Genomic DNA, 49,158 nt, shown 5'->3' with positions numbered 1-49,158 from the left:
GGCGAGCTCTGCGGCTACGAGTACGAGGACACGTACGCGACGCGCAAGCCCGACGATGTCCCCGTCGAGATCGCCCACGTCGCGACGTTCGACGAGATCGAAGCCCGCGCCAGCTAGGCGGTGCTTACCGGTCGCACTCGCTGCGCTCGCCGCTCCTGACGCCTCAGCCCCCGGTCGAGGCCGCGCGGCTCGCTTCGCTCGCGCGCTCCGGTGGGAACCCCGGCGTCAGTCCTTCTCCCAGCCGCGCGAGCGTTCGACGGCTCGGTGCCACGCCGCGACCCGGCGGTCGCGGTCCTCGGCGTCCATGCCCGGTTCGAACGACGCCTCGGCCGACCACGACGCGGCCGCGGCGGCGGGGGAGTCCCACAGTCCCTCTGCGATGCCCGCGAGGTAGGCGGCGCCGAGCGCGGTGGTCTCGGCGCACGCGGCGCGCCGCACGGGAACGCCGAGCAGATCGGCCTGGAACTGGCAGAGCAGGTTCATCGCCGACGCGCCGCCGTCGACGCGCATCTCCGCCGGACGCGTGCCGCTCGCGGCAACGATCGCGTCGACGACGTCGCGCGTCTGGAACGCCATCGACTCGACGACCGCGCGTGCGAGATGCGCACGTGCGGTGCCGCGTGTGATGCCGAGCACGGTGCCGCGCGCGTAGGGATCCCACCACGGCGAGCCGAGGCCGGTGAACGCGGGGACGACGAACACTCCGCCGGTGTCGGCGACTTGTTCGGCGAGCGGACCGGTCTCGGCCGCGTCGGCGATGATGCCCAGGCCGTCGCGCAGCCACTGCACGGCCGCGCCGGTGACGAAGATCGCACCTTCCATCGCGTACGCGGTCGTGTCGCCGATCGTCCACGCGACCGTCGTGAGCAGTCCGTCGACGGGATCGGGGAGTGTCGGGCCGAGGTTCACGAGCACGAACGAACCGGTGCCGTACGTGTTCTTCGTCATGCCCGGCTCGAAGCAGGCCTGCCCGAAGAGTGCGGCTTGCTGATCGCCGGCGATGCCGCTCACGGGCACGCGCAGTCCGGCCGCGCAGTCGGGTTCGGTGACACCGACGCGGCCGCTGCTCGGCCCGACCGCGGGCAGGCACGCGAGCGGCACGCCGAACAACGCGCACAGCTCGTCGGACCAGGCGAGCGCGCCGATGTCGAACAGCATCGTGCGGCTCGCGTTCGACGGGTCGGTCGCGTGCACGCCGCGTTCGGGTCCGCCGGTGAGCTTCCACACCAGCCACGAGTCGACGGTTCCGAAGCAGAGGCCGTCGTCGTCGGCGACGCCGCCGGTCGTGAGCAACCATTCGAGCTTCGTCGCCGAGAAGTACGGGTCGAGCACGAGCCCGGTGGTGCGCCGGATCATCGGCTCGTGACCGCCGGCGCGCAGCGCGTCGCAGCGCGCCGCGGTGCGCCGGTCCTGCCAGACGATCGCGCGATGTCGCGGTACGCCGGTCGTGCGGTCCCACACGACGACGGTCTCGCGCTGGTTCGTGATGCCGATGCCCGCGATCGTCTCGTCGTGCTCGCTCGCCCAGCGCGCGACGTCGCCGAGGGTGTCGAGCGTGACGCGCAGGATGTCGTCGGCGTCGTGCTCGACCCAACCCGGTTGCGGGAAGTGCTGCGGGAACTCGCGGTAACACGACGCGCGGGGCGCGCCGCGCTCGTCGAACGCGATCGTGCGCACCCCCGTCGTGCCCGCGTCGATCGCGAGGACGACGGGCATCAGGTCGCGGGTGCGGCCGGATCGGCGACGGGTTCGGGCGCGTCGGGCTCGGGAGGTGCGTCGGGCTCGCGAGGTGCGTCGGGCTCGCGAGGTGCGTCGGACGCGGCCGCGGGCGGTGCACCCGTTCCCGACGCCCGCGTCTGGATCTCGAGCCCGACCTTCAGGCTCCACGGGTCGGCGCCGAGCTCGATCAGGACCGGCGGGCGGCCCGGGCGCGCGCAGCGCAGGCCCCGGCCCGGGTGCACACCGATGTCGGTCACGGCCAGGTTGTCGAGGAGGTCGGCGAGCATCAGCCGCCGGGGCGCGCGGGTGAAGTGGCCGACGCCGAGCAGCAGCAGCCGCCGGTTGGTGACGACCACGACGTCCCGCCAGCGGGCGGCGAGCTGCTGGAGATGTCCCGCCCGCGACACCCACGCGCGGGACCAGGCCACGATCTCCTCACCGGGCTCCAGCTGGAGCAAGCCGCCGGCGCGCAGTCGCCGTTCGGTTGCCTCGCGTGACATCGCACCCCCGGAGCGGCTCGGACTCGCGGCAGGATAGGGCCGGAGCCCCGGAGGAGAACGTCATGCGGATCGGAGTGCTGACCGGTGGCGGCGACTGCCCGGGCCTCAATGCGGTCATCCGCGCCGTCGTCCGCAAGGGCGAAGGCGTCTACGGCCACTCGTTCGTCGGTTACCGCCACGGCTGGCGCGGCGTGCTCGACGGCGAGAGCGTGCCGCTCACGATCGCGTCGACGCGCGGCCTCCTCCCGCGCGGCGGCACCATCCTCGGCACGTCGCGTACGAACCCGTACAAGTCCGACGACGGTCCGGCGCGGGTGACGGCGACCCTGGAGCGCGACCGGGTCGACGCGCTCGTCGCGATCGGTGGCGACGACACGCTCGGCGTCGGCGCCAAGCTCGGTGACTCGGGTGTGAAGGTGGTCGGCGTACCGAAGACGATCGACAACGACCTGTCGTCGACCGACTACACGTTCGGGTTCTGGACCGCGGTGCAGGTCGCGACGGACGCGATCGACCGTCTGCAGACGACGGCGGAGAGTCACGACCGGGTCATGGTGGTGGAGGTGATGGGCCGGCACGCGGGCTGGATCGCGACGTACTGCGGCATCGCCGGTGGCGCCGACATCATCCTCATCCCGGAGGAGCCGTTCGACGTCGAGGCGGTGTGCGCGCGACTGCGGCGCCGTCACGAGGGTGGCGAGGCGTTCTCGATCGTCGTCGTCGCCGAGGGCGCGGTTCCGATCGAGGGGACGATGAAGCTGCAGTCGGGCGAGGAAGACGAGTTCGGTCACGTGCGACTCGGTGGCATCGGCACGCAGCTGCAGGACGAGATCGCGACGCGCACCGGCTACGAGGCGCGCGTCACCGTGCTCGGCCACGTGCTGCGGGGCGGCACACCCACCGCCTTCGACCGCATCCTCGGCACGCGCTTCGGGCTCGCCGCCATCGACGCGGTGCACGACGGCGACTTCGGCACGATGGTCGCGTTGCGCGGCACCGACGTCGTCCGCGTGCCGATCTCCGAGGGCGTCGCACGATCCAAGACCGTCGACGACGCCTTCTTCGACGCCGCCGAGGTGTTCTTCGCATGAAGGTGCTCTTCGCATGAACCAGTCGGCCGCGCTGAAGGACCTCGTCCAGATCCTCGAGCTCGAACCGCTCGAGCTCAATCTCTTCCGCGGCGTGAGCCCCGACGAAGAGCGCCAACGCGTGTTCGGCGGACAGGTCGCGGGGCAGGCGCTCGTCGCGGCGGGGCGCACCGTCGCGCGCGGGCGCGTGCACTCGTTGCACGCGTACTTCTTGCGGCCCGGCGACCCGAACGTCCCGATCGTCTACGAAGTCGACCGCATCCGCGACGGCAACTCCTTCACCACGCGCCGGGTGGTCGCGATCCAGCACGGGCGCGCGATCTTCAACCTCGCGGCGTCGTTCCACATCGACGAGCCCGGTCCGGATCACCAGTACACGATGCCGACCGTGCCCGCGCCGGAGGATCTGCCGACGCTGCGCGAGCGCCTCGCGCCGCACAAGGAGAAGTTCAGCGACGAGTTCTCGCTCTGGCTCGAGCGCGAACGCCCGATCGACTCGCGCGCGGTCGAGGCGCCGCGCTGGATCGACCCGACGCCGCGCGAGGCCGAGCAGCACGTGTGGATCCGCGCCAACGGCGATCTTCCCGACGATCCGTTGCTGCACGCGTGCGTCGTCGCGTACGCGTCGGACCTCACGCTGCTCGACACCGCGGTGATGGCGCACCAGATCAACTACGAGGACGATGACTTCATGATCGCGAGCCTCGACCACGCGATGTGGTTCCACCGACCGTTCCGCGCCGACGAGTGGCTCCTCTATCACCAGAAGAGCCCGTCGGCGTTCGGCGCGCGCGGGCTCGCGGAGGGCTTCATCTACACGCGCGACGGTCGCCTCGCGATCACCGTGATCCAGGAAGGGCTCATGCGTCCGGTTGCGAAGCGGAAACGATGACCGCGGCCGACATCGTCGATCTTCGGAGCGACACGGTCACGACCCCGACCGACGAGATGCGCGCCGCGATGGCGAGCGCGGAGGTCGGCGACGACGCGTACGGCGAGGACCCGACCGTCAACCGGCTCCAGACGCTCGCCGCCGCGCTGCTCGGCAAGGAAGCGGCGCTGTACGTGCCGTCGGGAACGATGGCGAACCAGCTCGCGCTGCGGGTGCAGGCGAAGCCGGGCACCGAGGTGCTCGTGCCCGAGCGCGCGCACGTCTACCGCTACGAGGGCGCGGCCGGCGCGTGGAACGCGGGCGTGCAGCCGCATCCGCTCGCCGACGGCGACGGGCTGATCACCGCCGAGCAGGTCGCGTACGCCATCGCGGGTGCGGAGCACCACCTCGTGGCCGTGTCGATGGTGTGGATCGAGAACACGCACATGCCCGCGAACGGGCGACCGTGGGATGCCGACGAGGTCGGCGCGATCGCGGCGGTCGCGCACCAGCACGGGCTGCCGCTGCACTGCGACGGCGCGCGCATCTGGAACGCCGCGGTCGCGCTCGGCGTGTCGCCGGCCGCGCTCGTCGCCGAGTGCGACACCGTGATGTTCTGCCTCTCGAAGGGTCTCGGCGCGCCGGTGGGCTCGCTGTTGTGCGGTCGCGCCGACGTGATCACGCGGGCGCGCGCCCAGCGCCAGCGGCTCGGCGGCGGCATGCGCCAAGCCGGCGTGATCGCGGCGGCCGGAGTTGTCGCGCTCGAGACGATGGTCGAGCGCCTCGCCGACGACCACACGCGCGCCCGGCGCATCGCCGACGCGCTGGCCGAGCGGTTTCCGGGCTCGATCGACCCCGACTCGGTGCGGACGAACGTGGTCTGCTGCCCGATCCCGGCGCTTCCCGAGCACGCGCTCGACCGGCTGGAGTCGGCCGGCGTGCTCGCGGGCACGCTCGACCCCTCGACGTACCGGTTCGTCACCCACAAGGATGTCGACGACGCGGGCATCGACCGTGCCTGTCGCGCGATCCGTTCGCTCTAAGGAGACCCTCATGCCCCGCGCCCTGGTCACCGGTTGTTCGACCGGCATCGGTCGTGCCACCGCGATCGAGCTCACGAAGCGCGGCTTCGAAGTCGTCGCGACGGCGCGCAAGCCCGCGACGCTCGACGACCTCGACGTCGCCGCGAAGCTCGCGCTCGACGTCGACTCCGACGACTCGGTCGCGGCCGCGGTCGCAGCTGCGGGGCGTGTCGACGTGCTCGTGAACAACGCGGGCTTCGGCGTGATCGGTCCGGTCGAGAGCGTTCCGCTCGCCGAGGTCAAGCGCATGTTCGAGACGAACGTGTTCGGTGTCATCCGCATGATCCAGGCCGTGCTGCCGCAGATGCGCGAGCGCGAGAGCGGCACCATCGTGAACGTCACCTCACTCGCGGGCCGGGTCGCGCCACCGTTCGACGGCTTCTACTCGGCGACGAAGTTCGGCGTCGAGGGGTTGAGCGAGGCGCTGCACTACGAGGTCGGCCACTTCGGCATCCGTGTCGTGATGATCGAGCCCGGCATGTTCGAGACACAGTTCGGCGCGAACGAAGTGATGTACGGGCGCGAGGGCGGGCCCTACGACGAGCTCGCGCGTCAGTGGGACGTGGCGCGCACGAAGCTGCCGCCCAACGACGCGACCGACGGCGCCGAGGTCGTGGCCGCGAGGATCGCCGACGCGATCGAGGCGAAGACGCACACGCTCCGGCACCCGGTCGGCGCCGACGCCGAGCTCGTCACGACGGTTCGTGCGCAGCTCGACGACGCGACCTTCGAGGCGACGATGCGCGAGACCCTCGGCCTGACCTGGTAGTCAGCGCGCGGGCACGCCCAGCGTGAGGTACGCAAAGCCGAGCACGTCGCGGTAGCCGCGCAGGTAGCCGGTGCGATGCGCGTCGGCGCGCTCGCGGATCTCCGCCGCGCCCGGGTCGTTCGGCCACCGCAGGAGCCACTCCTCCCAATCGGCGAGGTAGCCGAGCTCGAACTCCTCCCACTCGCGGCGCGTCGCGGTGCGCAGATCGAGCAGACGGAAGCCGAACGAGAGTGCGAGGTCGACGAGATCGGGGAGCGGGAGGAAGTCGTCGGGAACCGCGCCCAACCCGGCCGCTTCCTCGACGCTCGGCGGACGTTCCCAGAAGCCCGTGCCGAACAGCACGCGCCCGCCCGCCGCGACCGTGCGCGCGAGTGCTTCGAGCGCGTCGCGTTGATCGCCGAAGATGTGGTCGGCACCGACGCAGATCACGACGTCGGGTGCGACTCGGGGCGCGGCCGGCAGCGCGTTCTCGAAATCCACGCGGGAGGCGAGGCCGCGCGCGGTCGCGTTCGTGCGCGCCCGCGCCCGCGCGGTCTCGTTCTCGTCGATGCCGACGCCGCGCGCGTCCGGCGCGGCCGCGAGCACGCGCAACAGGAGCTCGGCCCACCCGCACCCGATGTCGACCACGGCCGCGGGACGCGTGCGCGCGAGCGACGCGGCGAGGCTGTCGGCGAGCTCGCTCGACATCGGCGAGTTGAAGTCGAGCCACTCGTAGAAACCGGGCGGAGGAGTCGGCGTCATGTCAGCCCGGCTGCGGGCCACCCTCGGGATGATGGAAGCGCCACTCCGCCATCGCGCGCAGCATGAGGACGGCGATGACACCCGCGCCGAGCGCCGCGAGCACCGCGCCGACGACCGATCCGCTCGCGCGCGCCACTCCGCAGTGATGCGTCGCGGGGTGGTAGCCGCGAACCTGCTCGAGCAACCGCTCGAGGAGCGACGCCTTCTCGACGCAGCTCGTGTCGACCAGCCCGTACCCGATCAACCCGCCGAGGATCCCGCACAGCGTCACCGCGGCGAACGCGACGAACAACGGCCCGCGTCGCGGCAGGTTCGGCGGGATCGCGATCTCCTCGTCGCCGCTCGGCTCCTGTGGCTCCTCGCCACCCGGTTCCTCGGCGCCCGGAGTTTCCACGTGCGGATCGTATGCGGCCGCCTGCGCGTGACCCGGTTCGTGCCAAACTGCGATGCGTGAGTGAGCGGCAGTGGACCGTGGCGGGCGCGCTGCTCGAGACGGACGAGGGTCTGCTCATGGTGCGCAACGTGCGCCGGGGCGGGTTCGAGGACTGGAGCACGCCCGGCGGGGTCGTCGACGACGACGACGCGTCGGTGCTGCATGGGCTCGCGCGCGAAGTGCTGGAGGAGACGGGCCTCGTCGTCACCGCGTGGGAGGGACCGGTGTACGAGGTGCACGCGTTCGCGCCCGACATGGGCTGGCGCATGCGCTGCGAGGTGTGGCGGGTCGCCGCGTACGAGGGTGAGGTCACCGTCGACGATCCCGACGGCATCGTCGTCGAGGCCGAGTTCGTGCCCGCCGCGTTGCTCGACGACCGCCTCGCGACCTGCGCGCAGTGGGTGCGCGAGCCGCTCGCGGAATGGCTCGCGCAACGGTGGGAGGTCGTCGCCCCGCACCGGCAGTTCCACTACGAGGTGCGCGGCAAGGCCCGCACCGAGCTCCACGTGACGAGGCACTGACGGGAGTGCGCGAAGACGCGTCCATCCTGCACATCGACCTCGACGCGTTCTACGCGTCGGTCGAGCAACTTCTCGATCCGACCCTGCGCGGGAAGCCGGTCGTCGTCGGCGGGCTCGGGCCGCGCGGCGTCGTGGCGGCGGCGAGCTACGAGGTGCGCGAGTACGGCGTGCACTCCGCGATGCCGATGGCCGTGGCGCGCCGAGCCTGCCCGCACGCGGTGTTCCTCGCACCGAGGTTCGCGGAGTACGAGGGCTTCAGCGTGCGGGTGATGGAGATCATGCGCTCGATCACGCCGCTGGTCGAGCCGCTCTCGCTCGACGAGGCGTTCCTCGACGTCGACGGCGCGCGCCGCCGGCTCGGCGACGGCCCGACCATCGCGCGCGACGCTCGGCGGAGAATCCGTGAGGAAACGGGGCTGATCGCGTCGGTCGGCGTGGCCACCACGAAGTTCCTCGCCAAGATCGCGAGCGACCTCTCGAAGCCCGACGGCCTGCTCGTCGTCGAACCCGGAGGCGAAGCCGCGTTCCTGCACCCGCTGCCGATCAGCCGGCTGTGGGGTGTCGGGCCCGCGACCCTGCAACGGCTCGAGGCGATCGGTGTGAAGACGGTCGGCGACATCGCCGCGCTGCCGGAGGCGGCGGTCGTGTCGGCGCTCGGTGAAGCGCACGGCACGCATCTCGCGCAGCTCGCGCGCAACATCGACGAGCGGCCGGTCACGCCCGAGCACGAGACGAAGTCGATCGGCAACGAAGAGACGTTCCCGACCGACATTCGCGAGCGCGCCGCGCTCGAGCGCGAGATCGTTCGGTTGTCGGATCGCGTCGCGGGTCGATTGCGGAAGTCGGGTCTCGAAGCGCGCACGATCACACTCAAGCTGCGCTTCGGCGACTTCACGACGATCACGCGCTCGCGCACGCAACCCGCGTCGACCGCGCTCTCGACGGAGATCGCGGCCATCGCGCGCGAGCTCCTCGCGCCGATCGACGTCGCGCCCGGCATCCGGCTCATCGGTGTGTCCTCGTCGCAGCTCGCACCGCCGTCGGAGCGTCAGGGTGTGCTCGACCTCGACGGTGACGATCCGGACACCGACCGCGAGCGGCGCGGCGCGGTCGAGGCTGCGATCGACGAGGTGCGCGCGCGGTTCGGAAACGACGCGCTCCGCTCGACCGCGCTCGTCCCCGCGAGAACGGCCGGGTCGCGGTGCGGGCCGGCCGAGCCGGCGACTGCGGCGTCGCGGAGGGCGAAGCTCGCGAGCCCGACCAGAGAGCAGGAGCGAACGTGAGGATCGGAATCGTCGGGTGTGGGCACATCGGCACCGTCCACACGTACGCGCTCAAGCAGCTGGCCGACGCCAGCCTCGTGCAAGGCGAGGTCGTCGCGGCGTACGACGCCGACGGCACGCGCGCCGCGAAGCTCACGAAGAACCTCGGTGGCGAACCGACCGCGTCGCTCGACGCGCTGCTCGACGCCGTCGACGTCGTCTGGATCTGCACGTGGACGGCCGGACATCTCGCGGCGGTCGAGGCCGCGGCCGCGCGCAACCTGCCCGTGTTCTGCGAGAAGCCGCTGGCGCCGACCCTGTCGGCGTGCGAGGCCGTGAGCGCCGCGCTCGAGCGCGTGCCGCACCAGGTCGGCCTCGTGCTGCGGTACGCGCCGGTCTTTGCCGCCGCGGCCGACATCGTCGCGAGCGGTCGCTACGGCCGGCCGCTGACGACGAACCTGCGCGACGACCAGTACTTCCCGATCCAGGGCATGTACGGCTCGACGTGGCGCAAGGATCGCAACGCCGCGGGCGGCGGCACGCTCATCGAGCACTCGATCCACGACGTCGACGTGTTGCGCTGGATCCTCGGCGATCCGATCTCGGTGTCGGCGTCGACCGCGTACGCGTTCGGTTACGACGGCATCGAAGACCTCGCGTCGGTGAGGCTGCGGTACGCGAACGACTCGACCGCGCAGCTCGTGAGCGTGTGGCACCAGGTGCTGTCGCGCGGGTCGAGTCGGAGGCTCGAGATCTTCTGCGAGGAGGCGTACCTCTGGACCGAGGACGACTTCCTCGGTCCGCTGCACGTCGAGACGACCGAGGGCAGCGAGCTCGTCGAAGGTTTGCCACCCGAGTGGACCGGCGCGTTGCACGTGCCCGAGGTCTACGAGAAGGCCGTCGCGCACTACGCGAGCCAGGCCAAGCACTTCCTCGACGCGCTCGCGGTCGGCGGCACCGGAGCCCGGGGCTTCCCCGGGGCGTCCGAGGCGCTCGCGGCCCACCGCATCGTCGACGCCGCGTATCGCTCAGCTGCGCAGGGGTCCGCGCCGATGGACCTCTGAGCCGAGCCGCGGGTGGGCGCCGCGTTGTTGGGTACGGTGCGGTGCGCGAGAATGGCGTGAGGCACGGTGGGCGTGGCGGACGAAGCCACCTTCGCCACGGGACCAGAAGGATCAGGCATGCCGCTCTCCGACGAAGAGCAGAAGATCCTCCGGGAGATCGAAGCCCAGCTCAGCGCGAGTGATCCCGCCCTCGTCGAGCACGCCAAGACCACCGTGTACCGACACGCCGGTCGCAACATCAAGTGGGCGACCCTCGGATTCGTCGCCGGGCTCGTGCTCATCGTCGGCACGTTCGCCACGAGCCTCGTTGCCGGCTTCCTCGGCTTCCTCGTGATGCTGGCGTGCCTGTTCGTCATCGAGCGCAATGCGCGCAAGCTCGGCAAGGCGGGGCTGCAGAGTCTCACCGGCTGGCGCGGTGAGGGCGGCGTGAGCAGCTTCCTCGGCGAGACCGGACGCAACCTGCGCAGCCGGTTCCGTCGCGACGACAGCTGACGGCGCGTTCTCCGCGCGGTGTCGATGGGGGAGGGTTCGTCGTGAGTGGGTTCGCGGCCGCGCCGGCGGCGCGCCTCGGGGGCTGTAGTCGTTCACAGCTCGGGCACTGGCGCCGCAACGGCGTCGTCGTCCCGTCCGAGGCCGACGGCACGTACTCGTTCCGCGATCTCGTCTCGTTGCGCGTCGTGGTGACGCTCCTCGACGCCGGGCTGCCGATGGTGCGGGTGCGCGCCGCGCTCGAGGTCCTGCGTCGCGAGGCCGCCGACCCGACCGCGGACCTGACCGGTCTCCGTCTCGTCACCGACGGCGTGAGCGTCTTCGCGTGTTACGACGACGGTCAGATCCTCGACGCGCTACGCAGCGGTCAGCTCGCGCTGTTCGTGCCCGTCGACCGGTTCACGCACGCGCTGCGTTCCGACGTCGCCGCGTTCGCCGCCGAGCGCGACGAGTTCCTCGCCCGCATCCAAGGCGCCTGAGCCTTCAGATCGTCACCACGACGAGGGCGTCGTCGACGATGTCGTCGTCGGCGAGCTCGACATCGCCCGGGAGCGAGCCCCGCAGCACGCGCGGGTCGAGGCGCCGACGCACGCGCACACGGAACGCGGTCGGCGCGCGCAGCTGGCGCTCGAGCTCGCGCACGTGCTGCCACGCCTCCTCGGCCTCCTCGTCGCTCGGCTCGACGGGTGAGTAGAGCGCGGAGGTCGTCAGGTGCGCGAGCGCGAGCAGCGGTGGCCCCGCGCTCCCCGCGCCACTCGCCGGCGCTTCGCGCATCGCGAACTCGACCGGTGTCGTCGATGGCCGGCGATGGATGCGCGCCTCGGCGAGCCGTTCGACGACTTCGTCCCACGCGCCCGCGATGCGCGCGCGTGCAGTGGGCGCGCGCCGGCGGCGCATGCGGCGCAGCGACTTCGCACCCACGATGCCACCGCCCGAAACGAGCGCGAGCCCGAGGAGCAGCGCGACGACGGCGAGGAGGAACCGCAGCGCGGCCGCGCCCGCCGAGCTCCCGGAGCCGGACGAGCCACCGCCTCCGCCGTTCAGGTTCCGCTCGATGTTGAGCGCCGGATTCCGGGTGTCGGACGGGCCGGTCGCGGTGTTCGGTGCGGTCGTCGCCGGCGCGACCGTGCTCGACGGCGCGGTCGTCGGCGAAGTGTTCAACGTGCCGTTGTAGTTGGACGGCGTCGGGTCGAAGCGCCCCTTCGTCGGCTCGAAGCGGATCCAGCCGATGCCCGCGAAGTCGACCTCGGGCCACGCGTGCGCGTCCTGTGTCGTCACGTGGAGCTTGCCCGTCGGGTCGGCCTCGCCGGGCGTGAAGCCGACCGCGACGCGCGTCGGCAGGCCGATCGAGCGCGCCATGGCCGCGAACGCGCTCGCGAACTGCTCACAGAACCCGGCGTGCGTGTTGAAGAGGAAGTCGTCGAGCTCGGAGCCGGAGTGGCTCTTCGGCACCGACAGGCTGTACGTGAAGTCGGGGCCGCGCAGGTAGTTCTGGAGCGCGAGCGCCATCTGGTACGCGTTGCCGTGCGCGTCGGCCGTGAGGTGCAGCGCGAGCTGCTGCACTTCGCTCGGAAAGTTGCGCGGCAACTGGAGGTCGGCCTGCGCCGCGGAATCGTTCGCGACGTGCGCGCTCGCAAGCTCCGTCGCGGTCGGCTCGGGCTCCTCCGACGTCACCTTGTAGGTGGCGTTGATCGCGCCGGTGGTGCGCACGATGACGGTGTCCGAACCGGGGAGCACGCGCGCGGCGTGCAGGTCGATCGAACGCGGCTGGTACGCGACCGGAACCCACGGGCCTGCGAGCGACGACGTGTCGAACGTCGCGTTGATGTCGAGCGCGTGTCCGCGCGACCTCGGCGCCGACTCGAGCGCGTCGGCCGGCGAGCTCTGCGTCTCCGCGATGTTCCAGACGTTCCCGTCGAACTCGTCGAGCCCCGCGATGCGCCAGTAGGTCGGATGGTCCGTCTCGACCGTGAAGAGCTCCTGCGCCGGGCTCTCGGTGAGACGGTCACGGATGTCGACGAGCGGTGTGACGACGACGAGGTTGCCCGAGCCGCGTGCGCTGCCGCCGAGCCGTCGGTAGTCGATCAGCGGATTGCTGCGCGCGCCCGGGAGCGTCGGCCCCGCGACGAGGCCGGCGGCGAGCGCGACCGCGGTCGCGACCGCGGCTCCCGCGATCGGCAACGCGATCCGGCTCGACGACGCGTGGAAGCGCGCGCGGCGATCGGTCAGCGCGGCCCGCTGCTGCGCGAGCAGGAAGCACGCGACGCCGACACCGAACGCGAGCGTGGTCGGCGCCTGCGAGCCGCGTCCGAGCGCCGACACCGTGACGAAGATCGTGAGCGGCGCGACGAGCGCGGCGAGCGAGCCTGCGAAGCGCGTCGCGCAGAGGTAGGCGGCCGAGCCCGTGAGCCAGGACGCGACGACGGCGAGCAAGAGCGCGGTACCGATCGGGTGCACCGGTACCGACGCGGTGTGCAGCACGTGCCCCATCTGCGCGAGGTCGTGCCGGTACGCGGCGAGCGCGGTCGGTGTCGGGAGCCCGGACGCGGTCGAGCCCGGCTCGCTCACCTCGAGCCCGAGGATCGCGGCGCCGATCGCGAGCGCTGCGATCGTCAGCGGCGTGCGCCGCAGCACGCGGTCGCACAGCGCGCCGAGCGCGACCGACGCGAGCGCGGCGACGAGGCACGGCACGAGCCAGCCCCACCCGCGGAAGACGCGGGCGAGGCAGAGCGACGCGCCGGCGCTCAGGACGCCGACGGCGACCAGAGTCGAGCGTGATGGCTGCTGCGTTGCCAACGGATCACCGCTTCGTTCCACGCGATCGGGAAGGGATGTTCGGGGCTGACGGTCACTGCGAGGGGCGCGGTGCGACGGGTCGCGAGCGCGGCGGGATCGGCGCCGTCGGGTCGGGTGACGACGACGGCGAGGAGCGAGCGCCCGCGCGTCAGCCGCTCGAGCACGAGCACGTCGCCGTCGCGCGGCCGGCCGAGCACCGCGATCACCGCCGACGGGCGCGCGTTTCCGGGTGCGATACGCGGCGGGCCCGCCGGCTCGATCACCGCGAGCTCGTCCATCAAGGACGCGAGATGGCGGCGACCGGCCTGGCCGAGACGCTCACCCGACGTCGTGCGGACTTCGACGCGCCGCTGGTCGCGCTCGAGTGTCGTCGCGAGCGACGCGACCGCCTCCACCGCGAGCTCGAACGACACGCGGTCGTGCGCGGCCGTGCGCACGTCGAGCAGGAGCAGCACCGGCGCGCGCCGCCGGCTCTCGTCCTGACGGATCATGAGCCGCTGGTGGCGCGCGGTCGACTTCCAGTGCACGCGGCGCAGGTCGTCGCCGGGCGCGTACTCGCGCAGGTTCAGCAGCTCACCGGTGACGTCGAGCCGACCGACGACGCGCCGGTCGTCGGAGTCGAGGTCCTCGCCGCCGGCTTCGGGGAGCGGCATCACGTCGTGCACCCGCGGCTGCACGATGACCTCGTCGAGACCCGCGGCGCGCCAGGTGCGGCTCGACAATCCGAACGGGTCACCGACGGTCGCGCGCAGGGGACCGATCTCGTAGCGACCGCGGTGATCGGTCGGCACGCGGTACGCGGCGCGCGCGGTCGTGTCCGACGCGATCGGCGGGAGCAGGAAACGCGCGTGACGACGGCCGCCGTCGAACGCGTCCGTCAACATGAGGAACGGCGTCGGACGGGTCCCGCGCGACACGACCGCGAGGTCGACGCGACCGTCGACCCCGACCTGCATCCGGCGCACGACGTGACGCGTCGCCTGCACGTCGACGGTGCGCGTCGACGTCCACACGACCGCGCCGAGCAGTGCGAGGAACGCGGCGGTTGCGAGGATCCAGAGCTGTTCGAGCCCGAGGAGCCGACCCCCCGCGACGAGCCCGATCGCTCCACCCAGCAGCGACCAACCCCGGTGTGTCAGCAATGCTTATTCGCTTGCTACTTCGCCGGCTTCGCTCCGCTCGCCGGCTCGGGCGCTCCCTGGCGAGCCTTGATGCTCGCTCCGCTCGCGCCTGCGGCCGCGGGGGAGTGAGTCGGTCCCGGGGTGCGCGATCTTCATCAGATGGCTCGCGTTCCCGGGATGGCGACGCTGTCGAGGACGCCGCGCACGACCTCGGCCGGTTCGACCCCGCGCATCTGTGCCTCCGGTGACAGCACGATGCGGTGTTCCAGCACGATCGGGGCGAGCGTCTTCACGTCGTCGGGCACGACGTAGCTGCGACCGATGCTCGCGGCGAGCGCGCGCGACGCGCGCTGGACCGCGAGTGCGCCGCGGGGGCTGGCGCCGAGCAGGAGATCGCGGTGGTGACGCGTGGCGTCGGCGATGTCGACGATGTAGCGCTTGACCTCCGGCGCGACGTGCAGCCGCGCGATGCGCTGCGACCACATCGTGATCGTCTCCGCATCGGCGACCTGCTCGAGCAACTCCGGTGCCACGTCGGTGTCGCCCTGCGAGTCGAGCAGCGCGAGCTCGGCTTCGCGGTCGGGGTAGCCGATGCGCAGGCGCATCAGGAACCGGTCGAGCTGCGCCTCGGGGAGGGGATAGGTGCCTTCGAGCTCGATCGGGTTCTGCGTCGCGATCACCATGAACGGCGACGCGAGCGGGTGCGTGAACGCGTCGATCGTGACCTGGCGCTCTTCCATCGACTCGAGCAGTGCCGACTGAGTCTTCGGGGACGCGCGGTTGATCTCGTCGGCGAGCACGACGTTCGCGAACACCGGTCCGGGCCGGAACTCGAAGTCGTTGTCGGTGCGGTTCCACACCGAGGCGCCGGTGACGTCGCTCGGCAGCAGGTCGGGGGTGAACTGGATGCGCTGCCACGACCCGCCGGTGACCCGTGCGATCGCCTTCGCGAGCGACGTCTTGCCCACGCCGGGGACGTCCTCGATGAGGAGATGGCCTTCCGCGAAGAGACAGACGAGCGCGAGGTGTACCGCCCGGCGCTTGCCGAGCAGCACGCGCTCGACCTGGGTCACGAGCGCATCGAAGACGTCGCGGAACGTCTCTTCGACACTGGGTGCCGCCTGAACCACGGTGCTCCTTTGCCGGTGCGCCTGTGACCGTGTTCCCCCACCCGAGGCGTCGGTGCCGGTCTCGGGCCGCCGGTGGTGACACGCTACCGTGCCCCGCGATGGTTCAACGCTCGCGCGCCGGCGGTCGGATCCGGCTGCGGGCGTTCGTTCCGGCGGCCGCGCGCGTTGCGTGCACGCCCTCGGTGTGGGGAGTCGCGGCGCGCCAGCTCGTTGCGACGAGCCCGGCGCACTGGTGGCGGCGCGCCCCGTTCACGCCGCGGCCCGATGCCGCGTACGTGCGGTTCCGGACCGAGACCGCCTACGGCCCCGACGCGCGCCCGGGCCGCGACGACCTCGTCGCCTACCTGCGCTGGTGCAAGGCGGCCGCTCGATAAGCTTCCGCCGACGTCCGGGAGGTCTCAGTTGGGAAGAGCATTGATGCTCAACGCCAGCTTCGAGCCCCTGTGTGTCGTGTCGGCCCGCCGGGCGGTCGTGCTCGTGCTGAAGGAGAAGGCCGAGATCGTGCACCGCAACGGTGCCGAGTTCCACGCCGAGCGCGTCGCGGTGCCGGTGCCTACGGTGATCCGCCTGCGCCACTACGTGCGCGTGCCGTACCGCAGCGTCGTGCCGCTCTCGCGCCGGGCCGTGTTCGCCCGTGACGGTCATCGGTGCCAGTACTGCGGCCGGCCCGCGGAGAACCTCGACCACGTGCTGCCCCGATCGCGCGGCGGCGAGCACGTCTGGGAGAACGTCGTGGCTTCCTGTCGGGGGTGCAATGCCCGTAAGGAGGACCGCCTCCTGCACGAGTCCGATCTCGTGTTGCGCCGGGTGCCGGTGATGCCCCACGCCACGGTCTGGCTGGTCGCGGCCGTCGGCCACGTCGACCCGTCGTGGGAGGCGTATCTCGGCCCGCGCGACGACGTCGAGGACGAGGCCGTCTCGGCCTGACGCGCTCGGCCCGCAATCGAGTCGGTCGATTCGGGGCTCTGCCCGCGCGCGGCCGAAGTGGGGGAACAGGTGTTCGATTCGGGGCGCGCGACGGCCGCGATCCCTGAGAAGGGCCGCGAACGGGTCCCGAAGTGGGGGAGAAGCGTTGACTGGGGGCGCATGGTGGGTTAGGGTGGCGCCTGGTGGAGGGAAGTGGGATCGGGGGATTCCACAGGACGGATCCCGAAGCCCGAGCAGCGGAGGCACGGGGTGGAGCGCGACGGATGTTCCTGGGCGAGCACCAGCACAATCTGGACGCCAAGGGACGGATCACGTTGCCCGCGCGCTTTCGCGAAGCCCTGGGGAGCGACGCCGTCCTGTCTCGCGGCAAGGACGGTTGCCTCTCCCTGCACCGGCGCGAGGAGTGGGAGGTGATCGCCGCCGGGCAACGGGAGCTCATGAAGCGCGGAGCACAGGAGCGGACGATGGCCCGCTCGTTCTTCGCCGGCGCGACTCCGGTCGCGCCCGACGCGCAGGGGCGGATCCCGATCCCGTCGTCCCTGCGTACCTACGCCCACCTCGACAAAGAGGTCGTGGTGAGCGGGGTCTACGACTACGTCGAGATCTGGGACGCACAGCGATTCCGTGAAGTGGAAGGCGAGGGCGCGGCCGCGCTCTCGTCGGGTGCGGTGGACGACTTCGGCCTCTAGGTCGCTGCGAGACGGTCGCAGCTCCACCACTTTGACATCACGACGGTCCCTCGATCCGGGTCCGTCTCCAGCCCCTCGACTGGCGCGGTTGTTGGCCCCTACTCCGCCCGCTTTCAGCCGTAGCCACGACCGGGGGAGACATCCCGGCTGGCGCCTGCCGCTCGGGGGGCTGGAGAAGGATCCGGCGCGACGGCCCGGCGGAACGTTCGGCTGAGGGGAATCGACGTGCAGGGCCAGTTCGACCATGTCCCGGTGATGGGGCGAGAGGTCGTCGAGCTGCTCCTGCCCGTGCCCGGCGGAGTGGTCGTGGACGCGACGGTCGGCGGCGGTGGTCATGCCGCACGGCTGCTCGAAGCGCGCCCCGATCTCCGCCTCCTCGGCATCGACCGCGACGCCGCCGCCATCGCCGCCAGCCGAGAACGACTCGCTCGCTTCGGCGATCGGGTGCAGATCGAGCAAGGCCGGTTCGGAGAGCTCCGGGCGATCGTCCCGGAGCGTGACGAGGGGAACGTGATCGCGGTGTTTTTCGACCTCGGAGTGAGCAGCGCGCAGCTCGACAGCGAGGAACGCGGTTTCTCGTACCGCTTCGACGCACCGCTCGACATGCGCATGGACTCCGCGCAGACGTTGACCGCGTCCGACGTCGTCAACACCTACGACCAATCGCAGCTCGCGTCGGTGATCGCGCGCTTCGGTGAAGAGCGCTTCGCGACGCGCATCGCGGCGGCGATCGTCGCGGCGCGTCCGATCACCGGGACTCGCGAGCTCGCCGAGGTCGTCAAAGACGCGATCCCCGCCGCGACCCGTCGACGCGGCCCGCACCCCGCGCGCCGAACCTTCCAGGCGATCCGCATGGAGGTCAACCAGGAGCTGCCGAACCTCGCCGCAGGCCTCGACGACGCCGTGCATCTCGTCGGTCCCGGCGGTCGGGTCGCGGTGCTCGCCTACCACTCGCTCGAGGACCGCATGGTGAAGGAGCGGTTCGCAGCCGCGTCGTCGCAGCCGGAGCTGCCCGCGCGCCTGCCGGTGCGCGACGAACGGCCGCCGGCGCCGTTCCGTCTGCTCACGCGCCGCGTGCTGCGCCCGACCGCGGACGAGATCGAGTCGAACCCGCGTGCCGAGAGCGCGCGTCTGCGTGGCATCGAGCGCCGGGCCGACGTGCCATGACCGTCGTCGAGTCTGCTGCCTACGACGACATCGACGTCGTCGAAGCCGAGGTGATCGACGTCGACGACGGCGCCGGCCTCGACGCGCGGCAAGTGGTCGAAGCGATCGTCGTCGACGCGCTCGCGCTCGATCCCGACGTCGTGGAAGCCGAGCTCGTCGACGCCGAAACCGTCGAGCGGCCGCAGCTCGAGCCGGAGGCCAAGCCGCAGCGGCATCTCCGCGTCGCGCCCGATCTCGTCGGTCGCCGCCGCCGGGTTCGCATCGCGGCCGCGGGCGCCGCAGTCGCGATCTCGACGACGTTGTTCGCGGTCGTCGGCTTCAACGTCGAGCTCGCGCAGCACCAGATCCAGTTGCAGAAGCTCCAGGACCATCTCCAGACCGAGCAGCACCGCTACTACGACCTGCGCAAGCAGGTCGCGGAGCGCTCGGCGCCGCAGAACATCGTCGGCGAGGCCGAGCGCGCCGGGCTCGTCGCGACCTCCAGCTCCGATCTGACCGTCCCGATCCCGCAGCCGCCCAGGGACAAGTCCGGGGAGACCGGTCTCTCCCAGATCCACGACAACGCGGACGGCAGCCTTGCCAACCTCCAGCCCTAACGGCAAGGGGCCGCGCGGCCCGCGTCCCCGTCGTCCCGAGCCGGGTCGGCGCCCCGATCCTGCGAGCCGGCGTCACGCCCGTCCCGCCGCCACGACCGCACGCCCGACGAGCGCGCGTCACCTCACGGCCGTGCGCGCGCTGGCACCGCTGAAGCCGATCGCGCAGCGCGCTCGGAAACGGCTGTCGAAGCGCGCGCTGGAACGGCGCACGCGGTCGCGCGTGCGCGTGCTGCTCGTCGTCGCCTTGCTCGCCTTCGGCGGGATCAGTGTTCGTCTCGTGCAGATCCAGACGCTCTCCGCGCCGCGTCTGCGCGCGATGGCGATCGCGCAGCGGCTGCGCACGATCCCGATCTCCGGCGAGCGCGGCAGCATCTTCGATCGCAACGGCAGCGACCTCGCGATCTCCGTCACGCGCGACACCGTGTACGCGGATCCGAAGTTCGTGAGCGATCCCGGTCTGTACGCGGCGAAGCTCGCGCCCGCGGTTCGCGTGTCCGAGTCGGACCTGTACCGCAAGCTGCTCGACGGCAAGCGTTCGGGCAGCCGCTACGTCGAGATCGCGCGCACGGTCAACGACCCGGTGTCGCGCCGGGCGCGCGCGATCGTGAAGAAGGACGGGCTCGCGGGCGTCGGCTTCACGCCCGAGTCGCGCCGCGTGTACCCGTCGGGATTGCTCGCGGCGCCGTTGATCGGCACGGTCGGCACCGACCAGACCGGCCTCTCGGGCCTGGAATCGGAGTACGACGACGACCTGCGCGGGCACTCGGGCGCGCTCACGGTCGAGGTCGACCAGGCCGGGCACGAGATCCCCCGCACGACGCGCAAGAGCGATCCCGCGCGCCGCGGGAGCGACCTCGTCCTCACGATCGACGACAGCCTCCAGTACCAAGTGCAGACGTCGCTGGTCGACCAGGTCGCGTCGCAGCACGCGGCGAGCGGCACCGCGGTCGTGATCGACACGCACACCGGCGACGTGCTCGCGATGGCGACCGTCGACGGTGAGCACATCGGCGCAGTGCCGTCAGGTCCGTTGGAGCACAACCGCGCGATGACCGACGTGCTCGAACCCGGTTCGACGAACAAGGCGATCACGGTCGCGACCGCGCTGGAGGACCGTCTCATCACACCGTCGACCGAGTTCTCGGTGCCGGATCAGGTCGTGATGGGCGGGCAGGTGTTCGCCGACGACGAGACGCACGCCGTCGAGGACCTCGACGCGGGGCAGATCCTCACGCAGTCGTCGAACGTCGGCGCGATCCAGATCGCCGCGCGACTCGGACCGGCGAAGCTCGATCAGGCGTTGCGCCGCTTCGGGCTCGGCAGCTTCACGGCCGCGAAGTTCCCCGGTCAGTCGGCCGGTCTCATGCTGCCGGTCTCGGAGTACCACGACACCGGCATGGGCTCCGTGCCGATCGGCTACGGCCTCGCGGTCACACCGCTGCAGATGCTCGACGTGTACGCGACCCTCGCGAACGGTGGGATGAGCGTGCCGCCGCGACTCGTCGACGCGACGATCGAGCCGAACGGCAAGCGCGTCGATCTCCCGCGCGCTTCGGGGCGGCGCGTCGTGTCGCAGGCGACCGCGTCGCGCGTCACGCAGATGCTCGAAGGCGTCGTGTACCAGGGCACCGGCGCGTGCGCGGCGGTGACCGGCTTCGACGTCGCGGGCAAGACGGGAACGTCGCGCATCCCCGTGTCGGGCGGTTACTCGTCGAGTCAGCACATGGCGTCGTTCGTCGGCTACGCGCCTGCGGAAGCGCCGCGCGTCGCGGCGATCGTCGTGCTCAACAGTCCTGACGACGTGTACGGCGGGCGCGCGTCGGCGCCGGTGTTCTCGGAGGTCATGGCGGCCGCGTTGCGCAGCCAACGCGTCGTGCCGCCCGCGCCGGCGACCAACCCGCCGCAGTGGGTCGTCGCGAACCAGAGCGCGATCTCGCAGCGCACGTCGTGTCTCGTGCCGCACGGTCACCAGCTCGCCTCGATGCTCGACGGCGAGCGCGCCGCGGACCGCGCCGCCGCGCTGCAAGCCGCGCAGGACGCGTACAACCGCGCGCATCCGAACCAGCACAAGAAGAAGGCGAAGGCGCACAGCGCGCAGACACCGACGAGCACCACGACGTCGGGCACGAGCACCACGAGTCCCACATCGACCAGCACGACGACGCCGGGCCGGCCACCGCCGACCGATACAGTGCCGACGACGGCACCGAACGGCTAGGAGGGCCCGTGCTGCTGCACGACCTCCTCGGCGGCGGCTCCCTCGGAACGACCGGACTCGACGACCCCGCGCCGGAGGGCGCCGCGGCGGGAAGCGGCGACGGGTTCGAGATCCGGGGCGACCCGGACGTCGAGGTCTGCTCCATCACGCACGACAGTCGCGAGGTCGCACGGGATGCGCTGTTCTGTTGCATCCCGGGCGGTACGACCGACGGCCACGAGTACGTCGCGGCCGCGCGCGCGGGCGGCGCGTCGGCGTTCCTCGTCGAGCGCTTCGTCGACGTCGACGGTACGCAGGTGCGCGTGCCGTCGGTGCGGCGTGCGATCGGTCCGATCGCGGCGCGCTTCTCGGGCGACCCTTCGCGTGCGCTCACGGTCCTCGGCGTGACCGGCACGAACGGCAAGACGACGACGTGCTACTTCCTCGAAGCGATCGCAGTCGCGGCGGGGAAGCGCGCGGGCGTGATCGGAACCGTCGAGACGCGCTACGGCGACGTGCACGAAGGCCTGCGGCATACGACACCCGAGGCGACCGAGCTGCAGGCGTTGTTCGCGCGCATGCGCGCGGCCGAGGTCGACACGGTCGCGATGGAGGTGTCGTCGCACGCGCTCGACCAATACCGCGTCGACGGGACGCGCTTCGCGGCGACGTGCTTCACGAACCTCTCGCAGGATCATCTCGACTACCACGGCACGCTCGACGCGTACCTCGCTGCCAAGGCGCGGCTCTTCGCGCGAGCGTTCACCGACCGCGCCGCGATCAACGTCGCCACGCCGGTCGGGCGCGAGCTCGCCGCCGGTGCGCGCGAGCGCGGGCTCGTGGTGATCACGTTCGTGCTCGCCGACGACGCCGACGACGCCGACCGCGAGGCCCCGGCGGCCGATGTCGAGGCGCGCGCGGTCGAGCTCGGCGCGCGCGGTTCACGCTTCGTGCTGCACGACCATCGGGACGCGAGCTCGGCGCCGGTCGAGATCGCACTACCGGGCCGGTTCAACGTCGAGAACGCGCTGGCGGCCGCCACGACCGCGCTGCTGCGCGGCGATTCCATGGAGACGGTGACGGCGGGCCTTTCGCGCCCGATCGTCGTTCCCGGCCGCATGGAGCGGGTCGACAACGACCGCGGAGTCGAGGTCATCGTCGACTACGCGCACACGCCCGAGGCGCTGCGCCAGGCGCTCGCCGCGTCACGCGCGATCGCGGGCGAGTCGGGACGCGTCATCGTCGTCTTCGGCTGCGGCGGCGACCGTGATCGCGAGAAGCGCCCGCAGATGGGTGCGGCGACGCGCGTGGCCGACGTCGCGGTCCTCACCTCCGACAACCCGCGCTCCGAGCGCGCGGCCGCGATCGCGGAGGACGTGATCGCGGGTGTGGGCGACGACGACGATCGCCTCGTCGTGGAGCTCGACCGCCGCACCGCGATTCGGGACGCGCTCCTCGTCGCGCAACCCGGCGACGTCGTGCTGATCGCGGGCAAGGGTCACGAGCAGGGTCAGACCGCGAACGGCAAGACGCTGCCCTTCGACGACCGCGTGGTCGCGCGCGAGGAGCTGGAGGCGCTGCGATGCGCCTGACCGCAGGCGAGGTCGCGCGCGCGGCCGGGGGCGAGGTCGTCGCGGGTTCCCCCGACGCCGTGATCAATGCGTTCACGAACGACTCGCGTTCCGTGCCGTCCGGCGGCACCTGCTTCGTCGCGTTGCGCGATCATCGCGACGGTCACGACTTCGTCGACGCTGCGTTCGCCGCCGGTGCGGTCGCCGCGATCGTGCACGAGGTCCCGAACGGATTCGTGCACGCGGGTGACCGCGTGTTGGTGCAGGTCGCCGACCCCGGACGCGCGCTGATAGCGCTCGCGAGCGCGGTTCGGACCCGACTCGCCGGGCTCGAGGTGGTCGGTATCACCGGATCGACGGGCAAGACGTCGACAAAGGACCTCACCGCCGCGGCCGTCGCCGCGGGTCGCGTCGTGCACGCGAACCCCGAGTCGTTCAACAACGAGATCGGATTGCCGCTGACGGTGCTCGGCGCCGACGAGCGCACCGAGGTGCTCGTCACCGAGATGGGTGCGCGTTTCATCGGCAACATCGCCGAGCTCTGCGCGATCGCACAGCCGCGCATTGGGGTCGTGACGAACATCGGCATGGCGCACACCGAGCACCTGGGTGGGCGCGACGGTGTGATCGCCGTGAAGGGCGAGCTGCTCGAGGCGCTGCCCGCGTCGGGCGTTGCGGTCGTCGATGCCGACGACCCGATCACCGAGCAGCTCGTCGCACGCACTGCCGCGAGCGTCCTCCGCTGCGGCCGCAGCGGCGACGCCGACGTGCGGCTCACCGAGTGTGCGCTCGACGATCAGCTGCGCGCCGCGCTCGTCGCGCGCACGCCGTGGGGCGAGGTCGAGACGCGACTGGCGGTGCGCGGCGAGCACCAGGCGATCAACGCGTTGTACGCGATCGCGGTCGCGGGCAGCCTCGGGCTCGCGCCCGACAGCATCGCGGCGGGACTCGCGGCGGCCACGGGCTCGCGGTGGCGGCTCGACCTCGAACGACGCGCCGACGGCGTCGTCGTGCTGAACGACGTCTACAACGCCAATCCGACGTCGATGGCCGCGGCGCTGCGGGCGCTCGCGGCGTTGCCCGCGACCGGTCGCCGCATCGCGGTGCTCGGCGACATGCGCGAGCTCGGCCGCGAGTCCGACGCCGCGCACGTCGAGGTCGGTGCGCTCGCGGAGCGGGTCGGCGTCGACGTGCTCGTCGGGGTGGGGGAGGGTGGCGCGCTCATCGTCGAGGCCGCGAACGGCGTCGAGACCCGCGTCGCGGTCGCCGACGCCGCCGGCGCGCTCGACGCGCTCGACGTGGTCGAGCCGAAGTTGCAGCGCGGCGACGTCGTTCTGGTCAAGGCCAGTCGCGCGGTCGGCCTCGAGCGCGTCGCCGACGGCCTGCTCCTCGAGCGCGATGGGTGTCGCACGTGATCGCGCTGTTCCTCGCCGTCGCCGCGTCCTTCGTCTTCGCGGTCACCACGACGCCGGCGCTCATCCGCTACCTGCGGGCGCGCCACATCGGCCAGCAGATCCGCGACGACGGACCGATCCCGCATCCGCACATCAACAAGACGGGCACGCCGAGCATGGGCGGGTTCACGATCGTCGGCGGCTGCGTCATCGGCTACTTCGCCGCGCACCTCCACCGCAGCACGAGCATCAAGTACTCGCGTTCGGGCATCACGCTGCTGCTGCTGATCGTCGGGCTCGGCGCGGTCGGGTTCATCGACGACTACCTCGGCATCCGCAAGCAGCGGAACCTCGGCCTGCGCAAGCGCGGGAAGCTCGTCGGTCAGATCTTCGTCGCCAGCGGCTTCGCGGTTCTGTGCCTGCACTGGGTGCACGCGTCGACGCACCTGTCGTTCACGCGCGACCTGCACTACAACCTCGGTTCGCCGGTGTGGTTCCTGTGGGCCGTCCTCGTGATCATCGGCACCGCGAACGGCGTGAACCTCACCGACGGGCTCGACGGCCTGTGCGCCGGGGCGTCGATGTTCGTGTTCGCGGTGTACACGATCATCGCCTTCTGGCAATTCCGGCACCTGGCGATCTACCAGGTGCCCGGCGCGCAGGCGCTCGACATGGCGACGATCTCCGCCGCGATGCTCGGTGGGTGCGCGGGCTTCCTGTGGTGGAACGCCGCGCCCGCGCAGATCATCATGGGCGATACCGGATCGATGGCGATCGGCGCCGCCGTGTCGGGCCTCGCGCTGCTCACCCGCACGCAACTGCTGCTGCCGATCCTCGGCGGCCTCTACATGGTCGAGACGCTGTCGGTGATCGCGCAGGTCATCTCGTTCCGCGGCTTCGGTCGGCGCGTGCTGCGCATGTCGCCGATCCATCACCACTTCGAAGTCGGCGGGTGGCAGGAGATCACGGTGACGGTGCGCTTCTGGCTCTTCGCGGGCTTGTGCGCGGCCGTCGGCCTCGGCCTCTTCTACGCCGACTTCCTCCGGCTCCCCGGAGTGCACGAATGAGCCCGGTGCTCGTCCTCGGGCTCGCGAAGACGGGGGAGGAGACCGCGACCGTGCTGCGCCGCGAGGGCGCCGACGTCACGATCGTCGAGGAACACCCGACCGGTTCCGAGCACGAGGCGCGTGCGCGTGCGACCGGCGCGACCGTGCTCGAAGGCGCGCCCGCCGAAGGATGGCGCGACCTCGTCGCGCGCTTCGAGCTCGTCGTGCCGAGCCCGGGCGTGCATCCCGATCACCCTGCGCTCCTCGCGGCGACCGCCGCGGGGGTGCCGATTCGCAGCGAGATCGAGCTCGCGGCCGAGCGCATCGCCGCGCCGATCGTCGCGGTCACGGGCACGAACGGCAAGACGACCGTGACGTCGCTCGTCGCAGCGATGCTCGACGCGTCGAGTGTGCGCGCGATCGCGGCGGGCAACATCGGGACGCCGCTCGTTCGTTACGCGGGCGCGCGACCGGAATGCGGAACCGACGTCGTGGTCGCCGAGGTCTCGTCGTTCCAGCTCGAGTTCACCGAGCGCTTCCACCCGCGTGTCGCAGTCTTGCTCGCGATCGCCGACGACCATCTCGACTGGCACGGCTCGTTCGCCGCGTACGAAGCCGCCAAGGCGAAGGTCTTCGCGAACCAGACCGCCGACGATCTCCTCGTGTACGACGGCGACGACCCGGTCGCGTCCGCGCTCGCCGCGACCGCATCGGCGCGCACGATCGCCGTGACCCTCGATCCGGCGCGCGCGGGCGCGGCGCGCGTCATCGACGGTGTGCTCGTCGACGCCGACGGCGCGCCGCTGGCCGACGTCGCGTCGCTCCCACGCGCGCTACCGCACGACCTCTCGAACTCACTCGCTGCCGCGACCGCTGCACTCGCGGTGGGCGCGACGCGTGAGGGAGTGCGTGGCGCGCTCGCGAGGTATCGGACCCTCCCCCACCGAGTCGCGCTGGTAGGCGAAGCTAGAGGCGTGCAGTTCTACGACGACTCGAAGGCGACGAACCCGCACGCCGCCGCGAGCGCGATCGCGGGCTTCGATTCGGTCGTGCTCCTCGCGGGTGGACGCAACAAGGCGATCGATCTCGACGTGCTCGCGCGCGACGTCGACCGCATCCGCGCGGTCGTCGCGTTCGGCGAGGCCGCGCCCGAGGTCGAGCACGCGTTCGCGGGGAAGCGCCCGGTGGTGCGCGCGGACTCGATGCGCGCGGTCGTGCACGCAGGTGCCGCGTACGCCGAAGCCGGTGACGTCGTATTGCTCTCGCCGGCCTGCGCGTCGTGGGACTGGTACGAGGGCGGCTACGAGGCGCGCGGCGACGACTTCGCCGCCGAGGTCGCGGCGTTGATCCAAGAGCTCGATGAGGTCGACAACTCCGGGGAGACTCGCTGATGGCGTTCATCGACGGCGCGATTCCGTGGCGCCGCGCCGAACCGCGCGCCGCCCGGGAGCGCGGCCACGTGCTCCAGGGTCTGCGGTCGCGCGTGTTCGCGCCGACGACGACCCTGTCGTGGGTGATCGTCGCGCTCGTGATCGCGCTGAACCTCATCGGCCTGGTGATGATCCTGTCGGCGTCGTCGGTGCAGGCGCTCACGAACTACGGGTCCGCGTGGTACGTCTTCGAGCGTCAGTTCGCGTGGGCGAGCATCGGCGCGGTCGCGTTCTTCATCGCCTCGCGCATCGACTACCACGCCTGGCAACGACACTCACGCGCGTTGCTGTTCCTCGGCATCGCCGGTCTCATGGCCGTGCTCGTGCCCGGCGTCGGCATCGAGGTCGAGGGCGCGCGCCGCTGGATCGGCATCGGCAGCTTCGTCGGTTTCCAGCCCAGCGAGGTCGCAAAGATCGTGCTGCTCGTGTTCACGGCCGACGTGCTGACTCGCCGCGCCGACCGCATCGACGACTGGCGCTCGACCGTGCTCCCCATCGTCGCGGTGCTCGCGGCGTTCGCAATGCTCGTGATGATGGAGCCCGATCTCGCGACGAGCATCGAGCTCGGCTTCATCGTCGTGTCGGTGTTGATCGTCGCGGGTGTGCCCGGCCGGGTGCTCGCGAAAGTGTTCGGCGGGCTCGCGGTCGTGACCACGATCGGCGCGCTCGTCGAGCCGTACCGGCGCGATCGCATGCTCACGTTCCTGCACCCGTGGCACGACGTCGCGAACAAGGGCTACCAGATCTCGCAGTCGCTCATCGCGCTCGGCAGCGGTGGCGTCACCGGCGTCGGGCTCGGCAACGGGCGGGCGAAGTGGCAGTTCCTTCCGGCCGCGCAGACCGACTTCATCTTCGCGATCATCGGGGAGGAGCTCGGCCTCTTCGGCACGCTCATGATCGTCGGACTGTTCGTCGTGCTCGCCGTCGTCGGCTACCGCATCGCGATGCGCGCCCCGGACCGCTTCGGCGCGCTGCTCGCGGCCGGCGTGACGACGTGGGTCGTCGGCGCGGCGGTGCTCAACATCGGCATGGTCACATCGGTGCTGCCGGTCTCGGGCGTGCCGCTGCCGTTCCTCTCCGCCGGCGGATCGTCGCTCGTGATCCTCATGATCGCGGCGGGCATGCTCGTCAACGTGGCCCGGAGGTGCGACGATCGGGTCGCCGACGCGCGCTCTGAACGGTAAGGCGCAGGCCGGAGGCGCGGTCAGTGCAGGGATGATGTGGAGCTCATCGGATCGAGCGCCGCGGGTCGGAGCCGCATGAGCGGTCGGGCGCAGGCCGGAGGCGCGGTCGGTGCAGGGATGATGTGGAGCTCATCGGATCGAGCGCCGCAGGTCGGAGCCGCATGAGCACAGTCGACGGAGCGCCGGTGTTCGCGCTGCTCGCGGCGGGCGGAACCGGAGGCCATACCTACCCCGCGCTCGCGCTCGCACGCGAGCTCGAAGCGCGCGGTCACGCGCGCGGGTCGGTGCGGTTCGCCGTCGGCGACCGCGGCTTCGAGCAGCGCATCGTCGGTGACGCGGGCTTCCCGCTCGACGTGCTGGCGCTCGACACCGGCCTGCGCCGGAGCATCTCGTTGGAGAACGCACGTGTGATCGCGAGCGCGTTCCGGGCAACCTGGCTCTCTCGCCGGCTCGTGCGGCGCTTCCGGCCGCGCGTGGTCGTGGGCTTCGGGAGCTACGTGTCGCTGCCCGTCGTCGTCGCCGCGCGTGCGGCGCGCATCCCGACGATCGTGCACGAGCAGGACGCCGCGCCGGGTCTCGCGAACCGGCTGTCGGTGCGACTCGGCGCGCACGGCGCCACCTCGCTCCCGGACACGCCACTGCGCGGCGCTCGGCTCGTCGGCAACCCCGTCCGTCCCGAGCTCGCCGGCCTCGTGCGCGCGCCGACCGCGCCGCCGCTGCTCGCCATCGTCGGCGGATCGCTCGGTGCGGGAACGCTCAACGAGACCGCGCTCGGGCTCGCCGAACGCTGGCGCGATCGCGACGACGTCGCGGTCCATCACGTGAGCGGTCCCCGCAACTTCGACGAGTGCGAGCAACGCTTCCGTTCCGTCCGTCGCCCCGGCGACCGGCTGGACTACACCCTCGTGCCCTACGAGGACCACATCGACCGGCTCTACGCGCGCTGCTCGCTCGTACTCGGTCGCGCCGGATCGGGATCGGTCGCCGAGCTCACCGCCGCGGGGGTGCCCGCGGTCTTCGTGCCGTTGCCGGGCGCGCCGAGCGACCACCAGATGCACAACGCGCGCACGCTCGAGCAGCACGGCGCCGGCGTCGTCGTGCCCGATGCCGAGTGTGATGCCGCTCGCGTCGACCCGCTGCTCTCGAAGCTGCTCGCCGACCGCGACGGGCTCGACGCGATGGGCCGCGCCGCCCGTGCGATGGCGCGCCCGGACGCCGCGGCGCGTCTCGCGGACTACGTCGAGGAGCGCGCGCGTGGCTGACGTCGATCACTTCGACCTCGGTGCGCCGCGCACGGTGCACGTCGTCGCGATCGGCGGCGCGGGTATGAGCGCGATCGCGCGGTACCTGCACGCGCTCGGTCACCGTGTCACCGGCTCCGACCAGCGGCACTCGAAGCTGCTCGACCGGCTCGCCTCCGAGGGCATCCCGACGTTCGTCGGGCATGCGGTCGAGCACCTTCCGGAACCCTGCGACGCCCTCGCAATCTCCACCGCGGTGCGCGACACGAACGTCGAGGTCGTCGAGGCGCGCCGGCGCGGCATCCCCGTGCTCTCGCGGGCCGACATGCTCAGCCTCCTCGTCGCGACGAGCTCGAAGGCCGTCGCAGTGTCGGGAACGCACGGCAAGACCACGACGACGGGCATGGTCACGGCGGCCCTGCGCGCGGGCGGGCTGCATCCGAGCTTCATCGCGGGCGGCGTCGTCGTCGGTCTCGGCACGAACACCGCGCGCGACTCGGGGGAGTGGATCGTCGTCGAGGCCGACGAGAGCGACGGTACGTTCCTCCGGCTGCCGCGCGACGCGGTCATCGTCACGAACGTCGAAGCCGACCATCTCGACCGCTGGGGCACGTTCGACGCGCTCGTCGCCGGGTTCGAGGAGTTCGTGCACGGGGCAAGCGGCCCGCGCGTCGTGTGCATCGACGATCCAGAGGCGGCAAAGCTCGCTGTGGGTACCGACGCGATCACCTACGGGTTCGACGACGCCGCGCGCTACCGCGCGAGCAACTACCGCAGTGAGCTCGGCGGTTCGAGCTTCGACCTGGCAGTCGACGGCGGCGTTGCCACGACGATCCCGCTGCGCATGCACGGCCGCCACAACGCGCTCGACGCAACCGGCGCGGCCGCGCTCGCGCTCGAGCTCGGGGTCCCAATCGACGCGGTGCGCGACGGACTCGCCGGCTTCAGCGGGATGGCGCGCCGTTTCGAGCTTCGCGGCGAGTGGAACGGCGGTGCCTACTACGACGACTACGCGCACACCGCGAGCGAGATCGCGGCGACGCTCGCGCTCGCTCGCGAGGTCGCCGCCGGCGAGGCGGAGCCCGGGCGCGTCGTCGCGGTGTGCCAGCCGCATCGCTACACGCGCATCAGCCGGCACGCGTCGGAGTTCGGCGATGTCTTCGTCGACGCCGACCTCGTGATCGTGACCGGACTCGACGGCGCGTCCGAGGATCCCATCCCTGGGGTGACGGGCGAGCTCGTCGCGAACGCCGTGCGCGAGCGCCATCCCGAAGCTCCGGTCGTGTACCTGCCCGAATGGGAACAGCTGCGCGACATCCCGTGGCGGTTCGGTCGGCCGCACGACGTCGTCGTGACCCTCGGCTGCGGCGACATCACGCGGGTCCACGACGACTGGATCCAGGAGGCGAGGCGCCGGGGAGAGCGCGCGTGATCGGGCTCGCCGACGCGGCCGCGCGCCTCGAAGCCCGCCTGCCTCCCGGTCGGGTGCAGCGCGACTTCCCGAGCGGCGAGCTCACGACCTACCGCGTCGGCGGCCCGCTCGCGGTCCTCGTGCGGGTCGCGCACGAGGACGATCTCGGTCCGCTCGCCGCCGCGCTGCGCGACCTCGATCTTCCATTGGTCGTCGTCGGAGCGGGTTCGAACCTGCTCGTCGCCGACGCCGGTTTTCCCGGCATCGCGGTGATGCTCGCCGCCGACTTCGAGCACATCGCGATCGACACCGGGGCCGGCCTGGTCACGGCGGGCGGGATCGCGCGGCTTCCCGTGGTCGCCCGCCGGGCCGCGCGCGAAGGCGTCGCGGGGCTCGAGTTCTACGTCGGCATCCCCGGCAGCGTCGGTGGTGCCGTGCGCATGAACGCGGGAGGGCACGGACGGGAGACGCGCGATGTGCTCGTCGATGCGCGTCTGGTCGACCTGCGCCGGGGCGAGGTCGAGACCCGTGCGAACGCGGACCTCGGCTTCGCGTACCGCCACTCGAACGTGGGCGCGGACACCCTCGTGCTGTCGGCGCGGTTTCGCGTCAGCGCCGACGAGCGCGCCGCCTGCGCGGCCCGCATCGACGAGATCGTCCGGTGGCGACGCGAGCACCAGCCCGGCGGCGCGAACGCGGGCTCGGTCTTCTCGAACCCTCCCGACGACAGCGCGGGTCGGCTCATCGACGCGGCCGGGCTCAAGGGTCTGCGCGTCGGCGGTGCGTCCGTGAGCACCAAGCACGCGAACTTCATCCAGGCCGAGCCCGGTGCGACCGCGCACGACGTGCACGCGCTCATCGGTGAGGTGCGCCGTCGGGTCGTCGACGCGACCGGCATCGTGCTCGAGCCCGAGGTGCGCCTCGTGGGATTCGGAGGTACCGATGGCGGCGCCTGACGATGGCGACACCCGGTCACGTGACGAAACCGTCGTGGCCGAAGTCGTCGACATCGATCTCACGCAGCTCGAGCGCGACGACGGACTCGATGGCGCGCCCATCGCCGCGTCGCCGCTCGCGGTCGACCCGCGCATCCACGCGCGCCGGATCGAGGTCGAGCGCGAGCACGACCGCCGCCGGACGCGACTGCTGCTCGCGGCGCTCTCGCTCTTGATCGTCGCGGGCGGGGCGCTGCTCGTCGTGCGCTCACCGTTCCTCGACGTCGACCACATCGTGGTGACCGGTGTACCGCAGGGTCGTGCCGCCGCGATCGTCGCTGCGAGCGGGGTCCACCGACGCGACCCGCTGCTGCTGGTGTCGACCGGCGCGATCGCGCGCCGCATCGATCAGGTGCCGGGCATCGGCTCGGCCGAGGTCACGCGCGATTTCTCGGGCACGGTTCGCATCCACGTCCAACAGCTCGGCATCGCGTTGTGGGCGCGCAAACCCGGGGGCGGTGTCGTGCTCATCGGCTACGACGGCCGCGTGCAGCGGGCCGCGCCGACGCCGCCGCCGAACGTCATCGAGCTGCGAGGGCTGGCGAAGGTGCCCGCGACCGGGGGCCGCATCGCGGTCGGCAGCGTCACCGGGGTCATGTCGGAGTTCCCGCGCAACTTCGCGCAGCGGGTCGGTGCGATCAGCGCGTCGAGCGCGAACGATGTGCGCGTGTACTTGGTCGTCGGGGGAGAGGTTCGGCTCGGCGATCTCACGCTGCTGCGGAGCAAGGGCACGGTCGCCGAGTCGGTGCTCGAGCGCATCGACTGCGCCGTGACCTACGTCGACGTCAGCTCGGTCGCGAACCCGGTCGCGATGCCCGCGCCCGGCGCGCACTGCAATGCGTGATTCGTGTCTGCAACTCCTGATCACGTGTGCGCGCGAACGCAGGCGCACGTTGACCATGAGGGGTGCCTCCGGTACAGTCTCGACCCGCAGCACAGGTTGACATAAGGCTAAACCTGCACTGAAGGTCGAGACTCTGGGACGTTTGCCCTGGTCCGCCGGCCGCGTCCCTCGAGGGAAGGGTCCTCAATGCTCGGCAATCCGCAGAACTACCTCGCGGTGATCAAGGTGGTCGGCGTCGGCGGCGGCGGTTGCAACGCCATCAACCGCATGATCGACGCGGGATTGAAGGGCGTCGAGTTCATCGCCGTGAACACCGACGCGCAGTCTCTCTTGCTGTCGGACGCGGACGTGAAGCTCGACATCGGTCGGCAGCTCACGCGCGGGCTCGGCGCCGGCAGCGACCCCGAGGTCGGACGGCAGGCGGCCGACGAGCACCGCGAGGAGATCGAGGAGGTCCTCAAGGGCTCCGACATGATCTTCATCACCGCGGGCAAGGGCGGCGGCACCGGCACCGGCGGCGCGCCGGTCGTCGCGGAGATCGCGAAGAACATCGGCGCGTTGACGATCGGCGTGGTCACCCGACCCTTCGGGTTCGAGGGGCGCCGCCGTTCGGTGCAGGCCGAGGCCGGCATCCAGAAGCTGCGCGAGAAGGTCGACACGATCATCGTCATCCCGAACGAGCGCCTGCTGCAGGTGTCGGACGAGAAGACGTCGATGCTCAACGCGTTCAAGATGGCCGACGAGATCCTGCTGCAAGGTGTGCAGGGCATCACCGACCTCATCACGACGCCCGGTCTCATCAACACCGACTTCGCCGACGTGAAGATGATCCTCACGAACGCGGGCTCCGCGCTCATGGGTGTCGGCTACGCGTCGGGCGATGGTCGCGCGGTGGCCGCGGCGCGGTCCGCGATCTCGAGCCCGTTGCTCGAGGCGAGCATCGACGGCGCGCGCGGCATCCTGCTCAACGTGAGCGGTCCGTCGGACCTCGGACTGTTCGAGCTCAACGAGGCAGCCGAGATCATCTCGCAGTCCGCGCACCCCGATGCGAACATCATCTTCGGCGCGGTCGTCGACGACACGCTCGGCGACGAGGTTCGCATCACGGTGATCGCCGCGGGCTTCGACCACTTCGGCGAGAGCCGACCGGGACTGCGGCCGAGCGGTGAGCTCGGACTGCGCGACGACGAGACGTTGGTCGGGAGCGAGCTCAGCCTCGGCGACGACGACTTCGACGTCCCCGAGTTCCTGCGCTGAGCGAACCGGCCTCGATCGCGCAGCGTCTCGCGGAGGTCGAGGCGCGCATCACGCGCGCGGCAACCGAGGCCGGACGCGCGCGCGACGACATCACGCTCGTCACGGTGACGAAGACGATCGGCGCGGCGCGCGTACGCGAAGCCATGGCGGCCGGCGCGACGGATCTCGGCGAGAACCGCGCGCAGGAGCTCGTCGCGAAGGCTGGGGAGATCGCCGAGGTTCCGGCCGGCCCCGCGCGCTGGCACTTCATCGGCCGGCTGCAGCGCAACAAGGTCAAGACGCTCGCGCGTCTCGTCGACCGCTGGCACTCGATCGACCGGGTCGAGCTCGTCGATCCGCTCGCCCGGCACGCCCCGGGCGCCCGGGTGCTCGTCGAGGTGAACCTGTCGGACGAGCCGCAGAAAGGCGGTTGTCGACCCGAGGACACGAGTGTGCTTGTCGACCGGCTACGAGGCGGGGGACTGGTCGTCGACGGTCTGATGACGGTGCCCGCCGCGGAGGGTGACCCCCGCCCGACGTTCGCCGCACTGCGCGAAATGGGCCAATCGCTGGGCCTGTCCGCGCTCTCGATGGGTATGACGGGTGACTTCGAGGCGGCGATCGGCGAGGGCGCGACGATCGTGCGGATCGGCTCCGCGATCTTCGGTCCGCGCTCCGGAGCCGCGGGTCTGCGACGATAGGGTTTCGTCGCGAAGGAGCGAAAGAACGAGGAATCATGGCGACATTCCGCAAGGCTCTGGAGTACCTCGGTCTCGTCGACTCGGATGAGGATTACGGCGACGACGAGTACTACGACGACGAGTATCTCGACGAGGAGCCGGTGCCCGTCGCCGCGGGGCGCGGTGCGCGTTCGCACGCCGCCGCGGTGCAACAGCACCAGCCGGAGCCCGTCGGTCCCGTGACCGTCGTGCGGCCCGTGCCGCGCGAAGCGCCGTCGGATCCCGTGACGAGTCGCCCCGCTGTCGTGCGCACGCTCGCGGCGAAGGTGCACGTGATGGAGCCCGAGGGCTTCAACGACGCGCAGGACGTCGGCGATCGCCTCAAGGGCGGACAGCCCGTCATCCTGAACCTCCAGGGTGTCGACCGCGACCTGCAGCGCCGGTTGATCGACTTCTCGAGCGGTCTTTGCTACGCGCTCGGCGGCACGATGGAGAAGGCGGCGGATCAGGTGTTCCTGTTGACGCCGTCCGACGTCGAGGTGTCGCAAGAGGAGAAGGGTCGCCTTCAGGCACGCGGGCTCTACCGCGCCTGATCGCGCGCACCGCCGCTCGCCCCCGCGTCGAAGCCAGGAGCTCGAGTGGCGCACATCCTGCATCTGTTGATCGGCGTGTACCTCGTGGTGCTGCTCGCGCGTGCGGTGTCGTCGTGGTTCCCGCCGCCGGCGCACGGATCACCGTTCACGATCGTGCTGCAGATCGTCCACGACCTCACCGAGCCGTTGCTCGCGCCATTGCGACGCGTGATTCCACCCGCAGGGATGTTCGATCTGTCGTTCACGGTGCTCTTCTTCATCTTGATCATCCTGTTCCAAATCATTCGGTAGCCGTTCATCGCTCACCAACCGAGCAACTCGGTGCGCGGCCGTGCCGAACCACCACTTCTCGCGGTGGGATCGTTACAGTGTCCGAATGGACGTAACTCCTCGCGAACTCCGTGATGTCGAGATCCGCGAAGCGTTTCGCGGTTACAACCGGGACGAAGTCAACGACCTGCTCGAGCGGGCCGCCGTCGCCATCGAAGGCATGAGCGAGAAGGTGCGCGTGCTCACCGAGCGGTTGAGCACGCAGGGCGAGTCGTCCGGTGGTGCGAGCGGCAGTTCGCGCGGTGAGACGGAAGACATGTTGCACCGCACGCTGCTCCTCGCGCAGCGCGCGTCCGACGAAGCGATCGCGGAGGCGCAGGAGAAGGCGGCCGCGATGGTCGAGGACGCGGAGACCCGCAGTCGGCGCATGCTCGCCGATGCGGCGATCGAAGCGCGCCGCACGACCGAGTCGGAACGGCACCGCCTCGAGCACGAGATCAAGGAGCTGCAGGCGCGCCGTGAGCTGTTGAGCACCGACGTCGACGGGCTCGAGCACTTCGAGACCGAGTACCGCGCCCGTCTCACGACCGCGATGGAAGCCGACCTGCACGCGATCGAACGCGACCTCGAATCGATCCGCGTGCGTTCGGCCGCCGCGCCGGGCGAGCGTCCGACGTTCAACGACGACGAAACGATCGACCCCGCGACGATGGAAGTCGACGTGCGCGCGTATCTCGACGACAAGGCGCGTCCGCTCGTCGGCTCGGGCGGCGGCGGACCGAACGACAGCGAAGCGGAACCCGCGCCGACCGCGTCCGCGCCGACCGCGTCCGCGCCGAGCGACGTTGTCACTGCGAGCGCGGACACGCCGACGCCGGACACGGGCGACACGGGCGCCGTCGATGGCGACGGCGACGGCGACGGCACGACGATCGATCTCTTCGGTGAGGAGCAGGCCGCGAGCGAAGCCGCCGCGCTCGACGACGACTCGTTCTTCGCGTCATTGCGCGACGCGGTGCGCGACGACGCACCGCTCGGTCCCCGCGACGACTCCGAGCGCGCGTTCTTCGATCAGGACGACTCGAAGGACGCGCCGACGTTCCGCGAAGCCTTCAAACGCCGGCGCTGACGGTCGGGATCGCAGGCTCGCCCGACTGACGCCTCAGCCTCCGAGCGAGGGCGCGCTGCTCGCTTCGCTCGCGCGCGGATGCGGGAACCGTTGCTTCGTATCGGCTCCGTCAGACCTTCTGCAGGGCGATGGCGAGGGGCTGGCCGTCGATGACGGCGTCGTCGTCGGGGCCGCCGGACTCGGCGATCTGGAGGTCGACCGCGAGCACCTCCCCCGCGATCCACCCGGCGTGCGTCCGGAGGGCGTCGGCGAGCTTGCCGCCGACGTACAGCGTGAGCCGGATGCGGTCGGCGAGGTCGAGGCGGTCGGCCTTGCGCCGGTCGTTCACGAGCCGCACGACTTCGCGGGCCGCGCCCTCGGCGCGGAGGGCGTCGTCGAGCGTGAGGTCGAGGGCGACCGCGAGCTCGCCGTCCTGCGCGAGCGTGAGGTCCTCGTGCTGCTGGGCGCGCACGACGAGGTCGTCGGGACCGAGCGTCACCGTCTGACCGTCGACGTCGAGCGTCACCGAACCTTCCTCGTCGAGCGCGCGGCGCACGGCGGCGCCGTCGAGCGCGACGACGAGCTCGCGCACGCGCGGTAGGAGCTTGCCGAGCCGCGGACCGAGCGCCTTGAAGTTCGGCACGACGGTGTAGTCGAGGAGCCCCTCGAGCGAAGCGACCGTCTCGACCTGCTTCACGTTGAGCTCGGTCGCGATCTCGGCGACGACTTCGTCGCGCAACCGCACGTGCGACGGCAGCACCACGAACGCGCGCGGCAGCGGCTGCCGGGTACCGATGCGCGCGTCGACGCGCGCCGATCGCCCCAGCGACGTGACCGCGCGCGCGAGATCCATCTCCGCGTCGAGGGTCGGGATGCGCCGGCTCGCGTCGGCGACCGGCCAGTCGGCGAGGTGCACGGACTCGGAGGTCGACGCGAGGTTCGCGTACATCTCGTCGGCGACGAACGGGCAGTACGGCGCGAGCAGCAACGTGACCGTGCGCAGGCATTCGTGCAACGTCGTGTGCGCGGCGGGGTCGGACGACTTCCAGAAGCGCGGGCGCGAGCGGCGTACGTACCAGTTCGACAGCTCGCTCACGAACTCTTCGAGCGCCTGCGCGCCGCTCAGCGCGTCGAACGACGAGAGCGCGTCGGTCACCGCAGTGACGGTCGCGTCGAGACGCGACCGCACCCAGCGGTCGAGCACGTGCGTCGGATCGGCTACCGCGGCGTCGGACGCCTCGGGCTCCCAACCGTCGAGTCGCGCGTACGTGACGAAGAACGAGTAGGTGTTCCAGAGCGTGATGAGGAAACGCCGCGTCGACTCGTCGATGTTGTCGACGTTCACGCGCCGAGGCACCCACGGTGAGCCGACGGAGAACATGTTCCAACGCAGTGCGTCGGCGCCCCGGCTCTCGAGGATCGTGCGCGGGTCGATGACGTTCCCGCGCGACTTCGACATCTTCTGGCCGTCCTGGTCGAGCAGCAGCCCGAGGCACACGACGTTGCGGTACGGCGTGTGCCCGAACACGAGCGTGTTCACCGCGAGCAGCGAGTAGAACCAACCGCGCGTCTGGTCGATCGCCTCGCAGATGAAGTCGGCGGGGAAGCGCCGCTCGAAGACATCGCTGTTCTCGAACGGGTAGTGGAACTGCGCGGCGGGCATCGAGCCCGAGTCGAACCACGCGTCGAGCACCGGCTCGATGCGGAACGCGCGACCACTGCAGTCGGGACACGTGATGACGACGTCGTCGACGTAGGGGCGGTGCAGGTCGAGTCCCGACAGGTCGCTGTCGGCGAGCTTTGCGAGCTCGGCGACGGAACCGACGCAGGTGTCGTGGCCGCAGTCCTTGCAGCGCCAGACCGGGATCGGCGTACCCCAGTAGCGATCGCGCGAGAGGGCCCAGTCGACGTTGTTCTCGAGCCAGTTGCCGAAGCGGCCGTGCTTGATGTGCTCGGGATGCCAGCCGATGCTCTCGTTCTCGCGCAGGAGGTCGGCGCGGTGGGCCGACGTGCGCGCGAACCACGTGGGCTTCGCCCAGTAGATCAGCGGGGTGCTACAGCGCCAGCAGTGCGGATACGAGTGCGTGTAGTCGACTGCGGCGACGAGCCGGCCGCTCGCGCCGAGCTCCTCGATGAGCGCCGGATCCGCGTCCTTCACGAACGTGCCGCGGTGTTGCGGGACGCGTGCGTCGAAACGCGCGTCGGGCCCGACCGGATTGAGAACGGGAAGGTGCTCGACGACGGCGACCTCGCGGTCGATCTCGCCGAACGCGGGTGCGAGATGCACGATGCCGGAACCGTCGTCGACGGTCACGAAATCGGCGGCGACGACGCGGTTCGCGTCCGCTTCGATCGGCAGCACGGTGAACGGCCGCTCGTAGTGCAGCCCGACGAGGTCGCTCACCGCGACCGTCTCGACGCGGTCGACGCCTTCGCCGAGCACCGCGTCGACGCGTGCGGACGCGAGCACGAGATCGCGACCACCCTGCGGGTCGCGCACGCGCACGTACTCGACGTCCGGGCCGACGGCCGCGGCGACGTTCGAGATCAGCGTCCACGGCGTCGTCGTCCACACGACGAGGTCGAAGTCGCGATCGACGACGGGGAAGCGCACGTAGACCGACGGCTCGGTCACGTCGCGGTACGCGTCGGGCTGACCGAGCTCGTGGCTCGAGAGCGCGGTGCCGCAGCGGCCGCAGTAGGGGACGACCTTGTCGCCCTCGTAGATGTCGCCCTGCTCCCACATACGGTGGAAGAGCCACCACACGGTCTCGATGAACTCGTTGTCGAGCGTCCAGTACGCGTTCGCGGTGTCGAGCCACATCCCGATGCGGCTGGTGAGGCTGCCCCAGTCCTCGACGTAGCGGTGCACCGACTCCCGGCAGCGCTGGTTGAACGCCTCGATGCCGAAGTCCTCGATCTGGTGCTTGCTCGTGAGGCCGAGCTCCTTCTCGATCTCGACCTCGACGGGCAGGCCGTGGCAGTCCCAGCCGCCCTTCCGCGCGACGTGGTGGCCCTGCATCGTGCGGAACCGCGGGAAGACGTCCTTGAAGAGGCGGGCCCAGACGTGGTGGATGCCCGGGCGCCCGTTCGCGGTGGGCGGGCCTTCGTAGAAGACCCATTCCGACGAGCCCTCGCGGCGGCGGAGGCTCTCGGCGAACACGTCGTGCTCCCGCCAGCGCGTCAACACCTCGTGCTCGAGCGCGACGAGGTCGAACGGGCCGACGGGCTGGAACATGACCGCAGGTTAGAACGCGACCGTCCCGCTCCCGGAGATCGTTCCGGCCGCGATCGCGGCCCGCTCGGCAGGCTCCGAAGCGCTCGCGGTACTCTCGCCGCCCCCGTCCGGCTCGCCCTCTGGAGAGTCTGCAGTGCTGCTCGACTTGCCGCGCCGTTCTCGTGTTCTCACCGCGCTCGCTGCCGCCGGCGCGCTCGCCGTCGCGTCGTTCACCGTCGCGCTCGGCGCCGCGCCCGCCGCGAGCGCGTCGACCCGTGCGACCGCGACTCCCGCCGCCGCGCCGACCGCGGCGTCGACGACCGTCGCCGGCGACGGCACCGTGCTCGCGTTCGGCGCCGCCGGCTTCTACGGATCGACGAGGAACCTGCGCCTCGCGCAGCCACTCGTCGGCTCCGCGCCGACGCCGTCCGGTCACGGCTACTGGCTCGTTGCGTCGGACGGCGGTGTCTTCTCCTACGGCGACGCGCGCTTCCACGGCTCGACCGGCGCGATCCACCTGAACCGGCCGATCATCTCGATGTCGTCGACGCCGAGCGGCAACGGCTACTGGCTCGTTGCCTCCGACGGTGGTGTGTTCTCGTTCGGCGACGCGCGCTTCTTCGGCTCGATGGGCGCGACGCACCTCAATGCGCCGATCATCGCGATGACGCCGACGCCGACAGGGAACGGCTACTGGTTGCTCGCGTCCGACGGTGGGGTGTTCTCGTTCGGCGACGCGCACTTCTTCGGATCGACCGGCGCCATCCACCTGAACCAGCCGGTCGTCGGCATGGCCGCGACGCCGGGCGGCCACGGCTATTGGCTCGTCGCGCGCGACGGCGGCATCTTCTCCTACGGCGACGCGCACTTCTTCGGATCGACCGGTGCGATGCACCTGAACCAGCCGGTGATCGGCATGGCCGCCGCGTACACGGGTGCGGGCTACTGGCTCGCGGCGCGCGACGGCGGTGTCTTCTCGTTCGGCAACGCGCCGTTCCAGGGCAGCGGCGTCGGCCACGTCTCCGCGCTCGACCAGGTGATCCAGATCACGGGTCTGCAGCACGCGCTCGGTTACCGCATGCTCGCGGTTCCGCTGCCGTTCGACACGCCGTTGCTGTCACCCGGAGCGAGCGGCGCCGCGGTCGTCGCGCTGCAACAGCATCTGCTCGCGCTCGGCTACTGGCTCGACGGGGCGACGGGGTCGTACGGCGCGACCACGCAGCAAGCCGTCTACGCGTTCCAGAAGGTCGAGGGCCTGCCCCGCTCCGGCGTCGTCGACATCCAGACGAGTCAGCGGCTCAAGACCGCGACGCGGCCCACGCCCCGCTCGACGTCGGGGTACGTCGCCGAGGTCGACCTCGCGCACCAGGTGATCATCATCGAGAACAACGGCGTCACGCTGTGGGTGATCAACACGTCGACCGGCTCGGGGAACGCCTACACGCTCGACGGGGTGCGCTACACCGCGCAGACACCGCTGGGTCACTTCACGGTGTTCCGCGCCATCGACGGTCCCCACATGTCGCCGCTCGGTGAGCTGTTCCGGCCGCGGTACTTCACGGCGACCGGCATCGCCTTCCACGGATCGCCGTCGATCCCGCCGTATCCGGCGTCCCACGGCTGCGTACGCATGTCGAACCCGGCGATCAACTTCATCTGGGCCGCCAACATCCTGCCCTTCGGCACCGCGGTCTGGGTGTACTGACGACCGCGCTCCGCGCGCTGCGGGAAGGCGCGCGACCCCACATGAGCATGGCTACAATCCCGCGCCCTGCCGGGCTGGCCGCGGGTCGCGCCGCGAGCGCCGAGGGAGAGGGAGTTCGCTGATGGCCAAGGAAACGCGCACGACCGGGGCGACCGCATCGGGACGCCGGACGAGCGCCGTCTCCAAGGCGGCGAAGGTGGCGGCGAAGCCGGCGCGCACGGTCGCCAAGGCGGCCGCGGCGGCCAAGCGGGTCGTGAAGCCCGCAAAGGTGGCCCCGAAGAAGAACGCCAAGCCGGCGGCGAAGACCGCCTCGAAGGCGACCAAGTCGCGGAAGTTGCCCGCCGCGAAGCCGTCGAAGCCCGCGAAGAGCGCGGCCAAGGCCACGAAGGCGCCGCCGAAGAAGGCGGCGCCGGTCAAGGCGGCCGCGAAGAAGGCCCCGGCGAAGGCGCCGGCCAAGGCCGCGGCGAAGGCGCCCGCGAAGAAGGTCACGACGAAGGCGCCGGTCAAGGCCAAGGCGAACGAGAAGGCGCCGGCGCCCGCGAAGAAGCCCGTCGCCGTGAAGCCGGCCAAGCCCGCGTTGGTTCCGAAGCCGGCCCCGAGCCGTCCGGTGCTGTCGGAGGTCGTCGCCCGCAAGCACCGCACCCCCGCGGTCGCCGCGAGCACGATGGAACGGCTGAAGGTGCTGCTGCTCGAGGAGCTCGGTCATCACACTCGTCAGGCCGAGGGCCTGCTCGCCGACGCCGATGCGCTGGCCAACGAGCGCGAGCCCGGCGACACGCAGTTCGACGAGGAGTCGGGCGAGGGCGACACGCTGAGCGTCGAGCGCGAGCGCGATCTCGCGCTGTCGAACGCGGCGCGCCAGACGGTCGACGAGATCGAGAAGGCGCTCGCGCGCATGGAGGACGGCACCTACGGCTACTGCGAGGTGTGCGGTGACCGCATCCCGGTGCCCCGACTCGAGGCGATCCCGTGGGCCGACCAGTGCGTGAAGTGCAAGTCGCGGGGAGAGCGGCGACGCTGAGCGGTGCCGGCCGGCCGCACCCGCCGGACGCGGACGCGCCGCCGGCGTCGTACCGGCGGGTCGCGTGGATCGGTGCGTTCGTCGCGTTGATCGTCGCGGCGGATCAGGTGACGAAGAGCATCGCGGTCGCGCGGTGGTCGTTCGAGCCCCACGAGATCGTCGGCAGCCACGTGCAACTGCTCGTGACGCGCAACTCCGGCAGCGCGTTCAGCCGGTTCCAGAACCTCACGCCGGTGCTCGCGCTCGGCGCGCTCGTCATCGCGATCGTGCTCGCGCGCGCGGCGCGTCGTGAGTCGGACCGCGTCACGCTGTGGGCGCTCGTGCTGCTGCTCGGCGGCGCGCTCGGCAACCTCGGCGACCGGATCGCGCGTTCGCCGGGCTTCTTCCGCGGGCACGTGGTCGACTTCGTGCAGGTCGGATGGTGGCCGGTGTTCAACCTCGCCGACTCGTGCGTGACGATCGGCGCGGTGCTGCTCGTCCTGCGCGCGTTGTTCCCGCCGCGTGCGGTATCCGATCTCTCCGATCCCCCCGATCCGTCCTCGCCTTCTGCTCCGGCGGCGGCGTGACCGAGGTCGTCGTTCCCGACGAGCTCGCGGGGGAGCGCGTCGACCGGGTCGTCGCCCTGCTCACGGGATGGAGCCGGGCCGACGTGCAGACGCTGCTCGAATCGGGCGACATCGTCGTCGGCGGTGCGCGTGTCCCGAAGAGCCGGCGGGTCGAATCGGGCGACGTCATCGAGGTGCGCGGTGAACCCGCCGTCGACGCGCTGCCGGAAGCGGAAGCGGTCGACGTCGTCGTCGCGCACGAAGACGCCGACGTGATCGTCGTCGCGAAGCCGGTCGGTCTGGTCGTGCATCCGGGTGCCGGGAACGAGCACGGCACGCTCGTGTCGGGATTGCTCGCGCGCTATCCCGAGATCGTCGACGTCGGCGATCGCACGCGACCGGGCATCGTGCACCGGCTCGATCGCGAGACGAGCGGGTTGTTGGTCGTCGCGCGTTCGGCGCGCGCGTACGACTCGCTGGTGGAGCAGCTCGCAGGGCGCAGCGTCGAGCGCGTGTACGACGCGCTGGTGTGGGGCGTGCCCGACGCGCGCCGCGGTGTCGTCGACGCGCCGATCGGGCGTTCGGAAGCGCGACGCACGCGCATGGCCGTGCGCGCGGAGGGTCGCGCCGCGCGCACCGCGTACGACGTCGAGCAGACCTGGTCGACGCCGGTCGTCGCGCGCCTGTCGTGCCGGCTCGAGACCGGGCGCACGCACCAGATCCGTGTGCACATGGAGGCGATCGGTCATCCGATCGTCGGCGACGCGACCTATCGCGGCGTGCGCGACTCGATCCCGCTGCGCCGGCCGTTCCTCCACGCGACCCGGCTCGCGTTCGACCACCCCGCGACCGGAGAGCGGATCTCGTTCGACGACCGGTTGCCGCCCGACCTCACCGGCGTTCTCGCTGCGCTCGGTCCGCCCGACTGATTCTGGTCGCGCTCGCTGAGCTCGCCGCTCCGTGACGCGGGATGGGAGTGGGCGTGGTCGCGCTGCTCGCGTCGCTCGCGCGCTCGGCCACTCACGCGCTCACGCGTGTCCCTTGCGGGTGCGGACGACGAGGTCGGCGAGGGTGAAGCGGTCGAGGACCTTGCGGGTCTCCTCCGACAGCTCGACCCAGACCTCTTGGAGGACGCAGTGGCCCTCGCAGTGGTCGTGGTCGTCGACGAGCGCGGGCTGCGGGCCCTCGACCGCGGCGACGACGTCGGCGAGCGTGATCTCCGCCGGTGTGCGGGCGAGCACGTAGCCGCCGCCCACCCCGCGCTTGGAGCGCACGAGCCCCGCACCCTTCACCGAGAGCAGGATCTGCTCGAGGTACGGCTGGGGCAGCCCCGTGCGTTCGGCGATCTCCTTCACCGACGTCGGCCGTTCCTCGCCGTGGAGTGCGAGCGACAGCAGCGCGCGGGCCGCATAGTCGCTGCGAGTGGAGACCTTCACCGCCCCATCGTAGAGAACGCCATCCGGGATTGGCGCCGGGCCGGTCGCTCGAACCCGTACTCTGCGGCCCATGGAGCCGGTGGCGGGCGCACCTGTCCTCCCGCAGCTCGACGGAGCATCGGTGGCCGGGCTGATCCCCGCGCTCGTCGGCGGCCGTCCCGCTCCGTGGTTGCCCGAGCCGGTGCGCGACGCGAAGTGTGTCGTGCTCCTCGTCCTCGACGGGCTCGGCGCGAACGAGGTCGAGGCGCGCCCGGACGTGCTGCGCGAGCTCTCGGCGATGGAGGGTGGTCGCATCACGACCGTCGTGCCGTCGACGACCGCGACCGCGCTCACGTCGATCGCGACCGGGCTCGCGCCCGCGCAGCACGGAGTCGTCGGCTTTCGCATGCTGGTCGACGGCGACGTGCTCAACGTGCTGCGGTGGCAGTCGAGCGCGCGCCGCGCGCCCGATCCGTTCACCGTGCAGCGGCACGACGCGTTCCTCGGCCGTTCGGTGCCGGTGGTGACGCGACTCGAGTTCCGCGACACCGGCTTCTCCGACGCGCACCTCCGCGGCTCGATCTTCATCGGGTGGAAGACGGTCGCGACGCTCATCGAGCACTGCCGGTTGCTCGCGCTCGCGGGCGAGAAGTTCGTGTACGCCTACTACCCGGGTGTCGACGAGGTCGCGCACGCGTACGGGCTGCACGACACCTTCTACGCGCGCGAGCTCGCGACCGCGGATGCGCTCGTCGGCGCGCTCCTCGACGCGCTGCCGTCCGACACCGCGCTCCTCGTGACCGCGGACCACGGACAGGTGCACCTCGAGCCCGAGTCGTGGATCGAGATCGACGAGCTGCACCCGATGATCGACAAGCAGGCGGGCGACGGTCGGTTCCGCTACCTCTACGCGAAGCCGAACCAAGCGCGCGACCTGGTCGCCGCCGCGCACGAGAAGCTCGACGACGTCGCGTGGGTGCTCAGCCGCAAGGAGCTGCTCGAGGCGGGTTGGCTCGGCACCGGCGCGACCGGCAGCATCCCCGGCCGCCTCGGCGACGTCGTGCTCGCGGCCCGCGAGCCCGTCGCGTTCGTCGACCCGGCGCTGCCGCGCGAACGGTCGCTGCGCTCGGCCCACGGCAGCCTCACCGCCCAGGAGATGTGGGTGCCGCTGCGCGCGGCGCGGGGCCGGGCGAACTGATCCTTCTCGCTCGCTCCGCTCTCGCCTTCGGCCGCGTGGGAGGCAGGTCGTCCGTTGCCCTGCCGTCGGCGCGCGCCTAGGCTCGAATCACACGCCTGTAGTTATCCCCAAGCGGTGGATAACTCGGCGGGAGCGGAGATCTCGAGGGAGCGGTAGTCCGGCCGTCATGCCCAAATCGTTCGTCCATCTGCATCTCCACACCGAGTACTCGATGCTCGACGGGGCCTCGCGGATCGGCGACGTCATCCGGGCCGCGGTCAGCGACGGCCAACCCGCGGTCGGCATCACCGACCACGGGAACATGTACGGCGTCCTCGACCTCTACCGCGCCGCGCGCGAGGCGGGGATCACGCCGGTGCTCGGCATGGAGGCGTACTTCACCGACGGCTCGCGCTTCGACCGTCCGAAGCGGTCCGAGCACGAGATCTACCACCTCACGCTGCTCGCGGAATCGAACATCGGCTACCACAACCTGATCCAGGTCAGCAGCGCCGCGTATCTCGACGGCTACTACTACAAGCCGCGCACCGACTGGGAGCTGTTCGAGCGTCACCACGAGGGATTGATCGCGACGACGGGCTGCCTCGGTGGTCTCGTTCCGCAGCTCATCCTGAACGGGCAGGAGAAGGAGGCGCTCGAGGCCGCCTCGCGCTTCCAGGACATCTTCGGCAAGGACAACTTCTTCGTCGAAGTGCAGGATCACGGGCTCGACGACGACGCGCGCGTGAGCAAGCCGTTGCTCGACATCGCACGCGCGATCGGCGCGCCGCTGCTCGCGACGAACGACAGCCACTACACCGAGGCGAACGAAGCGGAAGCGCACGACGCGTTGCTCTGCGTGCAGACCGGCGCGCTCATGAGCGACACGAACCGCTTCCACTTCGAAGGCAACGACTTCTACATCAAGAGCGCGGCCGAGATGCGCCACGTCTTCCGAGACCTTCCCGAATCGTGCGACAACACGCTGCTCGTCGCGGAGCGTTCCAACACCGAGATCTCGTTCGGCAACGACGTGCTGCCGTCGTTCCCCGTGCCGCAGGGGCACGACGAGGACTCCTACCTGCGCGAGCTGTGCTTGGAGGGTGCGAAGGATCGCTACGGGCAGTCGCCACCGCTGCACGTGCTCGAGCGGCTCGAGTACGAGCTCGGCGTCATCAAGACGATGGGGTTCTCGGCGTACTTCCTCGTCGTCTGGGACCTCGTGCGCTACGCGAAGTCGCACGGCATCCGCGTCGGTCCCGGACGGGGGAGCGCCGCGGGTTCGTGCGTCGCGTACTGCCTGCGCATCGTCGACATCGACCCGATCAAGTACGACCTGCTCTTCGAGCGCTTTCTCAACCCGGGCCGCAAGCAGATGCCCGACATCGACATGGACTTCGAGGCGCGCTACCGCGGCGAGATGATCCGCTACGCGGCGCAGCGCTACGGCGCGGATCACGTCGCGCAGATCGTCACCTTCAGCACGATCAAGGCGCGCGCCGCGGTACGCGACGCCGCGCGGGTGCTCGGCTATCCGTACGGCCTCGGCGACAAGGTCGCGAAGCTCATGCCCCCGCTCATCATGGGGCGCGACACGCCGCTGCGCGCGTGCTTCGAAGAGGAGCCGAAGTTCGCCGACGGCTTCAAGATGGCCGGCGAGCTGCGCGATCTCTACGAGGTCGATCCCGACGCGCGGCGCGTCCTCGACGTCGCGCGCGGGCTCGAAGGGCTCCGGCGTCAGGACGGCATCCACGCCGCCGCGGTCGTCATCACGCGCGATCGCCTTACCGAGTACCTGCCCGTGCAACGCAAGCCGGAGCCGGGCACACCGATCGAGGAATCGCCGATCGTCACGCAGTACGAGATGCACGGCGTCGAGGAGCTCGGGCTCCTCAAGATGGACTTCCTCGGCCTCCGCAACCTCGACGTCATCTCGATCGCGGTCGCCCTCATCGAGCAGTCGACCGGCGTCAAGGTCGACGTCGACTCGATCGACATCGAGGACGTGGCCACCTTCGAGCTGCTGCGCCGCGGTGACACGATTGGTGTGTTCCAGCTCGAGGGCGGGCCGATGCGCGCGCTGCTCCGCGCGGTCGCGCCCACCACGTTCGAGGACCTTTCCGCCGTCGGCGCCCTCTACCGACCCGGTCCGATGGCGCAGAACTGGCACACCGAGTACGCCGAGCGCAAGAACGGGCGCCGGCCCGTGAAGTACGACCACCCGGACCTCGAAGAGGTGCTCGCGCCGACGTACGGGCTCGTCGTGTACCAGGAACAGCTCATGCACGTGTCGCAGAAGCTGGCCGGGTACTCGCTCGAAGAGGCCGACAACCTGCGGAAGGCGACCGGCAAGAAGATCCGCGAGATGATCGCGAAGGAACGCACGAAGTTCGTCGAGGGCTGTGTGCGCAACGGCCACACCGCAGACTTCGCGGAGGCCTACTTCGACAAGATCGAGCCCTTCGCCGACTACTCGTTCAACAAATCGCACACCGTCGCGTACGGGCTCGTCACGTACCAGACCGCGTTCCTCAAGGCGAACTATCCGATCCAGTACTTCGCCGCGCTGCTCACGAGCGTCAAGACGAACCTCGACAAGGCCGCGGTGTATCTGAACGAGTGTCGGCAGATGGACGTGCCGGTCCTCATCCCCGACGTCAACGAGTCCGAGAGCGATTTCGGTGTGCGCCTCGATCCCGCGATCGGGGCGGGCGGCGCGATCCGCTTCGGACTCTCGGCGGTGCGGAACGTCGGCGAGGGGGTCGCCGAGCTCATCCTGGTTGCGCGCCGCGAGGGCGAGCCCTTCACCGATTTCTACGACTTCTGCGAACGTGTCGACCCGCTCGCGCTGAACAAGCGCACGATCGAGTCGTTGATCAAGGCCGGCGCGTTCGACGCGCTCGGCCATCCGCGCCAGGGACTGCTGCTCGTGTTCGAGCAGATCGTCGACCGCATCCTCAAGCGCCGCCGCGAGCGCGACCAGGGCACGCTGTCGTTCTTCGACCTCGCGCCCGAGGCCGCCGGCGGTACCGAGGTCTTCGACGAACGCCTGCCGATCCCCGACGTCGAGTTCGACAAGGGACAGCAGCTCGCGTTCGAGAAGGAGATGCTCGGGCTGTACGTGTCGGACCATCCGCTGCTCGGCGCGCGACGCGTGCTCTCGCGCCTCGCCGACTGCACGATCGCGGAGTTGCTCGAGCTCGACGACGGATCGATGCGCGTCGTCGCCGGCATCGTGAGCGGGCTCAACCGGAAGTACACGAAGCGCGGCGACCTCATGGCGACGCTCGTGCTCGAGGATCTCGGCGCGACCGTCGAGGTGATGGTGTTCCCGAAGACGATGCAGCAGTACGGCGAGCTGCTCGCGTCCGACGCGATCATCACGATCAAGGGGCGCGTCGACGGGCGCGAGGACACGCCGAAGATCATCGCGATGGAGATCACCCGGCCCGAGATCGTGCTCGACTCGGGGCCGACCGTGCGGTTACGCGTGCGGCCGGGTGTGCTCACCGGGCCGAAGGTCGACCGTTTGCACGAGATCCTGCGCGCGCACCCCGGCGACAGTCCCTTCTTCGTGCACCTCGTGAGCGCGGAGAAGGAGACGGTGCTGAAGCTCGGCGACGAGTTCGCGTGCGATCCTCGCACCGACCTGTTCGCCGAGCTGCGTATCGCGTTCGGCCCCGACTGCATCGCGTAATTGTCGGTCGCGCTCGCTGCGGGCCCGGATACCCGGCCCGCGAGCGCTCGCCGCTCGTGCGAGCTTGTTGCGCTCCTCCGTCGCTCCCCTCGCCGCGTGGGAGCGAGTTGGTTGGATGCGTCGACGCTGCGCGCGCCTTCGGACTACCGCTTGCGGAGCTCGATGAGGAAACGCTGCGCGTGGGACGTGAACACCCCGTCGTCGCGTATCCGCGCG

46 protein-coding genes (1 of these 46 cut by a window edge) are annotated in these 49,158 nt (G+C 71.0%); 35 read left to right on the top strand and 11 right to left on the bottom strand.

The annotated features are described in order from the left end of the window. Window positions 1-225 precede the first annotated feature (225 nt). Both glpK and VH914_15505 read right to left on the bottom strand, forming a co-directional pair. The gene (gene glpK / locus VH914_15510) at window positions 226-1,716 is read right to left on the bottom strand and encodes a glycerol kinase GlpK (protein HEX4492615.1); all 1,491 of its coding nucleotides are present in this window, start codon (window positions 1,714-1,716) and stop codon (window positions 226-228) included. Continuing rightward, window positions 1,716-2,219 carry a hypothetical protein gene (locus VH914_15505; GenBank protein ID HEX4492614.1) on the bottom strand — a complete coding sequence of 168 codons (504 nt, stop codon included), beginning with the start codon at window positions 2,217-2,219 and terminating at the stop codon, window positions 1,716-1,718. Before VH914_15505 ends, glpK begins: the two co-directional genes overlap by 1 nt. Window positions 2,220-2,281: 62 nt before the next feature. On the opposite strand from VH914_15505, the gene VH914_15500 reads away from it, so the two are divergent. The 4 genes from VH914_15500 to VH914_15485 are packed head-to-tail and all read left to right on the top strand — an operon-like array spanning window position 2,282 to window position 6,029. After that, on the top strand, window positions 2,282-3,310 hold the full coding sequence (locus VH914_15500; GenBank protein HEX4492613.1) for a 6-phosphofructokinase: 1,029 nt from the start codon (window positions 2,282-2,284) through the stop codon (window positions 3,308-3,310). Window positions 3,311-3,323: 13 nt separating this feature from the next. Beyond that, complete coding sequence (gene tesB / locus VH914_15495) at window positions 3,324-4,199, top strand: acyl-CoA thioesterase II (GenBank protein HEX4492612.1); 876 nt, start codon at window positions 3,324-3,326, stop codon at window positions 4,197-4,199. After that, window positions 4,196-5,221 carry a GntG family PLP-dependent aldolase gene (locus VH914_15490; protein HEX4492611.1) on the top strand — a complete coding sequence of 342 codons (1,026 nt, stop codon included), beginning with the start codon at window positions 4,196-4,198 and terminating at the stop codon, window positions 5,219-5,221. The genes tesB and VH914_15490 overlap by 4 nt, the downstream gene beginning before the upstream one ends. Before the next feature lie 10 nt (window positions 5,222-5,231). After that, entirely contained in the window at window positions 5,232-6,029 is a 798-nt protein-coding gene (locus VH914_15485) for an SDR family oxidoreductase (protein HEX4492610.1), read from the top strand. Here VH914_15485 and VH914_15480 read toward each other — a convergent pair whose 3' ends face one another. Both VH914_15480 and VH914_15475 read right to left on the bottom strand, forming a co-directional pair. Further along, window positions 6,030-6,770 (bottom strand): methyltransferase, encoded by a 741-nt coding sequence (locus tag VH914_15480; protein ID HEX4492609.1) that lies wholly within the window; start codon window positions 6,768-6,770, stop codon window positions 6,030-6,032. It lies immediately after the preceding gene. Window position 6,771: 1 nt separating this feature from the next. Continuing rightward, window positions 6,772-7,164, bottom strand: a complete 393-nt coding sequence (locus VH914_15475) for a hypothetical protein (protein ID HEX4492608.1) — start codon at window positions 7,162-7,164, stop codon at window positions 6,772-6,774. A gap of 56 nt (window positions 7,165-7,220) precedes the next feature. Between VH914_15475 and VH914_15470 the strand changes: the two genes are divergently transcribed. The 5 genes from VH914_15470 to VH914_15450 all read left to right on the top strand — a co-directional run bounded on the left by VH914_15470 (window position 7,221) and on the right by VH914_15450 (window position 11,018). Continuing rightward, window positions 7,221-7,724: an NUDIX hydrolase gene (locus tag VH914_15470; GenBank protein ID HEX4492607.1), complete on the top strand. Its 504-nt coding sequence runs from the start codon at window positions 7,221-7,223 to the stop codon at window positions 7,722-7,724. Window positions 7,725-7,729: 5 nt separating this feature from the next. Next, window positions 7,730-9,007 carry a DNA polymerase IV gene (locus VH914_15465; GenBank protein ID HEX4492606.1) on the top strand — a complete coding sequence of 426 codons (1,278 nt, stop codon included), beginning with the start codon at window positions 7,730-7,732 and terminating at the stop codon, window positions 9,005-9,007. Continuing rightward, window positions 9,004-10,050 (top strand): Gfo/Idh/MocA family oxidoreductase, encoded by a 1,047-nt coding sequence (locus VH914_15460; protein ID HEX4492605.1) that lies wholly within the window; start codon window positions 9,004-9,006, stop codon window positions 10,048-10,050. Before VH914_15465 ends, VH914_15460 begins: the two co-directional genes overlap by 4 nt. 117 nt (window positions 10,051-10,167) lie before the next feature. Beyond that, the gene (locus VH914_15455) at window positions 10,168-10,542 is read left to right on the top strand and encodes a DUF3040 domain-containing protein (GenBank protein ID HEX4492604.1); all 375 of its coding nucleotides are present in this window, start codon (window positions 10,168-10,170) and stop codon (window positions 10,540-10,542) included. A 41-nt stretch (window positions 10,543-10,583) separates the two neighbouring features. Next, window positions 10,584-11,018, top strand: coding sequence for a MerR family transcriptional regulator (locus tag VH914_15450; protein HEX4492603.1), 435 nt, complete (start codon window positions 10,584-10,586; stop codon window positions 11,016-11,018). A gap of 4 nt (window positions 11,019-11,022) precedes the next feature. Here VH914_15450 and VH914_15445 read toward each other — a convergent pair whose 3' ends face one another. From VH914_15445 to VH914_15435, 3 genes are all read right to left on the bottom strand, one after another. Further along, a complete protein-coding gene (locus VH914_15445) occupies window positions 11,023-13,335 on the bottom strand; it encodes a DUF3488 and transglutaminase-like domain-containing protein (GenBank protein HEX4492602.1) in 2,313 nt (770 codons plus the stop codon). Then, window positions 13,284-14,477 (bottom strand): DUF58 domain-containing protein, encoded by a 1,194-nt coding sequence (locus tag VH914_15440; protein HEX4492601.1) that lies wholly within the window; start codon window positions 14,475-14,477, stop codon window positions 13,284-13,286. The genes VH914_15445 and VH914_15440 overlap by 52 nt, the downstream gene beginning before the upstream one ends. 134 nt (window positions 14,478-14,611) lie before the next feature. Continuing rightward, window positions 14,612-15,586: a MoxR family ATPase gene (locus VH914_15435; protein HEX4492600.1), complete on the bottom strand. Its 975-nt coding sequence runs from the start codon at window positions 15,584-15,586 to the stop codon at window positions 14,612-14,614. A 98-nt stretch (window positions 15,587-15,684) separates the two neighbouring features. On the opposite strand from VH914_15435, the gene VH914_15430 reads away from it, so the two are divergent. The 20 genes from VH914_15430 (at window position 15,685) to VH914_15335 (ending at window position 36,186) form a co-directional block, all read left to right on the top strand. Continuing rightward, window positions 15,685-15,960, top strand: a complete 276-nt coding sequence (locus tag VH914_15430; GenBank protein ID HEX4492599.1) for a hypothetical protein — start codon at window positions 15,685-15,687, stop codon at window positions 15,958-15,960. Between the two features lie 43 nt (window positions 15,961-16,003). Beyond that, entirely contained in the window at window positions 16,004-16,513 is a 510-nt protein-coding gene (locus tag VH914_15425; GenBank protein HEX4492598.1) for an HNH endonuclease, read from the top strand. 263 nt (window positions 16,514-16,776) lie between these two features. Beyond that, window positions 16,777-17,202 carry a division/cell wall cluster transcriptional repressor MraZ gene (mraZ, locus tag VH914_15420; GenBank protein HEX4492597.1) on the top strand — a complete coding sequence of 142 codons (426 nt, stop codon included), beginning with the start codon at window positions 16,777-16,779 and terminating at the stop codon, window positions 17,200-17,202. Between the two features lie 225 nt (window positions 17,203-17,427). Beyond that, window positions 17,428-18,369 carry a 16S rRNA (cytosine(1402)-N(4))-methyltransferase RsmH gene (gene rsmH / locus VH914_15415; protein ID HEX4492596.1) on the top strand — a complete coding sequence of 314 codons (942 nt, stop codon included), beginning with the start codon at window positions 17,428-17,430 and terminating at the stop codon, window positions 18,367-18,369. Next, complete coding sequence (locus VH914_15410; protein HEX4492595.1) at window positions 18,366-18,965, top strand: hypothetical protein; 600 nt, start codon at window positions 18,366-18,368, stop codon at window positions 18,963-18,965. The genes rsmH and VH914_15410 overlap by 4 nt, the downstream gene beginning before the upstream one ends. Before the next feature lie 130 nt (window positions 18,966-19,095). After that, window positions 19,096-21,183 carry a penicillin-binding protein 2 gene (locus VH914_15405; protein ID HEX4492594.1) on the top strand — a complete coding sequence of 696 codons (2,088 nt, stop codon included), beginning with the start codon at window positions 19,096-19,098 and terminating at the stop codon, window positions 21,181-21,183. An 8-nt stretch (window positions 21,184-21,191) separates the two neighbouring features. Then, on the top strand, window positions 21,192-22,754 hold the full coding sequence (locus tag VH914_15400) for a UDP-N-acetylmuramoyl-L-alanyl-D-glutamate--2,6-diaminopimelate ligase (GenBank protein ID HEX4492593.1): 1,563 nt from the start codon (window positions 21,192-21,194) through the stop codon (window positions 22,752-22,754). Beyond that, complete coding sequence (murF, locus tag VH914_15395) at window positions 22,745-24,148, top strand: UDP-N-acetylmuramoyl-tripeptide--D-alanyl-D-alanine ligase (GenBank protein HEX4492592.1); 1,404 nt, start codon at window positions 22,745-22,747, stop codon at window positions 24,146-24,148. The genes VH914_15400 and murF overlap by 10 nt, the downstream gene beginning before the upstream one ends. Then, window positions 24,145-25,194: a phospho-N-acetylmuramoyl-pentapeptide-transferase gene (gene mraY / locus VH914_15390; protein HEX4492591.1), complete on the top strand. Its 1,050-nt coding sequence runs from the start codon at window positions 24,145-24,147 to the stop codon at window positions 25,192-25,194. Before murF ends, mraY begins: the two co-directional genes overlap by 4 nt. Continuing rightward, window positions 25,191-26,564: a UDP-N-acetylmuramoyl-L-alanine--D-glutamate ligase gene (murD, locus tag VH914_15385; protein HEX4492590.1), complete on the top strand. Its 1,374-nt coding sequence runs from the start codon at window positions 25,191-25,193 to the stop codon at window positions 26,562-26,564. Before mraY ends, murD begins: the two co-directional genes overlap by 4 nt. Next, window positions 26,564-27,787 (top strand): putative lipid II flippase FtsW, encoded by a 1,224-nt coding sequence (gene ftsW, locus VH914_15380; protein ID HEX4492589.1) that lies wholly within the window; start codon window positions 26,564-26,566, stop codon window positions 27,785-27,787. The genes murD and ftsW overlap by 1 nt, the downstream gene beginning before the upstream one ends. 161 nt (window positions 27,788-27,948) lie before the next feature. Next, a complete protein-coding gene (locus tag VH914_15375) occupies window positions 27,949-29,049 on the top strand; it encodes a UDP-N-acetylglucosamine--N-acetylmuramyl-(pentapeptide) pyrophosphoryl-undecaprenol N-acetylglucosamine transferase (GenBank protein ID HEX4492588.1) in 1,101 nt (366 codons plus the stop codon). Continuing rightward, on the top strand, window positions 29,042-30,460 hold the full coding sequence (gene murC / locus VH914_15370; GenBank protein HEX4492587.1) for a UDP-N-acetylmuramate--L-alanine ligase: 1,419 nt from the start codon (window positions 29,042-29,044) through the stop codon (window positions 30,458-30,460). The genes VH914_15375 and murC overlap by 8 nt, the downstream gene beginning before the upstream one ends. Beyond that, on the top strand, window positions 30,457-31,395 hold the full coding sequence (gene murB / locus VH914_15365; GenBank protein ID HEX4492586.1) for a UDP-N-acetylmuramate dehydrogenase: 939 nt from the start codon (window positions 30,457-30,459) through the stop codon (window positions 31,393-31,395). The genes murC and murB overlap by 4 nt, the downstream gene beginning before the upstream one ends. Window positions 31,396-31,429: 34 nt before the next feature. Continuing rightward, complete coding sequence (locus VH914_15360) at window positions 31,430-32,278, top strand: FtsQ-type POTRA domain-containing protein (protein ID HEX4492585.1); 849 nt, start codon at window positions 31,430-31,432, stop codon at window positions 32,276-32,278. A gap of 186 nt (window positions 32,279-32,464) precedes the next feature. Then, on the top strand, window positions 32,465-33,535 hold the full coding sequence (ftsZ, locus tag VH914_15355; protein HEX4492584.1) for a cell division protein FtsZ: 1,071 nt from the start codon (window positions 32,465-32,467) through the stop codon (window positions 33,533-33,535). Beyond that, a complete protein-coding gene (locus tag VH914_15350; GenBank protein ID HEX4492583.1) occupies window positions 33,532-34,215 on the top strand; it encodes a YggS family pyridoxal phosphate-dependent enzyme in 684 nt (227 codons plus the stop codon). Before ftsZ ends, VH914_15350 begins: the two co-directional genes overlap by 4 nt. Window positions 34,216-34,250: 35 nt before the next feature. Then, the gene (gene sepF / locus VH914_15345) at window positions 34,251-34,787 is read left to right on the top strand and encodes a cell division protein SepF (protein ID HEX4492582.1); all 537 of its coding nucleotides are present in this window, start codon (window positions 34,251-34,253) and stop codon (window positions 34,785-34,787) included. A 45-nt stretch (window positions 34,788-34,832) separates the two neighbouring features. Then, on the top strand, window positions 34,833-35,078 hold the full coding sequence (locus VH914_15340) for a YggT family protein (GenBank protein HEX4492581.1): 246 nt from the start codon (window positions 34,833-34,835) through the stop codon (window positions 35,076-35,078). An 85-nt stretch (window positions 35,079-35,163) separates the two neighbouring features. Next, on the top strand, window positions 35,164-36,186 hold the full coding sequence (locus VH914_15335; GenBank protein HEX4492580.1) for a DivIVA domain-containing protein: 1,023 nt from the start codon (window positions 35,164-35,166) through the stop codon (window positions 36,184-36,186). A 109-nt stretch (window positions 36,187-36,295) separates the two neighbouring features. Here the strand turns inward: VH914_15335 and ileS are convergent, their stop codons facing one another. Beyond that, on the bottom strand, window positions 36,296-39,403 hold the full coding sequence (ileS, locus tag VH914_15330) for an isoleucine--tRNA ligase (protein ID HEX4492579.1): 3,108 nt from the start codon (window positions 39,401-39,403) through the stop codon (window positions 36,296-36,298). A gap of 133 nt (window positions 39,404-39,536) precedes the next feature. On the opposite strand from ileS, the gene VH914_15325 reads away from it, so the two are divergent. Beyond that, the gene (locus VH914_15325; protein ID HEX4492578.1) at window positions 39,537-41,087 is read left to right on the top strand and encodes a L,D-transpeptidase family protein; all 1,551 of its coding nucleotides are present in this window, start codon (window positions 39,537-39,539) and stop codon (window positions 41,085-41,087) included. A 51-nt stretch (window positions 41,088-41,138) separates the two neighbouring features. Here VH914_15325 and VH914_15320 read toward each other — a convergent pair whose 3' ends face one another. Continuing rightward, window positions 41,139-41,657 carry a hypothetical protein gene (locus VH914_15320; GenBank protein HEX4492577.1) on the bottom strand — a complete coding sequence of 173 codons (519 nt, stop codon included), beginning with the start codon at window positions 41,655-41,657 and terminating at the stop codon, window positions 41,139-41,141. On the opposite strand from VH914_15320, the gene VH914_15315 reads away from it, so the two are divergent. From VH914_15315 to VH914_15305, 3 genes are read left to right on the top strand one after another with little or no spacing between them, the layout of a single operon-like run. After that, window positions 41,644-42,108, top strand: a complete 465-nt coding sequence (locus VH914_15315) for a TraR/DksA C4-type zinc finger protein (protein HEX4492576.1) — start codon at window positions 41,644-41,646, stop codon at window positions 42,106-42,108. The genes VH914_15320 and VH914_15315 overlap by 14 nt on opposite strands. After that, window positions 42,069-42,674: a signal peptidase II gene (lspA, locus tag VH914_15310; GenBank protein HEX4492575.1), complete on the top strand. Its 606-nt coding sequence runs from the start codon at window positions 42,069-42,071 to the stop codon at window positions 42,672-42,674. Before VH914_15315 ends, lspA begins: the two co-directional genes overlap by 40 nt. Further along, entirely contained in the window at window positions 42,671-43,582 is a 912-nt protein-coding gene (locus VH914_15305; GenBank protein ID HEX4492574.1) for an RluA family pseudouridine synthase, read from the top strand. The genes lspA and VH914_15305 overlap by 4 nt, the downstream gene beginning before the upstream one ends. A gap of 99 nt (window positions 43,583-43,681) precedes the next feature. Here the strand turns inward: VH914_15305 and VH914_15300 are convergent, their stop codons facing one another. Further along, window positions 43,682-44,089: an Rrf2 family transcriptional regulator gene (locus VH914_15300; GenBank protein HEX4492573.1), complete on the bottom strand. Its 408-nt coding sequence runs from the start codon at window positions 44,087-44,089 to the stop codon at window positions 43,682-43,684. Between the two features lie 70 nt (window positions 44,090-44,159). Here VH914_15300 and VH914_15295 point away from each other — a divergent pair, with 70 nt between their 5' ends. Both VH914_15295 and dnaE read left to right on the top strand, forming a co-directional pair. After that, window positions 44,160-45,266: an alkaline phosphatase family protein gene (locus VH914_15295; GenBank protein ID HEX4492572.1), complete on the top strand. Its 1,107-nt coding sequence runs from the start codon at window positions 44,160-44,162 to the stop codon at window positions 45,264-45,266. Window positions 45,267-45,432: 166 nt separating this feature from the next. Continuing rightward, window positions 45,433-48,942: a DNA polymerase III subunit alpha gene (gene dnaE, locus VH914_15290; protein HEX4492571.1), complete on the top strand. Its 3,510-nt coding sequence runs from the start codon at window positions 45,433-45,435 to the stop codon at window positions 48,940-48,942. A 143-nt stretch (window positions 48,943-49,085) separates the two neighbouring features. Here dnaE and VH914_15285 read toward each other — a convergent pair whose 3' ends face one another. Beyond that, window positions 49,086-49,158, bottom strand: the 3' end of a protein-coding gene (locus tag VH914_15285) for an SAM-dependent methyltransferase (protein HEX4492570.1). Its footprint extends 692 nt past the window's final position; only the last 73 of its 765 coding nucleotides appear in the window; its start codon lies off the right edge, out of view; it ends in the stop codon at window positions 49,086-49,088.

Source organism: Acidimicrobiia bacterium, from assembly GCA_036271555.1.
Classification (GTDB): Bacteria; Actinomycetota; Acidimicrobiia; order IMCC26256; family PALSA-610; genus DATBAK01.
The sequence above is the reverse complement of the archived record's forward strand: the minus strand, read 5'-3'. Positions and strand labels throughout refer to the sequence as shown.

Bases quoted from the DNA above. Each gene is read 5' to 3' on its own strand.
- VH914_15505 (HEX4492614.1), bottom strand. From the start codon at position 2,219: ATGTCACGCGAGGCAACCGAACGGCGACTGCGCGCCGGCGGCTTGCTC.
- murD (HEX4492590.1), top strand. From the start codon at position 25,191: ATGAGCCCGGTGCTCGTCCTCGGGCTCGCGAAGACGGGGGAGGAGACC.
- VH914_15490 (HEX4492611.1), top strand. From the start codon at position 4,196: ATGACCGCGGCCGACATCGTCGATCTTCGGAGCGACACGGTCACGACC.
- ftsW (HEX4492589.1), top strand. From the start codon at position 26,564: ATGGCGTTCATCGACGGCGCGATTCCGTGGCGCCGCGCCGAACCGCGC.
- VH914_15485 (HEX4492610.1), top strand. From the start codon at position 5,232: ATGCCCCGCGCCCTGGTCACCGGTTGTTCGACCGGCATCGGTCGTGCC.
- glpK (HEX4492615.1), bottom strand. From the start codon at position 1,716: ATGCCCGTCGTCCTCGCGATCGACGCGGGCACGACGGGGGTGCGCACG.
- VH914_15455 (HEX4492604.1), top strand. From the start codon at position 10,168: ATGCCGCTCTCCGACGAAGAGCAGAAGATCCTCCGGGAGATCGAAGCC.
- tesB (HEX4492612.1), top strand. From the start codon at position 3,324: ATGAACCAGTCGGCCGCGCTGAAGGACCTCGTCCAGATCCTCGAGCTC.
- ftsZ (HEX4492584.1), top strand. From the start codon at position 32,465: ATGCTCGGCAATCCGCAGAACTACCTCGCGGTGATCAAGGTGGTCGGC.
- sepF (HEX4492582.1), top strand. From the start codon at position 34,251: ATGGCGACATTCCGCAAGGCTCTGGAGTACCTCGGTCTCGTCGACTCG.
- VH914_15500 (HEX4492613.1), top strand. From the start codon at position 2,282: ATGCGGATCGGAGTGCTGACCGGTGGCGGCGACTGCCCGGGCCTCAAT.
- VH914_15430 (HEX4492599.1), top strand. From the start codon at position 15,685: ATGGTTCAACGCTCGCGCGCCGGCGGTCGGATCCGGCTGCGGGCGTTC.
- VH914_15410 (HEX4492595.1), top strand. From the start codon at position 18,366: ATGACCGTCGTCGAGTCTGCTGCCTACGACGACATCGACGTCGTCGAA.
- VH914_15295 (HEX4492572.1), top strand. From the start codon at position 44,160: ATGGAGCCGGTGGCGGGCGCACCTGTCCTCCCGCAGCTCGACGGAGCA.
- VH914_15335 (HEX4492580.1), top strand. From the start codon at position 35,164: ATGGACGTAACTCCTCGCGAACTCCGTGATGTCGAGATCCGCGAAGCG.
- mraZ (HEX4492597.1), top strand. From the start codon at position 16,777: ATGTTCCTGGGCGAGCACCAGCACAATCTGGACGCCAAGGGACGGATC.
- VH914_15425 (HEX4492598.1), top strand. From the start codon at position 16,004: ATGCTCAACGCCAGCTTCGAGCCCCTGTGTGTCGTGTCGGCCCGCCGG.
- VH914_15375 (HEX4492588.1), top strand. From the start codon at position 27,949: ATGAGCACAGTCGACGGAGCGCCGGTGTTCGCGCTGCTCGCGGCGGGC.
- ileS (HEX4492579.1), bottom strand. From the start codon at position 39,403: ATGTTCCAGCCCGTCGGCCCGTTCGACCTCGTCGCGCTCGAGCACGAG.
- murF (HEX4492592.1), top strand. From the start codon at position 22,745: ATGCGCCTGACCGCAGGCGAGGTCGCGCGCGCGGCCGGGGGCGAGGTC.
- dnaE (HEX4492571.1), top strand. From the start codon at position 45,433: ATGCCCAAATCGTTCGTCCATCTGCATCTCCACACCGAGTACTCGATG.
- VH914_15480 (HEX4492609.1), bottom strand. From the start codon at position 6,770: ATGACGCCGACTCCTCCGCCCGGTTTCTACGAGTGGCTCGACTTCAAC.